The sequence below is a fragment of the Streptomyces sp. NPDC055243 genome (assembly GCF_044544025.1).
Classification (GTDB): Bacteria; Actinomycetota; Actinomycetes; order Streptomycetales; family Streptomycetaceae; genus Streptomyces.
The window spans coordinates 1-56,178 of sequence record NZ_JBITWR010000018.1; the positions used below are offsets into that span (position 1 = coordinate 1).

Here is a 56,178-nt window from a genome sequence, read left to right on the forward strand (position 1 = left end):
GTTGATAGGCCAGATCTGGAAGCCCGGCAACGGGTGGAGGTGACTGGTACTAATAGGCCGAGGGCTTGTCCTCAGTTGCTCGCGTCCACTGTGTTAGTTCTGAAACAACGAACAGTTGTGTCGGCTGAACAGCTACACCACTTAATTGAAGAGTGTGCTTGTTCGCTGCCCTGTTTGAGATCCCGCTTTGCGGCGGGATATTTCATAGGGTTTCGGTGGTCATAGCATGAGGGAAACGCCCGGTTACATTCCGAACCCGGAAGCTAAGCCTCATAGCGCCGATGGTACTGCAGGGGGGACCCTGTGGGAGAGTAGGACGCCGCCGAACAATCTTTGGAGGACCCCTGGTCCCAGCGTCCACGCTGGGACCAGGGGTCCTTTTTGTTTTGTCGAAGCGCGCCGGCTACCCGGCTGCGCAAGAATGACTGCGGTACCGAAGACTAGGAGTCACCGATGTCCACCAACTCTCCCGACGAGCGACCGGAGCGCGAGCAGCGCGGCCGGGACGGTGGCGACCGGGGCGGAAACCGTGGCGGCGCACCGCGTCGCGACAACGACCGCAGTGGCGGTGGGCGTCCTCCGTTCCGCCGCGACGACCGTCCCACCTCCGGTGGCCCCCGCCGTGACGACCGTGACCGGGGCGCCCCTCGTCGTGACGACAACCGTGGTGGCAGTGGTGACCGCGGTGGCTTCCGTCGCGATGACAACCGTGGTGGTGGCGGTGACCGTGGCGGTTTCCGTCGTGACGACAACCGTGGTGGTGGCGGTGACCGCGGTGGCTTCCGCCGTGACGACAACCGTGGTGGTGGCGGTGACCGTGGCGGTTTCCGCCGCGATGACAACCGCGGCGGCGGCGATCGTCCTCCGTTCCGTCGTGACGACCGCTCGACCTCCGGCGCTCCGCGTCGTGACGACCGTGGTGGCGGTGACCGTCCCGCGTTCCGTCGTGACGACAACCGTGGCGGCGGTGGCGACCGTGGCGGCTACCGCGGGCGTGACGACCGTGGTGGCGGCGATCGTCCTCCGTTCCGTCGTGATGACCGCTCGACTTCTGGTGCTCCGCGCCGTGACGACCGTGGCGGCGGCGGTGACCGTCTTCCGTTCCGTCGTGATGACCGCTCGACCTCCGGCGCTCCGCGTCGTGACGACCGTGGCGGCGGCGACCGTCCGCCCTTCCGTCGTGACGACCGGCGGGATGACCGTCGTGACGACCGCGGTGGTGACCGTGGCGGCTTCCGTCGTGACGACAACCGTGGTGGCGGCGACCGTCCCGCGTTCCGTCGTGACGGCGACCGTCCGGGCTTCAAGCGCGACGACAACCGTGGCGGTGGAGACCGCGGTGGTTTCCGTCGCGACGACAACCGTGGTGGTGGCGGCGATCGCGGTGGTGACCGGGGTGGCTTCCGTGGGCGCGACGACCGCCGTGACGATCGGCGCGACGACCGACCCCGTGGTGGCGACCGGCCTGCTTTCCAGCGTGACGACAACCGTGGTGGCGGCGACCGTCCCCCGTTCCGCCGTGACGACCGGCGTGACGACCGCGGTGGTGACCGTGGTGGCTTCCGGCGTGATGACCGTGGCAGCGACCGCGGGGGCGACCGTCCCGCGTTCCGTCGTGATGACAACCGTGGTGGTGGCGGCGATCGCGGTGGTGACCGTGGTGGCTTCCGTGGGCGTGACGACCGTGGACCGCGGCGTGACGACAGCCGTGGCGGTGGCGGGTTCCGTGGGCGCGACGACCGGCGTGACGGCGACCGCGGTGGGTACCGCGGACGTGACGACCGTGAGCGCGAGCCCATCAAGCGGCTGCCGATCCCGGACGACGTCACGGGTCACGAGATCGACAAGGACGTACAGCAGGAGCTGCAGAGCCTTCCCAAGGGGCTCGCTGAGGACGTCGCCAGGAACCTGGTGATGGTCGCCAACCTCATCGACGACGACCCCGAGCAGGCGTACGCCTACGCGCGGATCGCGCTGCGGCTCGCCTCGCGCGTCGCCGCCGTACGGGAGGCCGCCGGCTTCGCCGCGTACGCCACCCAGAAGTACAGCGAGGCGCTGTCCGAGTTCCGTGCCGCCCGTCGGATGACCGGCAGCGTCGAGCTCTGGCCCGTCATGGCGGACTGCGAGCGCGGTCTTGGCCGGCCCGAGAAGGCGCTGGACATGGCCGGTGCGCCCGAGGTGCAGAAGCTGGACAAGCCGGGGCAGGTCGAGATGCGTCTCGTCGCCGCCGGTGCGCGGCGTGACCTGGGGCAGATCGATGCCGCCATCGTCACCCTGCAGGGTCCCGAGCTCGGGTCGAACTCCGTCCAGCCCTGGACCGCGCGACTGCGGTACGCGTACGCCGACGCGCTGCTCGCCGCCGGGCGTGAGGACGAGTCGCGCGAGTGGTTCGCGAAGGTCATCGAGTCCGACAAGGACGGCAGCACCGACGCGTCGGACCGTCTCGCCGAGCTGGACGGCGTCGAGTTCGTCGACGTGATGGACGACGACGAGGTGGCGCCGGTCGCGGAGCCCGTGGTCGGCGACGTCACGCCTGCCACCCCCGTCCAGGAGGAGCACGACGAGGACGAGGACGAGGACGAGAGTGACCTGGACGACGACGAAGAAGACGATGAAGAAGACGACGAAGACCGCAAGGTCTGAGCGTTGACCTAGTCGCAGACAACGGGCGGGACCCCACCAGGGGTCCCGCCCGTTGTCGTATGTGCGCTCTGCGCGAGGTTCAGAAGTCGAGGCTGCGCAGGACCAGGCCCGATGCCGGCTTCGGGCCGAAGGACGTGGACTTGCGGGGCATCGTGACCCCCTGACGGGCCAGGTCGCGTACGACCTCTTCGCGGACCGGGTGCATCAGGACGGCCGTACCGCCGTCGCGTTCCGCCTTCTCCACGGTCGCTGCGGTGTCGTGGATGTACGCGATGTGCTCCGGGGCGTCCGGGATCTGCCAGATGTGGTCCAGGAGCGTGGCGTGCAGGACCGTCGCGTCCAGGGTGCGCCAGGCCTCCGGAGGGTCGGCCGGAATCGTACGGGCGAGGAGGTCCGGGGACGGGCGGTCGATGAGGTGGAAGCCGCCGTCACCCGCGAGGAGGAAGGCGTTGCTCTCGGCCGCGGCCTCGCCCAGGGCTTCGAGGGCGTTCGGCAAGGGGCCGTCGACGGCGCGTACGCGGAAGGATTCCTTGATGGCCGCGAGTGCGTCGGAGACCGGGAGGCGGTGCAGGTAGCGGTGGATGGAGCGGACCCGGAGGGGGTAGCGGACGGTGTCCACCAGGAGGACAAGGCCGTAGTCCCAGGGGCCGGCCGTCGTGTGTTCGGAGCGCAGCCGGAGGCTGGTCGCCCAGCGGTGGTGCCCGTCCGCGATCAGGGCCTGGTGGTGCGAGAGATCTGACTGGATCTCGGCGATGTCGGCGGGGTCCGTGACCGCCCACAGGCGGTGGTGGAAGCCGTCCTCCGTGGTCGTCGACAGGAGGGGCTCGGTCACCACGGTGCGCTCGACGACGGCCGTCGCGCCCGTGGCGTCGCCGTTCGAGCGGTAGGTCAGGAGCAGCGGCTCGAGGTTGGCGCTCGTCGCGCGCATCAGGCCCGCGCGGTCCTCCACGACGTGGGACATGACGCCCTCGTGGGGCAGGACGATGCCGTCCGCCGCCTCCGACAGGCGCAGTGCGCCGATGATGCCGCGCTGGAGGATTCCGGCGTCGCGCTGCTCGTAGACGTAGAGGCTGGGCTCCGGGTCGGGCGCGAGGATGCCCCGGGAGAGCCAGGCGTGCAGGGTCTCGGCCGCCTGTTCGTTGCGGGCCGCCGGGGTTATGGCCTGGGGGAGGATCAGCCGGACGATGTTGTGCGGGTCGGCGGACTCCAGGTGCAGCAGGCCGTCGGGCCGTACGACCACGTCGTACGGCGGCGACGTCACGGCGGCAAGGCTGCCGACCTGCTCGGGGACGTAGCGCACGCCTCGGAACGGGATCAGGTCGAGGCCTTGGTCGTCGGTGTGACCCGCTGTGTTCATTGCTGCATCGTATGTGTGTCCGTGGCATGAGCGATGATCGGGGGAGTGAGATCGACAGAGGAGCGATGTGTAATGAGCCAGACCGTCAGGACACGGCCCGAAGGCAGCCGAAATGTGCTGAGCGAGGCCTATGACACGGCGCTGCTCGACCTGGACGGGGTGGTGTACGCGGGCGGTCACGCGATCGCGCACGCCGTCGAGTCGCTGGGGACGGCCCGCGCGGGCGGCATGCATCTCGCGTACGTGACGAACAACGCGCTGCGTACGCCGGACGCGGTGGCCGAACATCTGACGGAGCTCGGCATCCGGACCGGCGCCGCGGACGTCATCACGTCCGCGCAGGCGGCGGCACGCCTGGTGAGCGAGCAAGTGCCCACGGGCGCGCGGGTGTTGGTGGTCGGCGGCGAGGGGCTGCGGGTCGCGCTGCGGGAGCGTGGGCTCGAGCCGGTGGAGTCGGCGGACGACGGTCCGGTGGCGGTCGTGCAGGGGTACGGCGGTCCGGACATGGCGTGGGGGCGGTTCGCCGAGGCCTGCTACGCGATCGCGCGCGGGGTGCCGTGGTTCGCGTCCAACACGGACCTGACGATTCCCGGTGCGCGGGGCATCGCGCCCGGCAATGGCGCCGCGGTCGAGGTCGTACGCATCGCGACGGGCGCGGAGCCGCAGGTGGCGGGCAAGCCGCTGCCGCCGATGCACCGCGAGACGATCCTGCGGACGGGCGCCGAGCGGCCGCTGGTCGTGGGGGACCGGCTCGACACGGACATCGAGGGCGCGTTCAACGGCGAGGTGGACTCGCTGCTCGTCCTGACCGGGGTCACGGACGGCGCCCAGCTGCTCGCGGCCCCGCCCGAGCACCGCCCCACGTACGTGGACGCGGACCTGCGCGGCATGCTCACCGGTCAGCCCGAAGTGACCCCGGTGGAGGGCGGCTTCGGCTGCGGCGGGTGGACGGCGTCGGCGCGGGGGCAGGAGTTGGTGCTCGACGGCGAGGGCGACGCGATGGACGGGCTGCGGGCGCTGTGCGCGGCGGCGTGGACGGAGGCGGGGGACGGGGCGTGCGCGCTGGACGGGGAGAAGGCGTTGTCGCGCCTGGGGGTGTAGCTCTCCCGGGCCTGCCCGCCCGCACGCTTGCCTGCCCGCCCGCCCCACGCTTGCCCGCCCCACGCTTGCCCGCCGCACGGCGAAGCCCCGACCGGCATGTGGTCGGGGCTCCGGCGGCGCAGGGGCCAGGTCAGGCCGTTTCGTTGCGGTCGATCAGCTCGTCCGTGGTGGTGCCCTTGCGCCAGTAGCCGGAGAACGAGATCCGCTTGCGGTCGAAGGCGCGGTCGCTCACCAAGTGGCGGCGGACCGCCTTGACCGTGGCGGACTCGCCCGTGACCCATGCGTACGGGGTGCCCGAAGGCAGCTCCGCGGCGCGGATCGCCGACGTCGTCGAGCCCTCCTGCGTGAGCCAGGTGATCTCGGCGTCGGCCTTCGTGGGCAGCTCCTGCTGGTCCGCGAGGTCGTGCACCTCGATCCAGACGCGGGTCGGCGTGGCCGGCGGGAGCGTTTCGAGGATGGCCGCCACCGCCGGGAGCGCCGACTCGTCGGCGGTCAGGAGGACCCAGTCGGTGTCCTGCGGCGGCCTGAAGTCGTACGCGCCGTTCTCGTCCTCGATCGGGGCGAGCACGCCGATGCGGGCGCCGGGCCCCGCGGACCGCGCCCAGCTGGTGGCCGGGCCGTCGGAGGGTGAGGGCGTCGCGCCGTGGACCGCGAAGTCGACGATCAACTCGTCCGGATCGCGGCGCAGTTCACGCGTGGTGTAGGTGCGCATGATGCCCCGGACGTCGGGATCGAGGGCGCACCAGTCGGCGTACCAGTCGGCCGCGTCCCCGCCGGTGGTGTCCGGCATCACCGGGGCGTCCTGGCCCGGGTGCGGCAGGAAGACCTTGATGCGCTGGTCGCGGCCCGCCGAGGCCATCCGCGCCAGGTCGGCGCCGCCGAGGGCCACGCGGATCATGGACGGGGTGACGTACTCGGTGCGCAGTACGTGGACATCGAAGAAGTGGTACGGGGATGCGGTCATCAGGTGAGCCTCTTCGACTTCTCGATGGCGGTGGCGAGTCGTTCGAGCACGGGTGCGTAGCCGGCGTAGCTGTAGCGCTCCTCCATCGACCAGGGCACGGTCTGATCGGCCTTGACGGCGGGGAGCAGCTCCCAGGTGGGTTTCTCCGCGAGCTGCCCGGGGGTCAGCGCGGACTCACGGTTGTCGATCATGATCAGGTCGGCGTGGTACTTGTCGGCGTTCTCCCAGCTGAGGAACTCCCAGAAGCCCCACTCGTCGACCTTCTTGCCCTCGACGAACTCGACGCCGAGGTCCTTGAAGTAGTTCAGGTCGCAGTAGGAGTCCGGCACGGCGACGTAGAACTGGTCGGCGTCGCCGGTCATCGCGAGGACCTTCAGGCCGGGGTTGGCCTTCGCCGCCTTGCGCAGCCGGCGCTCGGCCTTGTCGAAGCGGGCCTTGGCGGCCTTCACCTTCGCCGTCTCCAGGTCCGCGCCGAGGGCTTCGGCGAGCTCGGTGTAGCGCCTCAGCGGGTCCAGGAGCGAGGTCCGGGCGCCCTTGATGCCGACGGTGGGCGCGAGAGCCTCGATCTTCTTGGTGCTGTCCTCGGGGACGAACCAGAGGGCGGGCGGCGGGAACATGTTGCTGATCAGGAGGTCGGGGTCCAGGCCCGCGTACTTCTCGATGTTGAACTGGTTGAAGGACTGGCCCAGGCTGGTCAGTTTGTCGACATCGAGGTCGCCCGCCTGCGGGTTGGGCTTGCCGTCCACCGGCTTGGAGGGGCCGAAGACGCCGGTGCACTCGATGTCGTAGTCGTGCAGGGCGGCCGCCGTGCTGACGTAGGCGACGATGTTCTTCGGGGTGTGGTCGACCTTGGCGGTCCTGCCGCGGTCGTCCTTGAAGCTCCAGGGCTTGGAGCCCGCGCTCTTCTTCCCGGACTTCTCGTCGCTCCCGCAGGCGCTGAGCAGGGCGCCGATGCCGAGGGCGCCGCCGGAGGCGAGCAGGCCGCGGCGGGACATGCCTCTGGAGGCGAGGGGGCGGTGGGTGGTGGACATCAGGCTGCCGCCTTCTTCGACTTGTCGACGGCTGCCGCGAGCCGCTCGATGAGCGGCGCGTAGCCGGCGTGACTGAACTGGGCCTCGTTGTGCCAGGAGATGACCTGGCCGGCCCCGACCGCGGGGAGTTTCGCCCAGGTGGGCTTGGACTTCTTGAGCTCGGCGGGCTGGAGGTTGCCCGTCCGTCCGTCGACGAGGATCAGATCCGCCGCGTACCTGTCGGCGTTCTCCCAGCCCAGCTCCTGGAAGAAGCCGCCCTTGGCCGTCTTCGCCGGGGTGACGAACTCGACGCCCAGGTCGGCGTAGTGGCGCAGGTCGGTGAAGTCGGCCGGATCGCCCACGTAGAGCAGGTCGGCCTGCGCAGAGACCGCCATGACCTTGAGGCCGCCTCGGGCCTTCGCCGCCTTCGCGGACCTGCGCAGGGTCTCGTTGGCCGCCTCGAAGCGCTTCTTCGCGGCGGTGACCTTCTCCGCCGCGAGGTCGGCGCCGAGGGATGCGGCGAGTTCGGCGAAGCGGCCGATCGCCTGGGTCAGGGAGGTCCTGCCGGTGAGGATGCCGACGGTGGGTGCGAGCGAGGTGATCTTCTTGGCGGATTCCTCGGGGACGTACCAGAGCGTCGGTGACGCGTTCATCGTGCTGACGAGGAGCTCGGGGCGGAGCTTCGCGTACTTCTCGATGCTGAACTCGCCCCAGGTGTTGCCGATGACGGTCACCTTGTCGACATCGAGGTCGGCGGCCTGTACGTCGGGTTCGCCGTTCTTCAGCTTCGTCGGGCCGAAGACGCCGGTGCACTCGACGCCGAGGTCGTGCAGCGCGGCGGCGGCGCCGATGTAGGCGACGATGCGGCGCGGGCGGTTCGCGGCCTTCGCGGTGGTTCCGCGGTCGTCCTCGAAGCTCCAGGCCGAGCCTCCGCCTGACGATTTCGCGCCGTCGCCGCCTCCGCCGCATGCTGACAGGAGTCCGCCGACACCGAGGGCGCCGCCCGCACCGAGCAGACCACGACGGGTCAGGGCGGGAGGTATCGGGCGGCGGGCACGCATCGGTGGTGCTTCTCTCGTCGAAGTCAAGTGCGAGGGTAGGCTAACCTAACCTGGTGTTGGTCGACAGTCCCCCCGAAGCCAGCGCGGAGACCGCCCCCGCGCCACCCAACCGCCGTGCGATACGCAGCGCCGGGCTCCTCGTCTCGGTCTGTGTGCTGCTGCTCGTCGTCGTGGCGAGCATCGCGGTCGGTGCCAAACAGATGTCCCTCGACCAGGTCTGGCACGGTCTCTTCCAGGACACCGGGACGTACGGCGATGTCGTCGTCGGAGAGCGGCTCTCGCGGACGCTGCTCGGCGTGCTCGTCGGTGTGGCCCTGGGCCTGGCCGGCGCCGTCCTGCAGGCGCTGACGCGCAACCCGCTGGCCGACCCGGGACTGCTCGGCATCAACCTCGGCGCCTCGGCCGCCGTCGTCACCGCCATCAGCTTCTTCGGCGTCACCTCGCTGAGCGGCTACGTGTGGTTCGCCTTCGCCGGAGCGGCGGTCGTCGGCGCCGCCGTCTACGTCCTCGGCGGCACGCGCAACGCGACCCCGGTGCGCCTCGCGCTCGCCGGAACCGCGATGAGCGCCGCGCTCTACGGCTATCTCCAGGCCGTGATGATCACGGACAACGCCGCGCTCAACAAGATGCGCTTCTGGACGGTCGGCTCCCTGGCCTCGGCCAAGACCGAGACCATCCTTCAGGTCCTGCCCTTCCTGGTGATCGGCATCGTGCTCGCCCTCGGCCTCGCACGGCCGCTCAACGCCATGGCCATGGGCGACGACACCGCCCGCGCGCTCGGCGCCCATCTCAACCGCACCCGCGCCCTGTCCATGGCCGCAGCGACCCTGCTCTGCGGGGCCGCGACCGCGGCCTGCGGGCCCATCATGTTCGTCGGCCTGATGGTGCCGCACGTCGTGCGCTCCTTCACCGGACCCGACATGCGCTGGATCCTGCCGTACGCGGCGATCCTCTCGCCGGTGCTGCTGCTCGGCGCCGACGTCATCGGACGCGTCGTCGCGCGGCCCGCGGAACTGCAGGTCGGCATCATCACCGCGTTGATCGGCGCACCGGTCTTCATCTTTCTCGTACGACGGCGGAGGCTGGCTCAGCTGTGAAGGCGATACGCACCCGGGGCGGGCTCAGCTTCCGCCTCGACGTCCGCACGGCCGTGGTCGTCGCCGTGCTCATCGTGGCCGCGCTCGCTGCGAGCGTCGTCCTGATCGGCACCGGCGACTTCTACATCCCCACGGCCGACGTCATCCGCACCCTGCTCGGCAACGGAGACGCCGGGCAGGAGTTCATCATCAACGACCTGCGGCTTCCGCGGGTCATCGTCGGCCTCCTGGTGGGCGCCGCGCTCGGGCTCGGCGGCGCGATCTTCCAGTCCATCTCGCGCAACCCGCTGGGCAGTCCGGACATCCTCGGCCTCGGGCAGGGGTCCACCGCCGGGGCGCTCATCATGATCGTCCTCTTCCAGGGCAGCGCGGCGCAGGTCGCGGGCGGCGCCCTCGTGGGCGGTCTGGTGACCGGCTTCGCGATCTACGTGCTCGCCTGGAAGCGGGGGGTGCACGGCTTCCGGTTCGTCCTGGTCGGCATCGGCGTCTCCGCCTTCGTCACCGCGATCAACGGCTATCTGCTCACCAAGGCGGACCTCGTCGACGCCGCGCGCGCCGTCGTCTGGATGACCGGCTCGCTCAACGGCCGGGACTGGGAGCAGGTCTGGCCGCTGCTCATCCTGTGCGCGATCCTCGTGCCGCTCGTCATGGCCTACGCCCGTCCGCTGCGGATGCTGGAGATGGGCGACGACGTCGGCTACGCGCTCGGCGTGCCCGTCGAGCGCACCCGCATCGTCCTGATGGCCTCGGCGGTGCTGCTCACCGCGGCCGCCACCGCCGCGGCGGGCCCCGTCAGCTTCGTCGCGCTCACCGCGCCGCAGCTGGCCAGGCGGCTCACCCGCTCGCCTGGGCCCAACCTGATGCCCGCGATGTTCATGGGCGCCACCCTGCTGATCGTCGCGGACTGGGCCTCGCAGCGGGCCTTCGGCGCCGACCAGCTGCCCGTCGGCGTGGTCACCGGCGTGCTCGGCGGCATCTATCTGCTGTGGCTCCTGGTCATCGAGCGCAAGGCGGGGCGCATATGAAGACGCGCACGGCCACGAACACGAACACCTCTCAGAGCACCGACAGGCAGGAGCGTGCCGCAGTGAACCGGCTCATCGCGGACGACGTGACCCTTGGCTACGACCAGCGCGTCATCGCCGAGAAGTTGTCCGTCGAGATACCCGACAACTCCTTCACGGTGATCGTCGGACCGAACGCCTGCGGCAAGTCCACCCTGCTGCGCGCCCTGTCCCGGATGCTCAAGCCCTCGGCCGGCCGTGTCCTGCTGGACGGCAGCGTCATCCAGTCGATGCCCGCGAAGAAGGTGGCACGGACGCTCGGCCTGCTCCCGCAGTCCTCGATCGCGCCCGACGGGATCACGGTGGGCGACCTGGTGGCCCGCGGCCGCTACCCCCACCAGGGGCTGCTTCGGCAGTGGTCGGCGGAGGACGAGCGGATCGTGGGCGAGTCGATGGCGTCGACCGGCGTCGCCGAACTGGCCGATCGCTATGTCGACGAACTCTCCGGCGGACAGCGCCAGCGCGTCTGGATCGCGATGGCGCTCGCCCAGCAGACCCCGCTGCTGCTCCTGGACGAGCCGACGACGTACCTCGACATCCAGCACCAGATCGACGTGCTCGACCTGTGCGCCGACCTCCACGAGGAGCAGGGCCGCACGCTGGTCGCCGTCCTGCACGACCTCAACCACGCGGCCCGGTACGCCACCCACCTCATCGCCCTGCGCGACGGCGCGGTCGTGGCCGAGGGCGCGCCGTCCGACGTCGTCACGACGGAGCTGGTGCGGGACACCTTCGGGATGGACTGCCAGATCATCGAGGACCCGGAGTCGGGGACACCGCTGGTGGTGCCCGCGGCGCGCCGTGGCCGCAAGAAGCCCGCGGCCGGGACGGTGGCCGACGCGGGGGCTAGAGCAGCGACCTGAGGCGGAGCATGTCGCGCAGGCCCGCCTCCAGCTTGACCCGGCCGGAGGCCCAGGCCTTCGCGAAGTTCAGCTCGCCGTCCACCAGTGCCACCAGGTCGTCGCCGGACATGGCGAGGCGGATCTCGGCCTTCTCCCGAGGAGCGCCGGGATGCGTGTCGAGCACCGTGATCCGGCCGTTCTGGAGGCGGCCCGTGAAGGTCACGTCGAGATCCGTGATGCGGCAGCTCAACGAGCGGTCGAGCGCGGCAGCGCCGCGCACGCCGTCTTCGGCGCCCGCCAGGTTGTCGCTGAGTTTGTCGAGCGCCGTACGGCACTCTTCGATCGTCGCCATCGTGATCGACGGTACCGCAGCGCTTCGAGGTAGCGTCGTGGCATGAACGACTCGATGCCGGGCCCCGAGCCTGAGCCGGTGGAGCCCCTGGCCCCCGAGGCCGAGGCGGAGACGTACGACCCCGTGGGGCCCGCGCCCCTGGGAGTGGAGCGTGTCCCGACCGGTGACGCGGAGGTCGACGGCCTGCTGCGGCGGCTCGGCGACGCCGACCACCTCGCCACGGACGGCCACATCGAGGTGTACGAGGATGTACACCGGGGACTGCGGGACGCGCTGACCGCGCTCGACGCACGCCCCGGGCCGCCGGCGCCCTCGCCCATGGGGACGCCCGCGGCTTCGTCCCAGCACTCACCCCCGTACAACAGGAGCTGAACAGAACGTGGCAGGAGTGGCACGCCGCCGCCTCGACGCCGAACTGGTCCGCCGCAAGCTGGCGCGCTCGCGCGAGCACGCGAGCCAGCTGATCGCCGCAGGCCGGGTGACCGTCGACAAGAACACCGCGACGAAGCCCGCGACGCAGGTGGAGACCGCCGCAGCCATCGTGGTCGCGACCGACGACAGCGATCCCGACTACGTCTCGCGCGGCGGCCACAAGCTGGCGGGCGCGTTCGCCGCGTTCGTGCCGCAGGGCCTGGTCGTCGAGGGGCGACGCGCGCTCGACGCGGGCGCCTCCACCGGCGGCTTCACCGATGTGCTGCTGCGCGCCGGTGCCTCGGGCGTCGTCGCCGTGGACGTCGGGTACGGGCAGCTCGCCTGGTCGCTGCAGAGCGACGACCGGGTCACCGTCAAGGACCGCACGAACGTACGGGAGTTGACGCTGGAGACCATCGACGGCACCCCCGTCGACCTGGTCGTCGGCGACCTCTCGTTCATCCCGCTCGGCCTGGTGCTTCCCGCCCTCGTGCGGTGCGCCGCGCCGGACGCGGACCTGGTCCTGATGGTCAAGCCGCAGTTCGAGGTCGGCAAGGAACGCCTGGGCACCGGCGGTGTCGTGCGCAGCACGGAACTGCGGGCCGACGCCGTACGCGGTGTGGCGCGCCAGGCATGGGGGCTCGGGCTCGGTGTGCGTGGCGTGACTGCGAGCCCGCTGCCCGGGCCTTCCGGAAATGTCGAGTACTTTCTGTGGCTGCGTGCCGGGGCGCCCGAACTCGACCCGGCGGACGTTGACCGTGCCGTGGCGGAGGGGCCCCGTTGACTCAGGACCGAGTGACCCAGACCCGAGCTCGTACCGTTTTCCTGCTCGCGCACACCGGACGGCCCGCGGCCATCCGCAGTGCCGAACTCGTCGTCCAGGGGCTGCTGCGCAGCGGCATCGGCGTACGGGTCCTTGAGGCGGAGGCGGCCGATCTGCCGCTGCCGCCCGAGGTCGGCACGGTGAAGGAGGCCACCCCGCAGTGCCTCGACGGCTGTGAACTGCTCGTCGTGCTCGGCGGCGACGGAACGCTGCTGCGCGGCGCCGAGTTCGCCCGCGCCTCCGGGGTGCCGATGCTCGGCGTGAACCTGGGCCGCGTCGGCTTCCTCGCCGAGGCCGAGCGCGACGACCTGGACAAGGTCGTCGACCGGGTGGTCACCAAGGCCTACGAGGTCGAGGAGCGGATGACCATCGACGTCGTCGTGCACAGCAACGGCGACGTCGTGCACCGTGACTGGGCGCTCAACGAAGCCGCCGTGCAGAAGATGTCGGCCGAGCGGATGCTGGAGGTCGTCCTGGAGATCGACGGCCGTCCGGTCACCGGCTTCGGCTGCGACGGCATCGTCTGCGCCACTCCGACCGGCTCCACCGCGTACGCCTTCTCCGCGGGCGGGCCCGTGGTGTGGCCGGAGGTGGAGGCGCTCCTGATGGTGCCGATCAGCGCCCACGCCCTGTTCGCCAAGCCCCTGGTGACCTCGCCGGACTCGGTGCTCGCCGTCGAGGTCCAGCAGCACACGCCGCACGGGGTGCTGTGGTGCGACGGGCGGCGGACCGTGGAGCTGCCGCCGGGGGCGCGGGTGGAGGTGCGCAGGGGCGGGGTGCCGGTGCGGCTCGCGCGGCTGCACCACGCTTCGTTCACCGACCGGCTCGTGGCCAAGTTCGCCCTGCCGGTCTCGGGGTGGCGCGGGGCGCCGCACTAGCGCTCCGCTGGATGGGCGGTCCGATGGGTGGTTCGTGTGGGCTGCGGGGGCGGGACACTGCGGGCAGCTCGTGGCTGGTCGCGCAGTTCCCCGCGCCCCTGATGGGGCGCAGCCCCCTCGGCGGCTGCTCGCGCGCCTCTACGTGGCGCAGACCACGGAGATGGCCCGCTTCCGCATGACCGCGAGTACCGGAAGCCCCGTCGCCAGCAGCGTGAGCAGCAACGTGCCCGCCGCGATCCCCGCGGGCACGCCCCACGGCAGGTGGGGGAGCGACGAGCCGAAGGCCGTGCTGAGGATCGGGGCCAGTGTGCCGAGCGCGATCGCGGTGCCGAGCAGCAGCGCGGTCCCCGCCACGACCACGGCCTCCCAGGCCGCCATCACCCGCACCTGGGCGCACTGGCTGCCCACCACCCGCAGCAGGGCGACGTCGCGGCGGCGCTCGAAGGAGATCATGGCGAGGGTGTTCGCCGCGGCGATGGCGGCGAAGCCCGCGTACAGCCCCGTCCCCACGTAGTCGAGCCAGACCTCGCCCGTGCTGCCCGCCGAACCCGTGTGGTGCTGTGCCGTGGTGTGCATGCCGATCTTGGTCAGGCCGAAGCCCACGACCAGGACGAGCGGCACGACCGCGGCGGAGAAGCGGCGGGGCTGCGAGCGGACGTTGAGCATGGCCAGGCGCGCGCTGCTGCCCAGCCGGCCCACCAGCGCGGAGACCAGCCAGGCCGCGGGCCCGATGATCCGCGGGCCGAGCAGCCCCGCGCCGACGCAGAAGAGGATCAGGACGAGGAACGCACCCTCGCTCGCCTCGGCCGCAGGCTGATTCGACAGCAGCACCGCGACCGCGACCGCCCCCGCGACGGCGATCAGACCGAGCGGCGCCCGGAGCATGCCAAGGCCCCGCCGTCCGGTCGCCGCCTCGCTCAGGGCGCGGGCCGGGCGCAGCAGCGAGAACCGCAGCGAGGAGAGGACCGCGGCGAGCGTCGTCGTCACCACGGCCACGCCCAGGCACACCGGCAGGGCGAGCCAGGCGAACCGGAAGTCCGCCTCGGCGGGCAGCAGTCCGTGCGCGACCATGCCCGCGTGCCACCACCGCGCCGCGAAGCCGCCGACGACGAAGCCCGCCAGGGCCGCCGGGATCGACGCGACGAGGGCCTGGACGGCCACCGCGCGGCGGATCTGGCGGGGCTTGGCGCCGATGGAACGGACCAGGGCCAGCTCGCGGTGCTGCTGCGTGACGGCCGTGCCCATCGTCGACGCGACCACGAATATCGACATGTAGATGGAACCGATCAACAGGACGACGGCCATGTCGCCCACGCCGTTCTCGCTGATCTGCCTGCGGGCCCGCGCGGAGAGCCCGTCGGTGCCCGTCGCGGCGAGCATCATCGTCGAGGCGCTCACCACCGTCGCAGCGAAGAGCGCGGCCACCGCCGTGCCTACGAACGCCGGGCGATGCGCCCGCAGTGCCGCCTGTGCCAGTCCCGTTCCCATACCGATCAGACTGAGGTGCCGGGGCACCCGCGCACCAGGAGGCCGGCAGGAAGATCATGGTGGGGAAATCCCCACCCCCCTGCGGGTGACAGAGTCCGTTCGGTCCGCCTTTGCCACCTGCGTCTTCGCGGACGAAGGGCGGCGGGAGGCCAGGGCCCGTCGCACACCTGGCCCATGACCTCGTAAGGTCGTGTCCGTGTTGGAGGAGATGCGGATACGGTCGCTCGGAGTCATCGACGACGCAGTGGTCGAGCTGTCGCCGGGGTTCACCGCCGTGACCGGCGAGACCGGTGCGGGCAAGACGATGGTGGTCACCAGCCTTGGCCTGCTGCTCGGCGGACGCGCGGATCCCGCTTTGGTGCGGATCGGCGCCAAGGCGGCGGTGGTGGAGGGGCGGATCACTGTGCCCGCGGGCGCCTCGGCCGCCGTGCGCGCCGAGGAGGCGGGGGCCGAACTCGACGACGGGGCGTTGCTGATCAGTCGTACGGTCTCGGCGGAGGGGAGATCCCGGGCGCACCTGGGCGGTCGGTCGGTGCCGGTGGGTCTGCTGGCCGAACTCGCCGACGACCTCGTCGCGGTGCACGGTCAGACGGACCAGCAGGGGCTGCTCAAGCCGGCCAGGCAGCGGGGCGCGCTCGACCGTTACGCGGGCGACGCGGTCACCGTGCCGCTGGCCAAGTACACGGCGGCGTACCGCAGGCTGCGGGCCGTGACGACCGAGGTCGACGAGATCACCACGCGGGCGCGTGAGCGGGCCCAGGAGGCCGATCTGCTGCGTTTCGGCCTCGAGGAGATCGCCGGAGTGGAGCCGCTCGCGGGCGAGGACACCGAACTGGCCGCCGAGGCCGAGCGCCTCGGCCACGCGGAGGCGCTCGCCTCCGCCGCCACGTCCGCGCACGCCGCCCTCGCGGGTAACCCCGAGGACCCGGAGGGGGTCGACGCCACGACGCTGGTCGCGGGCGCCCACCGGGCTCTTGAAGCGGTGCGTTCGCACGACCCCGCCCTGGCCACGCTGGCCGAGCGGATCGGCGAGATCGGGATCCTGCTGGGCGATGTGGCGGGGGAGCTCGCCGGGTACGCCGATGACCTGGACGCCGATCCGCTGCGCCTGGCGGCGGTGGAGGAGCGGCGGGCCGCGCTCACCCAGCTGACCCGGAAGTACGGCTCCGACATCGACACCGTGCTCGCCTGGGCCGAGGAGGGGGCCGCGCGGCTCACCGAACTCGAGGGCGACGACGACCGCCTGGAAGAGCTGACCGCGGAGCGGGACGCGCTCCGGAGCGAATTGGCCGGACTCGCGCAGGCGTTGACCGACGCGCGGCAGGAGGCGGCGTCGCGGTTCGCGGCGGCCGTCACCGAGGAGCTGGCCTCGCTTGCGATGCCGCACGCGCGCGTGACGATCGACATCACCGCCACGGAGGTGCCGGAGGGCGCGGACGGCGTGCCGGTCGACGGACGCCTCGTCGCGTACGGCCCGGCGGGTGTCGACGAGGTGGAACTCCTCCTCGCACCGCATCCGGGGGCCCCGCCGCGGCCGATCGCCAAGGGCGCGTCCGGCGGTGAGCTGTCGCGCGTGATGCTCGCCGTCGAGGTCGTCTTCGCGGGCACGGACCCCGTCCCGACGTACCTCTTCGACGAGGTCGACGCGGGCGTCGGCGGCAAGGCGGCGGTCGAGATCGGCCGCAGGCTCGCAAGGCTGGCCAAGTCCGCGCAGGTCGTGGTCGTGACGCACCTTCCGCAGGTGGCGGCGTTCGCCGACCGGCAGCTGCTGGTCGAGAAGACCAACGACGGGTCCGTCACCCGCTCCGGGGTCCTGGTGCTCGAAGGGGAGGACCGGGTGCGGGAGTTGTCGCGGATGCTGGCGGGCCAGGAGGACTCGGAGACCGCGCGGGCCCATGCGGAGGAGTTGCTGGCGACGGCTCGGGGGGACGGGTAGGGGCCGGTCGTGCTCCCGGTCCTGGGCTGGGCCGCATGATCGACCGCAGGCCTCCCCGCCGCCTCACCGCCCTGCTCGCCGCGGCCGCCGCCACCCGCGCGGCCACCACCGGGTTGCGTTCACGCGCTCCCGGCGGACCGGGCCGCTGGCAGCGGAGGAACTACGCGGGGCGGACGGTGGAGTTGTACGCCGGGCCCGCCGCCGCCCTCGGTGTGGCGGCGGGAGCCGTGGCGCTGCCCGCCCGGCCCCGCGCCGCCGCCGCGCTCGCCGTGCTCGCGGCGGGGGCGTGCGGGGCGTACGACGACGTGGCGGGGGAGGGCGACCCGCGCCGGGGCTTCCGTGCGCACCTCGGCGCGCTGCGGGACGGCGAAGTGACCAGCGGGGCGGTGAAGTTGTTCGGCATCTCCGCTGCGGGTCTCGCCGCCGGTGCGCTGCTCAAGGAGCGGCCGGTGGACAAGCTCCTTGCGGGTGTCGTGATCGCGGGCACCGCCCACTTCGTCAACCTCGTGGACGTACGCCCGGGAAGGGCCGCCGGAGCGGTGGTGGCGCTGGGGGCGCCGGGACTGCTGCGCAAGGGCGCCGCGGGTGTCCTCTCCGCAGCCTCCGTGGGTGCGGCGGCGGCCGTGCTCCCGGAGGACATCGGGGAGCGCGCCATGATCGGCGACGCGGGAGCGCACGCCCTGGGCGCGGCGCTCGGCACCGCCATCGCCACGGGCAACGGCCGCGCGGGCCTCGCCGTCCACGCGGCGGGCCTGCTGGCGGCGGCAGCCTACGGCGAGCGAATCAGCGGGGCCGCGCGAAGCCTGGGCCGGCCGGCCCAGGCTCCCCGCCGCCTCGCTGTGTAGCGGTCTCCCGGCGACGGCGAGGTACCTCGCGGCCTCCCGGCGACATACCCCGCAGCGGCCCCCCGGTGCCCCACCCCGCAGCCACATCTCGACGTCGGCCACGCCGAGGCTCGGAAAGGCTTCCCAGCGGCATAGACACGCTGCAAAGATGCGGGGACCGCAGGTCGTCCGCGGTGTTGAAACCCCGTTGTCCTCACCCTTGTGGGTGATCCGGGTCAGGGAGTTGCCCGCCCCGACACGGAAGAGACCTTTCGGCGGTGCCGGAACGTCCGTACGGACTGGCATCCTTGGCGCAGCCCCCCGACGCCGACCCAGGAGCCCCGGCTACGTGAGCCACGTGAGCAGCCACTCACCGCACGGTCAGACCTCCCTGCACACCGTGCAAGTCCTGGGCGGTGGCAGCGCGGGCAGTAGTGCCCACGTCAGGTCGCTCGCCGCGGGCCTCGCGGCGCGCGGCGTGCGGGTCACGGTGTGCGCCCCCTCCGAGGCGGCCGGCGCCTACGACCTGACGGGCACCGGCGCCCGGCACGTGCACGTGCCCCGCAGCAGCGACCCCGCGTCCGTCGCCTCCCTCCGCCTGGCCTGCGCCGACGCCGACCTCGTGCACGCGCACGGACTGCACGCCGCGCTCCGCGCCGCCCTCGCGCTCACCGGCCGCCGCACCCCCCTCGTCGTCACCTGGCACACCCGCGCGCACGCGGAAGGCGCGCGCGGCCACCTCCTGCAGCTCCTGGAGCGGCGCGTCGCCAAGGCCGCCGCCGTGGTCCTCGGTACCTCGTCCGACCTCGTCGACCGCGCCCGCAGCAGGGGCGCGCGGGACGCCCGCCTCGCCCCCGTCACACTCCCCGCGCCCCGCACGGCGGCCAGTGCGTCCGAAGGGGCCGACGAGGCCGACGGGCTGCGGCACAAGGCCCTGGCCGAACTCGGAGCCGTCGGACGGCCGTTGATCGTCACGGTCGGCACGCTCGAACGGCAGCGTGGCTACGACGTCCTTCTCGAAGCGGCGCGCGCTTGGCGGCACCTCGACCCCCTGCCGCTCCTCGTCATCGCCGGTGAAGGGCCCGAGCGTGGCGCCCTGCAGCGTCGTATCGAGAGCGAAGGCCTGCCGGTTCAGCTCATCGGGCGGCGCGACGACGTGCCCGAGATGCTCGGGGCGGCCGATCTCGTGGTGCTGCCCAGCAGTTGGGAGTCGCGCTCCGTGCTCGCCCAGGAGGCCCTGCACGCGCGCGTGCCGCTCGTCGCGACCGCGGTCGGCGGCATCCCCGAACTGGTCGGCGACGCGGCGGCGCTCGTCCCGTACGGCGACGCCGAGGCCCTGGCCACCGCCGTCGCACGCCTCCTCGCCGACCCCGCCCTCAGGGAGCGGCTCAAGGACAAGGGCACGGCCCAGGCGGCGACCTGGCCGACCGAGGACGAGACGGTCACCCAAGTCCTGAGCGTCTACGACGAGTTGACGCAGCCGTTCGCCATGTAGCGCCGAGGTGCGCGGCCCTACGCCACGTGCCTTCGCGCGCGCAGCGCCAGGCTCAGCGCGAGGACCGTCTGCGGGTCGTCCAGGTCCGTGCCGAGGAGTTCACTGATCCTGGCGAGGCGGTTGTAGAGCGTCTGCCGGTTCAGGTGCAGCTCGCGCGCCGTCTCCGCCTTGCGTCCCGCATGGGCCAGGTACGTCTGCAGGGTGGGCAGCAGCGGTGGCTTCGAGCGCAGGTCGTGGGTCCGCAGCGGGCCGATCGCACGGTCCACGAACGCCGCGAGCGCCGAGTCGTCGTAGTGGTGCAGGCGCCACAGCAGCAGGTCGATGTCCAGGCGCCGCGCGTCGTGCCAGGGGCGGTCCGGCAGGCCCTGCGCGGCCGTCGCCGTCTCCGCCGCGTGTCTGAGGCCCGCCGATGCCGCGGCCCAGCCGCCCGCGACCCCGACCACCACGACCGGCGGCAGCGCCCCGGCCCGCTGCATCCCCGCCCGCTCCACGCCCGCCCGCAGCGCGGCGGCGACCCGGTCGGCCACCGCGGTGCGTTCGGATTCCGTACGGAGCCCGAGCAGCAGGGGGACGCGCCCCTCCACCGGGCGCACGCCGAGCAGCACCGGCACGCCCACCGCCGCCAGCTCCTCCGCCACCGCCCGCGCGAGCACGGCCCAGCCACCCCCGGGCGGCAGTCCGTCCGCAAGGCGCATCACGACCGGAAGCAGCGGACTCTCGCCGGGCTTGAAGCCGAGCACCCGCGCCTGGGCGGGCGCGTCGTCGGCCTTGATCCGCCCCTCCGCCAGGTCGGTCAGGAAGTCGCCCCGGCCGCGCGCGGCGAGCTCCTCCTCCTGCCGGGCCTGCATCAGGACCACCGCGAGCGACCCCGCGGCCCGCTCCGCCGCGATCCGGTGCACCGGAAGCAGCACGGACTCCACGGCGAGCAGTACGAGCCGGGCGCGCACCGAGCCCGACCCGGGCCCGCCGCCCGGCACGTCCACGAGCAGCGCGCCCGCGGGCGGCCCGTCCCGGTCGACGGTCCGGCCCCGCAGTCCCTCCCACACCTGGAGGGGATCGGCGCACTCGGTGCCCGCCCCGGCGGCGTACAGGAGCTGTCCGTCCGGCGTCTCCAGGAACACCGGGTTGCCGCTGAAGTCCGCGAGCACATTGAGGACCTGGGGCACGCCGCCCCCGCCGAGCAGCGCCTCCGTGCAGCGCCTGTGGACCTCCTCGGCCCGCTGGAGCAGGGCGTAGTGGCCGTTGACGATCTCGGTGTGGACCTCCTCCGTGACCGTCACGAAGGGCACCTCGCGGTGCAGCTGCACCAGCGGAAGGCCCGCCGCGCGCGCCGTCTCCACGATCGCCGCGGGCAGCCGCGTGAAGCGCGGGCCCAGCTCGACGACGAGCGCCGCGATGCCGCGCTCGGCGAGCTTGCGCACGAAGACGCGCTGCTCGGCGGGGCGTGCGCCCAGTCCGAGGCCCGTGGTCAGGAGCAGTTCGCCGCCCTTGAGGAGCGAGGCGATGTTCGGCACCTCGCCCGCGTGCACCCACCGCACCGTGCGCTGCAGCCGCTCCGCGCCCGCGACGACTTCGGGGAGCCCGCCGCGCAGACCCGGAAGTTCCAGGGCACGTTGCACGGTGATGCCGCCCTGAGTGCCCTGCGTGCCCTGACTTTCCATGGGGCGGACGGTACCTGCGCATACGTTCCGGGAACATCTCCGGCCGGTCACGGGAATGATCTGGTCCGCTCAAACCCCGACAACTCGTCGCGCCGGGGCGTCAATTGCGCTACCCCTTGTCGGTTGTGGCGTACGTCACTCCACGGCAGGGTGCCCGCCATGCCAGAGAAGATGCCAGAGCAGTCCACTTCCCCCGAGGTCCACCGCCTGAAGGCGAACTCCGTCGGCCTCGTCGGCGTCGTCTTCATGGCGGTCGCCACCGCGGCGCCCATCACGGCCATGACCGGCAACCTCCCCATCGCCGTCGGCGCGGGCAACGGCACCGGAGCGCCGGCCGGCTATCTCTTCGCCACGCTCGTGCTGACCGTGTTCTCGGTCGGCTACGTCGCCATGGCCAAGCGGATCACCGCCGCCGGCGCCTTCTACGGCTACATCTCGCACGGCCTGGGCCGCATAGCGGGCATGGCGTCCGGGATGCTCGCGGTCCTCGCCTACGTCGTCTTCGAGGCGTCGATCGTCGGCGTCTTCGCCTACTTCGCGAAGACCACCGTCCACGATCAGCTCGGCGCCGACCTGCCGTGGATCCTCTACGCGGCCGCGATGCTCGCCGTCACCGTCGTCCTGTCGTACTTCGACATCAACCTCACCGCGAAGGCGCTCGGCGTGATGCTGATCGCCGAGATCGCGGTCCTCTTCGCCGTCGCCACCGCCGTACTGGTCCACGGCGGCGGCCCCGACGGCATCCCCGTCGAACCGGTCAACCCGAAGAACGCCTTCACCGGCACATCGGCCGGCCTCGGCCTCTTCTTCGCCTTCTGGTCCTGGGTCGGCTTCGAGTCCACCGCCATGTACGGCGAGGAGTCCCGCAACCCCAAGAAGGTCATCCCGCGCGCGACCCTCGTCTCGGTCGTCGGCGTCGGCCTGTTCTACATCTACGTCTCCTGGATGACCATCGCCGGCAACGGCCTGGCCGGTTCGGTGAAGGTCTCGCAGTCCACGAGCCCGCTCGACCTGTTCTTCGACCCGGCCCACGCCTTCATCGGCGCCTGGGCGGTCGACACCTTCCAATGGCTCCTGATCACCGGCTCGTTCGCCTGCGGCATGGCCTTCCACCAGTGCGCCTCGCGCTATCTGTACGCGATCGGGCGCGAGGGATTCCTGCACCGGGGCCTGGGCCGTACGCACCCCAGGCACGGCTCCCCGTACATCGCCTCCTACGTCCAGTCCGCGATCGCCGTCGGTCTGGTCGGCGCGTTCTGGCTCACCGGCCAGGACCCGTACATCCACCTGTACACGCTGCTCGCGATCCTCGGCACGATGGCGATCCTCATCGTGCAGACCCTCTGCTCGTTCGCCGTGATCGGCTACTTCCAAAGGAACCACCCCGAGGACCGGCACTGGTTCACGACCCTGGTCGCCCCGCTGCTCGGCGGCATCGGCATGATCGCCGTCGTCGTCCTGCTGGTGATCAACATGGACACCGCGGCGGGCACGGCGGCGGACTCGCTGTTCTTCAAGGCCATCCCGTGGATCGTCGGCCTCGTCTTCTTCGGAGGGCTCGGCCTCGGCCTGTACCTGAAGGCCAGGCACCCCGCCCGCTACGAGATCATCGGCCGGATCGTCCTGGAGGACGCGGCCGAACGCACGGACGGCGACGGGAAACCCGTCGCCGTCCGGACCTGAAGGGCCTCGCTAACCGCCGTACGCCCCGCTGGCCGTCAGCCGCAGTGCCGTGTCGATCAGCGGCACGTGGCTGAACGCCTGCGGGAAGTTGCCGACCTGGCGCTGCAGCCGGGGGTCCCACTCCTCGGCGAGCAGCCCCAGGTCGTTGCGGAGCGCGAGCAGCTTCTCGAAGAGCCTGCGGGCCTCGTCCACCCGGCCGATCATCGCCAGGTCGTCCGCCATCCAGAACGAACAGGCGAGGAAGGCGCCTTCGTCGCCCTCCAGGCCGTCCACACCCGCGTCGTCGCCCGTGGTCGGGTAGCGCAGGATGAAGCCGTCCGACGTCGAGAGCTCCCGCTGGATCGCCTCGATCGTGCCGATCACGCGCTTGTCGTCGGGCGGCAGGAAGCCCATCTGGGGGATGAGCAGCAGCGAGGCGTCCAGCTCCTTGGAGCCGTACGACTGCGTGAACGTGTTCCGCTCCTTGTCGTAGCCCTTCTCGCAGACGTCCCGGTGGATGTCGTCGCGCAGCTCGCGCCACTTCTCCAGGGGGCCGTCCGCGTCACCGGACTCGATGAGCTTGATCGTGCGGTCGACGGCGACCCAGACCATCACCTTGGAGTGCACGAAGTGGCGGCGCGGGCCGCGCACCTCCCAGATGCCCTCGTCCGGCTGGTCCCAGTTCGTCTCCAGGTAGCGGATCAGCTTGAGCTGGAGCAGCGAGGCGTAGTCGCTGCGGGCCAGGCCCGTCATGTGCGCCAGGTGCAGGGCCTCGGTGACCTCGCCGTACACGTCGAGCTGGAGCTGGTGGGCCGCGCCGTTGCCGGCCCGGACCGGGGTCGAGCCCTCGTACCCGGGAAGCCAGTCCAGTTCGGCCTCGCCGAGCTCGCGCTCGCCCGCGATGCCGTACATGATCTGGAGGTTCTCGGGGTCGCCCGCCACCGCCCGCAGGAGCCACTCGCGCCAGGCGCGGGCCTCCTCGCGGTATCCGGTGCGCAGGAGCGAGGAGAGCGTGATGGCGGCGTCGCGCAGCCAGGTGTAGCGGTAGTCCCAGTTGCGGGAGCCGCCGATGTCCTCCGGCAGCGACGTCGTGGGCGCCGCGACGATGCCGCCCGTCGGGGCGTACGTCAGCGCCTTCAGCGTGATCAGCGAGCGGACCACGGCCTCGCGGTAGGGGCCGTGGTACGTGCAGTGCTCGACCCACTCCCGCCAGAAGTCCTGCGTCGCCGTGAGGGCGTTCTCGGGCTCGGCGGGTGCGGGCGGCTCCTTGTGCGAGGGCTGCCACGAGATGGTGAACGCGATCCGGTCACCGGGCGCGACCGTGAAGTCCGAGTACGTCGTGAGGTCCTTGCCGAAGGTCTCGGCCGACGTGTCGAGCCACACCGAGTCGGGGCCCGCGACGGCCACCGTGCGGCCGTCGACCTTGTGCACCCAGGGCACCACGCGGCCGTAGCTGAAACGCATCCGCAGGGCGGAGCGCATCGGCACCCGGCCGCTGACACCCTCGACGATCCGCACCAGCTGCGGGGCGTCCGTGTCGCGCGGGGGCATGAAATCGGTCACGCGGACCGTGCCGCGCGGGGTGTCCCACTCCGATTCCAGGATCAGCGAGTCGCCGCGGTACGTGCGCCGCGCGGCGGTCGGCGGTGGTGCGTCGGGGCTGTGAGCGGGCCCGAGGCGCCAGAATCCGTGCTCCTCCGTGCCGAGCAATCCGGCGAAGATGGCGTGCGAGTCGAAGCGGGGCAGGCACAGCCAGTCGACTGTGCCGTCCCGGCAGACCAGGGCAGCGGTCTGCATGTCTCCGATGAGTGCGTAATCCTCGATGCGCCCGGCCACGTGCATCTCCAGTCAAACGGCCACGTCGCCCTCTCGGGGGCGCTCGCTCTACGGTCAAGGCTTCGCTGTAAAACGAACTGCACGAGCCTCTTGTTCCTGGGAACGGACGGGGGTGGTTGCCGTTAGTCGGACCGGCTCGGCAGCGAGTGTCCGAGCAGGATACGACGCACCTCCCTGATCTGCGCGCCGCTCCCGGCAACGGGCCTGCGCCGAACGGGTGAGCACCAGGTGAGGGAGGTGTGACGGGAGTGCCCCAGCGTGGCCGGAAGCAGCCTCCTCCCGTCGCTGATACCCTGGTAGCCCGTGAGCCGGTGGTCATTGAACCCCCGAACCGCAGCGACGGCAGCTCCTCCGGAAACCTGAGGACGACGCCGGTACGCACCCTCCAGACCGCGACCACGGGAGCCCCCTCTTGGCCATGCAGCCAAAGTCCACGACGACCAAGCACATCTTCGTCACCGGGGGTGTCGCCTCTTCCCTCGGCAAGGGTCTGACTGCCTCGAGCCTGGGTGCGCTCCTCAAGGCGCGCGGCCTGCGCGTCACCATGCAGAAGCTCGACCCGTACCTGAACGTCGACCCGGGCACGATGAACCCCTTCCAGCACGGTGAGGTGTTCGTCACGAACGACGGCGCCGAGACCGACCTGGACATCGGGCACTACGAGCGCTTCCTGGACGTCGACCTCGACGGCACGGCCAACGTCACCACCGGCCAGGTGTACTCGCAGGTCATCGCCAAGGAGCGGCGCGGCGAGTACCTCGGCGACACCGTCCAGGTCATCCCGCACATCACGAACGAGATCAAGCACCGCATCCGCCGCATGGCCACCGACGACGTCGACGTGGTCATCACGGAGGTCGGCGGCACGGTCGGCGACATCGAGTCCCTGCCCTTCCTGGAGACGGTCCGTCAGGTCCGCCACGAGGTCGGCCGCGACAACGTCTTCGTCGTGCACATCTCGCTCCTTCCCTACATCGGCCCGTCCGGTGAGCTGAAGACCAAGCCGACCCAGCACTCGGTCGCGGCCCTGCGCAACATCGGTATCCAGCCGGACGCCATCGTGCTGCGCGCCGACCGCGACGTACCGACCGCCATCAAGCGCAAGATCTCGCTGATGTGCGACGTCGACGAGGACGCGGTCGTCGCGTGTGTCGACGCCAAGTCGATCTACGACATCCCGAAGGTCCTGCACACCGAGGGCCTCGACGCCTACGTGGTGCGCAAGCTCGACCTGCCGTTCCGCGACGTCAACTGGACCCAGTGGGAGGACCTCCTGGACCGGGTGCACAACCCGAACCACGAGGTCACCATCGCGCTGGTCGGCAAGTACATCGACCTGCCCGACGCCTACCTCTCGGTGACCGAGGCGCTGCGCGCGGGCGGCTTCGCCAACCGCGCCCGCGTCAAGGTCAAGTGGGTCACCTCCGACGACTGCAAGACCCCGGCGGGCGCCGCCAAGCAGCTCGCCGACGTGGACGCGATCTGCATCCCGGGCGGCTTCGGCGACCGCGGCGTGACCGGCAAGGTCGGCGCCATCACCTTCGCCCGCGAGAACAAGATCCCGCTGCTCGGCCTCTGCCTTGGCCTGCAGTGCATCGTGATCGAGGCCGCCCGCAACCTCGCGGACATCCCCGACGCCAACTCCACGGAGTTCGACGCCGCGACCGCCCACCCGGTCATCTCGACCATGGCGGAGCAGCTGGACATCGTCGCGGGCGAGGGCGACATGGGCGGCACGATGCGCCTGGGCATGTACCCGGCGAAGCTCGCCGAGGGCTCCATCGCCCGCGAGGTGTACGACGGCAAGGAGTACGTCGAGGAGCGCCACCGTCACCGCTACGAGGTGAACAACTCCTACCGCGCCGAGCTCGAGAAGAAGGCCGGCATCCTCTTCTCCGGCACGTCCCCGGACGGCAAGCTCGTCGAGTACGTCGAGTACCCCCGTGAGGTCCACCCCTACCTGGTCGCCACCCAGGCGCACCCTGAGCTGCGCTCGCGCCCGACGCGTCCGCACCCGCTCTTCGCCGGCCTGGTGAAGGCCGCGGTGGAGCGTCAGACGGGTAAGTAACACAAGAGCGATACGGTTGCCGGGGTACGAGCCTTGTGAGGCTGGTGCCCCGGTTTCTGTTTGCACGTGTGGGAGGACAGGGCGACATGACGATCAAGGACACCGCCGAGGAGTGGCAGGTCACGGCCACGGAGACCCCCTTCGTGGGGAACAAGACCTCCGTGCGCACCGACGACGTGGTCATGCCCGACGGGACCGTCGTCCACCGTGACTACCAGGTGCACCCCGGCTCGGTCGCCGTGCTCGCCCTGGACGACGTGGGCCGCGTCCTGGTCCTGCGCCAGTACCGCCACCCCGTCCGCCACAAGCTCTGGGAGATCCCGGCCGGGCTGCTCGACATCCCCGGCGAGAACCCCCTGCACGCCGCCCAGCGCGAGCTCTACGAAGAGGCGCACGTCAAGGCCGAGAACTGGCGCGTCCTCGCCGACGTCTACACCACGCCCGGCGGCTGCGACGAGGCCGTGCGCATCTTCCTGGCCCGCGACCTCTCCGAGGCCGACGGCGAGCGCTTCGAGGTCTCCGAGGAGGAGGCCGACATGGAGCTGGCCCGCGTACCGCTCGAAGAGCTCGTACGCGGTGTGCTCGCCGGGGAGCTGCACAACAACTGCCTGGTCGTGGGCGCCCTTTCGCTGGCCGCCGCGCTGAGCGGTGACGGCGTCGACGCGCTGCGCCCGGCCGACGCGCCCTGGCCCGCGCGCCCCTTCGAGGCCTGAGAGGCGTTCGCGGTGGCCCCCGGGGAAGCGCCCAGGGGGCCATTGGAGTCCTCCGGTGTGACGATCTACTGATCCGATCGGGGGACTTGCGCGCGCCGCGGGGCGGGGGAGGCGGCAGGGCCTGAACTAGGCTCTGGAAGCGTCCCGACCGGAGTCCCGGCGGGTTCGCGCGCAGTCGGACGGAGCATGGCCCGTGACGGATCAGGCAGTCGACACGGACGGATCGGCAGCGGGCGGCGCGGTGCCGCGGCCCGCGGTGGCCCAGACCTCCGCGGGCGGTCAATTCGTCGGCCGGCGCCGGGAGTTGAAAGAGCTCCGCGCGGACATCGACCGCGCGGGCCTTGACACCATCTCGGGCCGCAAGGCGCCACGCGCCCGCGTGCTGCTCATCGCGGGCCGCCCCGGCTCGGGCCGCACCGCACTCGCCGAGGAACTCGCGCGGCAGATCGCCGACGACTACCCCGACGGGGTGCTCCGCGCCCACCTCACCGAACCCGACGGCACCCGCGTGCCCACCGAACGCACCGCACGGGAACTGCTTGACGCCCTCGGCGTCCCCGCGCCCCCGGGAGCCGACGAGGACGAGCTCGCCGAAGTCCTCCGGGATGCGCTCTCGGGCCGCAGGGCCCTGCTCCTCCTGGACGGTGCCGCGGACGCCGATCAGGTCGACCCGCTGCTCCCGGACGCGCCCGAGTGCCTGGCCGTGGCCGTCTCGGAGGGCCCGCTCACCGGCATCCCGGACGTGCGGCCGTGCACGCTGGGCGGCCTGGACTCGGCGGCCGCGGTCGAACTGCTCTCCCGTGCGGCGGGCCCGGTGCGCATCACCGTCGACCCGCGCTCCGCGGAGAGCCTGGTCGAGGCCTGCGCCGCGCACCCCGCCGCCCTCGTGCTGGCGGGCGGCTGGCTCTCCGTGCGGCCCAAGGCGGCCGTCGCCGACCTGGCCAAGCAGGTGCACGACCGGCCCGAGGAGGGCTCCGCGCTCACGCGCGTCTTCCGGCACACCTACGCCTCGCTGCCGTCGACGGCGGCGCGGATACTGCGCTTCCTCTCCCTCGCCCCCGCGGGCCACGTCGACCCGCACACCGCGTCCGCGCTCGCGGGCTGCTCGGTCTCCGCCGCCCGCACGACCCTGGACGACTTCGTGAAGCTCGGCCTGGTCAGGGCCGTCCCGTCGCCCCTGCCGCAGTACGAGCTGCCCAGCTGCCTGATGCCGCTGCTGCGCACGCTCACCGAGACCTTGGACCGGCCCGCCGAGGTGCAGCTCGCGCGGGCCAGGATGCTGGAGCGGACCGTGCGCCTGCTCCAGTCCTGCCGGGCGATCACGGAGCCGGACGGCTCGGCGGCCCGCAAGAAGCTCGCCGGGATGCCGCGCGCCCTGCGCTTCCCCAGCCCCGGCGCCGCCTCCGAGTGGCTGCGCATCCGCCGGCCCGCGCTGCTCGCCGCCGCCCGCCTCGCGGTCGCCGACGGGGAGCTCGACACCCTCGCGCGACGCCTGATGGCGGCCCTGACGCGGGCCCTGGTCGCCCATCGGGGCACGGAGGAAGCGGCCCCCGACCTGTACGGCATCCACCGCCTCGTCCTCGATGTCGCCGAGCGCCGGCACCTGCCCCGCGAACAGGCGGCAGCCCTGCTGAATCTCGCGGACCTGGACGCCAGGACGGGACGTACGCAGGAGGCACTGGTGCGCTACCGGCTGGCTCTGGACGCCGGACGGGAGGCAAATGATCCGTACGCGACCGGCCGGGCGATGGAATCCGTAGGCAGTGCCTACCAGGAGCTGGGGGACTGGTCGCGGGCCTCGGACTGGTTCGGGCGCGCCCTCGCCCATCGGCTCGCGCGCGACGAGCGCACCGACGCCGCCCGGCTCTACGGCCGGATCGCGGCGGTGCACACCTACGCGGGCCGCTACGGCGAGGCGCTGCGCAACTGGAGCTCGGCCGTCACCGGGCACCGCAAGACCGGCGATGTGGCGGGCCAGGCAAGGGCGTTGAGCGAGCTGGCGCGGGTGCAGGAGTACGCGGGGCGGCCCGAGGAGTCGCTGCGCACCTGCCAGGAGGCCGTCGAGTGGGCGCGGCAGGCCGACGACGTACGTCTGCAGGCGGCGCTCCAGCTCAGGCTCGCCGACACCCTGGACCGGCTCGGGGACCCGGCGGCCGCCCGGCTGCACCGCGGTGCGGCCGAGCGCATGCTGGGAACGGGGCTCGAGGAGGTCACAGGGCCTGCATCGAAGGATTCCAAGGATGGAGCAGGGGCTTCCGCCTACGAAATCCGTAGCGCTTCCGCAGAAGATTGATGCATTGAAAGGCTAGACAGCGAGAAGTCCTTCATTAGACTGGCTCCGCCGCGTACTTCCGTGGTGTCTCCGATGCGCCCTCTTGTGTATCGGTATGTAGTGCATTGCCCGAAAAACCCCTGAGCCAAGAGGACCGTGATCGACGTGAAGGTCGGCATCCCCCGCGAGGTCAAGAACAACGAGTTCCGGGTGGCCATCACCCCCGCCGGTGTGCACGAGCTGGTGCGCCACGGCCACCAGGTCGTCATCGAGCGGAACGCCGGTGTCGGCTCCTCGATCACGGACGCGGAGTACGTCTCCGCGGGCGCGGTCATCCTGGACACCGCCGACGAGGTCTGGGCCACCGCCGACCTCCTCCTGAAGGTCAAGGAGCCGGTCGCCGAGGAGTACCACCGCCTCCGCAAGGACCAGACCCTCTTCACCTACCTGCACCTGGCCGCCTCCAAGGAGTGCACGGACGCGCTCCTGGAGTCCGGCACCACCGCCATCGCCTACGAGACGGTCGAGACCGCCAACCGCGCGCTCCCGCTGCTCGCCCCGATGTCCGAGGTCGCGGGCCGCCTGGCCCCGCAGGTCGGCGCCTACCACCTGATGGCCGCCCAGGGCGGCCGCGGTGTCCTGCCCGGCGGTGTCCCGGGTGTCGCGGCCGGCAAGGCCGTCGTCATCGGCGGCGGCGTCTCCGGCTGGAACGCCGCGCAGATCGCCATCGGCATGGGCTTCCACGTGACCCTGCTCGACAAGGACATCAACAAGCTCAAGGAGGCGGACAAGATCTTCGGCACGAAGATCCAGACCGTCGTCTCCAACGCCTTCGAGCTCGAGAAGGCCTGCCTCGACGCCGACCTCGTCATCGGCGCCGTCCTCATCCCGGGCGCCAAGGCCCCCAAGCTCGTCACCAACGAGCTCGTGTCGCGGATGAAGCCGGGAAGTGTCCTTGTCGACATCGCGATCGACCAGGGCGGCTGCTTCGAGGACTCGCATCCGACGACGCACGCCGAGCCGACCTTCCCGGTCCACAACTCGGTGTTCTACTGCGTCGCCAACATGCCCGGCGCGGTGCCCAACACCTCGACGTACGCGCTGACCAACGCGACGATGCCGTACATCGTCGAGCTGGCGAACCGCGGCTGGGTCGAGGCCCTGCGCCGTGACCACGCGCTCGCCCTGGGCCTCAACACCCATGACGGCAAGGTGGTTTACAAGGAGGTCGCGGAGTCGCACGGCCTCGAGCACGTCGAGCTGGAGACGCTCCTCGGCTGAACCTGACCGCTTTCGTCAACGAAAGTCGTCAATCTCACGCCCACGGCCGGACCTTGAGAGGGGTCCGGCCGTATGCGTATGTCCGTGGACATGGTCAACTCGCCTTGAACGTAACCCTTTAACCGATTCGCGCACCCCGGAAATGTGCCAATGGCACCCCGCGCGCCCTTGACATGGGGGCGTTCGATTGCCGACACATCGGGCCGGGTCCGGCGGATTGTGTTGCTGCGGACCGGTGACACGCCATAGAGTCGCCAACCGTCGGCATGGTGCCACGCTGACCTATCGAGAAATTTCCTGGTCACCAAGGAGGTAAGACGACTTGTGAATGAGTCGACATTTGCTCCCGGGGGTGGTCAACCAGGAACCTCTGAGCGGGGCCAAGGACCCGTGGGGCTCGAGGCTGTCGGCTCCGTCGCTGTCCGCACCTTCGCAGCCCGCCAGAACCCCCAGCAGGCACAGCCGACTGGGGCGACCCAGTCGACATCGTCTGCACCCCAGAGCATGGATGGCCATCACGTGAACGCCATGGCCGGCGACCGGAGTGGCGAGAACACCACCCACACCCAACTCGCCGACTACGAGGAACTGCCCCAGGGGCACTTCTACGACCCTGACGCCGAGTACGAGCCCGATCCCGAGTACGCGGCCACGCTGGCCCCGGACGCGGCCCGTCAGCGCCGTGAGCGCATCGGTCCCACCGGTCGCCCGCTGCCGTACTTCCCGATTCCGGGTCCGTTGACCGATCACGGCCCCGCGAAGATCATCGCGATGTGCAACCAGAAGGGCGGCGTGGGCAAGACGACGTCGACCATCAACCTGGGTGCCGCGCTCGCGGAGTACGGACGCCGGGTCCTGCTGGTCGACTTCGACCCGCAGGGCGCGCTCTCCGTGGGCCTCGGGGTGAACCCGATGGAGCTGGACCTGACGGTCTACAACCTGCTCATGGAGCGGGGCATGTCGGCCGACGAGGTGCTGCTGAAGACGGCGGTCCCGAACATGGACCTGCTGCCCAGCAACATCGACCTGTCGGCCGCCGAAGTGCAGCTGGTGAGCGAGGTCGCGCGCGAGTCCACGCTGCAGCGGGCGTTGAAGCCGCTGATGCAGGACTACGACTACATCGTGATCGACTGTCAGCCCTCGCTCGGCCTGCTCACCGTGAACGCCCTGACGGCGGCTCACAAGGTGATCGTGCCGCTCGAGTGCGAGTTCTTCGCGCTGCGCGGTGTGGCCCTGCTGACGGAGACCATCGAGAAGGTCCAGGAGCGGCTCAACCCCGACCTGGAGCTCGACGGCATCCTGGCCACCATGTACGACTCCCGCACGGTGCACAGCCGTGAGGTGCTCGCACGGGTGGTCGAGGCCTTCGACGATCACGTGTACCACACGGTGATCGGACGCACGGTCCGCTTCCCGGAGACCACGGTCGCCGGTGAGCCGATCACGACGTACGCATCGAACTCGGTCGGCGCGGCCGCTTATCGCCAGCTCGCCAGGGAGGTGCTCGCCCGGTGTCACGCCGAGTGAGTCTGCCGGGGGCCGACGAACTGTTCCGTACGACCGGGGGGATGGCGCTGCAGTCGTCGTCCCCGCGACGCCAGGCGAACGGCGAGACGCGGGTGCCCGCACCCGCGGGCGAGAGCGACGAGACCGCTGCCGGTGACGGACACGGCGGCGGCGCGGGGGACGGCGGTGACGCCGCCGAACACGGCGCCGCCGACGCGGAGTCGGGCGAGTCCCGCAGCCGGTCGGCCGGTGGCGAGGGCGAGCGGGACGGACGCCGTCCCGCCCAGGGCCAGGAGGGCGCCGCCGCACAGGGCGGCGGCCGGTCCGCGAACTCCTCCTCCACGGCACAGGCGCGGCGCCGCGCACGGGCGGCCAACCGGCGGCCCAGCGGGCGCGAGCGGCACGACGAGAAGATCACCGTGTATGTGTCCGCCGAGGAGCTGATGGACCTCGAGCACGCGCGCCTCGTCCTGCGGGGCGAGCACGGCCTCGCGGTCGACCGCGGGCGGATCGTCCGTGAGGCGGTGGCCGTGGTTCTCGCGGATCTCGAGTCCCGCGGGGACGCGAGCATTCTCGTACGACGGTTGCGCGGGCGGTAGCGGTAGCGTTCCCGCTTGATGGCCACGACTGACGACTCCGCGCAGCCTGCCCCGCGCCGCGCCCTGGGGCGGGGCCCGGGGGTGGCTCCGGCGGAGCCCGAACCGGCGCCCGAACCGGCGCCGGAGCCGGTCCAGGAGTCGGTCCAGGAGCCCTCGGAACCGGCGCCGGAGCCGGCCCCGGTGGCCGCGCCGGACGACGGGCGGTTCAAGGTCCGCCTCGCCAACTTCGAGGGCCCCTTCGATCTGCTGCTCCAGCTCATCTCGAAGCACAAGATGGACGTCACCGAAGTAGCGCTGTCCACCGTGACCGATGAGTTCATGGCGCACATCCGGGCCATGGGGCCCGACTGGGACCTGGATCAGACCACCGAGTTCCTCGTGGTCGCCGCCACCCTGCTCGACCTCAAGGCGGCCCGGCTGCTGCCTTCCGCCGAGGTCGAGGACGAGGCGGATCTCGCGCTGCTCGAAGCGCGGGACCTGCTCTTCGCGCGGCTGCTGCAGTACCGCGCGTACAAACAGATCGCCGACATCTTCAGCGGGCGCCTGGAGTCCGAGGCGCGCCGCTATCCGCGCACCGTGGGGCTCGAGGCCCACCACGCCGAGCTGCTGCCCGAGGTCGTCATCAGCATCGGCGCCGCTGGGTTCGCCGCGCTCGCCGTGAAGGCGATGCAGCCCCGTGCGAAGCCCCAGGTGTACGTCGACCACATCCATGCCCCGCTGGTGTCCGTGCAGGAGCAGGCAGGGCTCGTCGTGGCCCGGCTCCGGGAGCGGGGCGAGGTCAGCTTCCAGGTGCTCGTCGAGGACGCGGGGGACACCCTCACCGTCGTCGCCCGGTTCCTGGCGCTCCTGGAGCTGTACCGCGAGAAGGCCGTGGAGCTGGACCAGGAGGAGGCCCTGGGCGAGCTGATGGTGCGGTGGACCGGTGGGGAAGGCGACGGGGAGCCGACGGTGACCGACGAATTCGACCGGCCGCCCGAGACGACGAGTGAGGGAACGGTCACATGAGCCACGTGAGCGACGCGGGTCCCGCGGGGGACCTGGCGGGCGCCGTAGCCGACCTGGAGCTGCGGCCCGCCCTGGAGGCCGTGCTCATGGTCGTCGACGAACCGGCCACCGAGGAGCACCTCGCCAAGATCCTGGACCGCCCCCGGCGGCAGGTCGCCGACGCGCTGCGGGAGCTGGCCGACGAGTACACCGTGCAGCGCAGGGGCTTCGAGCTGCGGCTCGTGGCGGGCGGCTGGCGGTTCTACACGCGGCCCGAGTACTCCGCGGCCGTCGAGCGCTTCGTCCTCGACGGGCAGCAGGCGCGGCTCACCCAGGCGGCCCTGGAGACCCTCGCGGTCGTCGCGTACCGCCAGCCGGTCAGCCGGTCGAGGGTGTCCGCGGTGCGCGGAGTGAACTGTGACGGCGTGATGCGGACGCTTCTCCAGAGGGGTCTGGTGGGGGAGGCGGGCGCGGAACCCGAAACAGGTGCGATCCTGTATAGGACGACGAACTACTTTCTGGAGCGGATGGGCCTGCGTGGCCTGGACGAGCTCCCGGAGCTCGCGCCCTTCCTCCCCGAGGCGGAGGCGATCGAGGCCGAGACGCTGGAAGGCGCTTTGTCGTTCGACCCGGACGCACCCGATGCGCCGGGGTACGAGTACACCCAGGACACAGCCGACTAACGGAAATTTGATGCGAAGCAGCAACGGCAGGAACAGCAGCGGAAACAACGGCGGGAGCCGTGGTGGCAACAGCGGCAGCCGTGGCAGCAGCGGTGGGCGCCCGACCGGCGGCGGTCGCGGGAGCGGCGGTGGCCGCCCGACCGGCGGTGGCCGTGGCAGCGGTGGCGGCGCAGGCCGCGGCGGCAGCGGTGGCGGCCGCGACTTCCGGGGTTCCGGCAACAGCCCCGACCGGCAGGGCCGCGGCGCCGGTGGCGCGCGCGACGACCAGGCCGCGCCGAAGCGGGAGAGCAGGCCCCGTCCCGAGGAGCGCCGTTACGACGTAGGCGGCGACGCCTCGAAGAAGGGCCGTGGCGCGGCGGCGCGCGGCGGCGCCAAGGGCGGCCCCAGGGCGCCTCAGGGCTCGGACCGGGGTACCCGGCGCGGCGCGGGTGCTCCCGCGACGTCCCGTGAGTACGACGCGCGGCAGGAAGAGCGCAACCGCGAGCGGTACGCGGGCAAGCCGAAGGTCAGCCCGCCCAAGACCTTCCCGGGCGCCGAGCAGGAGGGCGAGCGGCTGCAGAAGGTCCTCGCCCGCGCGGGCTACGGCTCGCGCCGTGCCTGCGAGGAGCTGGTCGAGCAGTCCCGTGTCGAGGTCAACGGCGAGATCGTGATCGAGCAGGGCATGCGGGTCCAGCCCGAGCGGGACGAGATCAAGGTCGACGGCCTGACGGTCGCCACCCAGTCGTACCAGTTCTTCGCCCTGAACAAGCCCGCCGGTGTCGTCTCCACCATGGAGGACACCGAGGGCCGCCAGTGCCTGGGTGACTACGTGACCAACCGGGAGACGCGGCTTTTCCACGTGGGCCGTCTGGACACGGAGACCGAGGGCGTCATCCTGCTCACCAACCACGGTGAGCTGGCCCACCGCCTCACGCACCCGAAGTACGGCGTGAAGAAGGTCTACCTCGCGCACATCGTGGGCCCGATCCCGCGCGACCTGGGCAAGCAGCTCAAGGACGGCATCCAGCTCGAGGACGGGTACGCCCGCGCGGACCACTTCCGCGTCGTCGAGCAGACCGGCAAGAACTACCTGGTCGAGGTGACGCTGCACGAGGGCCGCAAGCACATCGTGCGCCGCATGCTCGCGGAGGCCGGCTTCCCGGTCGACAAGCTGGTGCGGACGTCCTTCGGGCCGATCGCGCTGGGCGACCAGAAGTCGGGGTGGCTGCGCAGGATGTCCAACACCGAGGTCGGCATGCTGATGCAGGAAGTCGACCTCTAGGCAGTACGAAGATCCCGAGGCTCCGGCCCCGAGATCGGTGAAGGCGGCCGGTCCCTGCGCACGCAGGGGCCGGCCGCCTTTCTTCGTGTCTTGCGGGCCGGCCCCCACACCTTTATAGTCTCAGTGACCATAAAGAAAAGGGGGTGGGGAGTCGTGCAGGGCTACGACAAGTACGCCTTCGAGCCGTTCGCCGTCACCGTCGACCTCGCCGTCTTCACCGTCCGCGCGGGCCGCCTGCACGTGCTGCTCGTGGAGCGCGGCCAGGAGCCGTACGCGGGCCGCTGGGCACTGCCCGGCGGATTCGTGCTGCCCGAGGAGTCGGCCGAGACCGCGGCGGAACGAGAGCTCGCCGAGGAGACCGGCCTCGCGGACAGCGGCGGGCTCCACCTGGAGCAGCTGCGGACGTACAGCGAACCGGACCGCGACCCGCGGATGCGCGTCGTCTCCGTCGCCTTCGCGGCGCTCGTCCCCGACCCGCCCGCGGTGCGCGCGGGCAGCGACGCGGCCCGCGCGGAGTGGCTGCCCCACGGCGCCCAGGGGCCGCTCGCCTTCGACCACGACCGCATCCTCGCCGACGCCCACGACCGCGTCCGCGCCAAGCTCGAGTACACCGGCCTCGCCACGGCCTTCTGCCCGCCCGAGTTCACGCTCGGCGAGCTGCGCCAGGTCTACCAGACGGTGTGGGGCGCCGAACTCGACCCGGCCAACTTCCGGCGCAAGGTGCTCGGCACGTCCGGCTTCGTCGAGGCCGTCCCCGGGGCGGCGCGCCTGACGGGCGGCCGGGGCAAACCGGCGGCCCTGTACCGCGCCGGTCCTGCCACCTCCCTGCACCCGCCCCTGCTCCGCCCCACGGTCACCCCCTCGGAAGGACAGCCCTCATGAAGCGTGCCGCCACCGGATCCCTCATAGGCCTCGCCCTGGGGGACGCGCTCGGCTTCCCGACCGAGTTCAACGACGTACCGTCGATCCTCGCCAAGTGCGGGCCCTGGCGGGAGATGGAGCTGCCGAGGCCCGCGATCGTCACGGACGACACGCAGATGACGCTGGCGCTGGGCCGCGGCCTGCGGACCGCCATGGACCGGGGACCGCTCGGGCCGAAGCGGATGGAGCGGCCGGTGCGCGAGGAGTTCGTGGACTGGTACCAGTCGCCGGAGAACAACCGCGCGCCCGGCAACACCTGCCTGAAGGCCTGCTACCTGCTCAAGACCGGCAAGCCGTGGGAGGAGGCCAGCCAGGTGCACTCCAAGGGCTGCGGCGCCAACATGCGCGTCGCGCCCATCGGACTGGCCCCCGGCCTGAGCGACGAGCAGCGTTCGGGCGCGGCCCAGTTGCAGTCCGCGCTCACCCACGGTCACCCCACCGCGCTCGCCGCGTCGGACCTCACGGCGCACGCCGTACGTCTCCTTGCGCAGGGCGCCGAGCCGACGGGGCTCGTCGGGCTGCTGCGCTCCTACGCGTACGAGAACCGCGAGACGTACCGCGCGCAGTGGCTCGGCGAGCTGTGGACGCGCGCGGACGATCCGACGCCCGAGGCGTTCATGGCCCGCGGCTGGGACGAGTGCCTGGCCGTCCTGGAGCGCCTCGAAGCCGCGCTGAAGCACACCAACCCGGAGACGGACCCCTGCCTGGCCACGGGGGAGGGCTGGATCGCCGAAGAGGCGCTCGCCACGGCGCTGCTGTGCTTCCTGCAGTTCGTGGACGAGCCCCTCACCGCCCTGCGCAGGGCCGCCTGCACCTCCGGCGACTCCGACTCGATCGCCTGCCTGACAGGCGCCTTCGCAGGCGCTCACCTGGGCGCCGACGCCTGGCCCGCCGAGTGGGCCGAGCGGATCGAGTACCGGCAGGAGCTGCTGGAGCTCGGCGCGCTCTGGGACGGGGACGGCCGAGTCGCCTAGGCCGCTGCCGCCGATTCGCGGCGCACGCGGAACAGGAAGTCCTCGACCCGGCGGCGGTCAGGCTCGGGCGGCAGGGACGTGTGCGAGGCCGCCTCTTCCGCCTCTTCCGCGAGGCGTCGCATCCAGGACTCGATCTCCCGCCAGGGCACCTCGCCCCGCTTGACCGCGAGCAGCGGCTCGCGCTGGTCGCCGACGTCGATGGTCAGCTCGCCCGTGCGCAGCAGGTCGCGGCAGCTGGTGAGGAGGCGCAGGAGGTGCATGGCGTGCTTCCAGCGGGGCGCGCCGTGCAGGCGTACGTCGGCCTCCAGCTTCTTGTGCTGGCCGAGCGCGTAGCCGGCGAAGGTGACGCGGGCCCGGCGGGAGAGGAACGCGTCGCGCAGGGCGACGAGCTCGCGGCCCGTGTCCGTCACGTGTTCCACGAGCGGCGAGTGCAGGCACTCCAGGATGTTCGGGTTGGCGCGCAGGGCCAGTTCGCAGAAGCGTTCCAGCTCCCAGCTGAACTGTTCCTCCGCCGGGCCCTCCACGTGCGTGGGCGGCTTGTCGAAGTGCCAGAAGAGCGGGGTGGGGGCCAGGAAGACGCCCCTGCGGTCGGTGTCGCTGCCGTCCGTGGCCAGGCCGAAGGCGCGCGAGCCCATCACGCAGGCGTAGACGGTGTGGTCGCGTACGAGATCCAGATCGGGGCCCGGGGCCTTGGGGCTGTGCATGCGGGGAGCGTACGGCCAGGAGCTAGCCGAGGGTGATCGAATTTCCGGTGACCTTGATGTTCTGCGGGGGCAGCGGGCGCGGCGCAGGGCCGTCCGCCACCGAGGCGTCGGCCACGCGGTACTTGCTGCCGTGGCAGGCGCAGTTGATCGTGCCGTCCGACACCTCGCTGACGATGCAGCCCGAGTGCGTGCAGACCGCGGAGAAGGCCTTGAAGTCGCCCTTCTCCGGCTGGGTCACCACGACCTTCTTGTCCTTGACGACCTTGCCGCCGCCGACCGGGATGTCGGAGGTCTTGGCCAACTCCTCTGCCTTGGGAGGTGGTTGATCCTTGTCGCCCGGCTTCGACGCCGAGGGCGATGCCGTCGGCGGCTGCGACTTCGGCGCCTCCGGTTCCGCGCCCTCGTCCCCGTACTTGGTGCACCCGGCAGTCAGCGCGACCACGCCGCCCGCGGCGATGACGGTGCGCCGTGAGGGGCGTGCGCCGCTCATGTCGTCACCCCGAACGTACGGAAGAACCACAGCGCCGACGTCCACCAGACCACCGTGAGGACCGCGAAGACCAGGCCGCCGATCACCGGCAGCAGCCAGCCGGGCAGCTTCTCCGAGCGGAGCAGCAGCATCTTGGCGCTGAACGCGCCGAAGAAGAAGCAGCCGAGCAGCGAGTGCCACATCACCCGGCTCGAGTACGTCTGGTAGCCCAGCGCGTAGAGGCAGTGGACCGCCACGGGGACCGACACCAGGAACGCGATCCGGCCCGACCAGCGGTGCAGCGCCGACGACCAGGACGGTCCCGGCAGGCGCCCGTACACCATGAGCGCCGACACGATCTGGACCAGCGCGAAGGCGAACGCCGTCGTGCCCAGCCAGGCCTTGACCGCGCTCGTGCTGCTGAACCCGGCGAGGTTGAAGGCCGTGCCCTCGGGGTCGTGCGTCTTGCCGTACACGCCGAGACCGACGGCGACCGCGGCGGCGACCAAGGCGGGGACGAGGTAGCGGGCGGGGTGCGGGCGGCGGTGGTCGCCCGCCGCCGGGGGCGGGCCGAAGCCGCCCTGTGTCGCGGCGTTCGGATCGACGCTCATGGCGGCTCCCTGGTCGGGGCGGAGCGGGGTCAGGGCACGACGGGACGGGCGGTGAGCTCACCGCCGTCGAACGGGACGGTGCCGGTCTCCGGGTCGAGGCGCGGGGCCTTCTGCGGCTTGCCGTCCTGCTTGAGGATCCCGACCTGCCGCCCGTCGGGCAGGACGATCCAGCCGCCGTCGATCTCGGCGCCGCGCACCTCGGTCGTCGCGCGGTACAGACCGGAGGGCTTCTTCGCCCTGGCGGCGGTGAAGTCCCGCGGCTTCTTGTCGATCTCGACCTTGCCGCGCACCGCGTTGTCGGCGAGCGTGGCCTCCAGCTTCGCGCCGTGCTTGCCGGTCAGCCGCATGGAGCCGTCGTCCTCGACGTCGCCCTTCAGCCAGGACTCCGCGTCGCGGCCGTTGCAGTAGTACGCGATGGCCTTGTCGTCGCGGATCGAGATGGAGATCGCGGCGGCGTCGTCAGCGGTGCGGCCCGCGTACTCGGACTTCCCGGGAGGCCTCTTCGAGGGGCTCTTCGAAGGGCTGTCGGTGGGCTTGGCGGACGGGGCGTCCTCGGTGGGTTTCGCGGAGGTGGGCTCCGCGGACGTGGGCGCGGGCGACGCGGCGCCGGGCGCGTCCCCTCCGTACGACGTGTTGCCCGTCCCTGTCGTCGCGTTGAGCGACAGCATGAACAGGGCCAGCAGCAGCCCCCCGAGGAGCGTGTAGAGCGGTCCGGAGCGCTTCATGCGGGCCTCCCCCGAGGCGTGGCCTTGACGGCCCCTCCATGCAAGCGGACCCGTGCCCCCGGCGTCCATAGTTGAACGGCCACCAATCGGGCCAAGTGGCGACAGGGGGCGATTAGGGCGACATTGGCATGGTCCGAGGTCCGCGCCCGTTCGAGGCGCCGGCCCGGCCCCTCACTCGAAAGGCGCGACCATGGCGGGTAACGATCTGGGAAGCCTTCTCGGCGGTCTCCTCGGCGGCGGACAGGGCGGCCAAGGCGGCGCGGCCGGAGGCTCCGGAGGCGGCAACGTCCTCGGCTCGCTGCTCGGCGGACTGCTCGGCGGCGGCGCGGGTGGCGCGGGCGGCGCCCAGGGCGGCGCCGGCGGGAACAACCCGCTGGGCGGCCTGATGGACATGATCACGAAGTCCGGCCTGGTCAGCCAGGACCAGCTCGACTCCTGGGTCGGCAAGGGCGACAACCAGCCGCTGAGCCCGGACCAGGTCAAGCAGGCCGTCCCCGACGAGACCCTGGACAAGGTCGCCACCGACGCGGGCGTCAGCCGTGACGAGGCCGCGGACCAGATCGCCCGGCAGCTGCCCCAGGCCGTCGACAAGCTGACCCCGGAGGGGCAGGTCCCGACGGGCTCGCTGGAGGACATCATCAAGGAGCAGAAGCTCTGACCCCACCCCGGTGAGGCAACGCGGCGTCCGTCTCGGCAGGCGGGCGCCGCGCACTCGTCCCCGGGGCCCTGACTACCCTTGTCGGTACATCGGTCATACGTACGCGAGCGAGGAGCAGCACTGTGGCGGTACGAGCGGTCCGGGGCGCCGTCCAACTGGAGCGGGACGCGGCCGACCACATGGACGAGCAGGTCGGCGAGCTGCTCACCGCCATCCTCGAGCGGAACGCGCTGACGCAGGAGGACCTGATCAGCATCTGGTTCACCGCGACGCCCGACCTGCACAGCGACTTCCCCGCGGCGGCGGCCCGCAGGCTGGGCATCGTGGACGTCCCGCTGATCTGCGCGCAGGAACTGCAGATCGAGGGCGCCATGCCGCGGGTCGTCCGCGTCCTCGCACACATAGAGTCCCCCAAGCCCCGTTCCGAGATCACGCACGTCTACCTCGGCGCCGCGGCCACCCTGCGCAAGGACATCGCCCAGTGAGAACCGCCCTCGTCATCGGCACCGGCCTGATCGGCACCTCCGCCGCCCTGGCCCTCGCATCGCGCGGCGTGAGCGTGCACCTCGCCGACCACGACCCCGGACAGGCGCGCACGGCGGCCGCGCTCGGCGCGGGCACCGACGAAGCCCCCGAGGGCCGTGTCGACCTGTGCGTCGTCGCCGTGCCGCCCGCGCACGTCGCGTCGACGCTGGCCGACGTGATGCGGCGCGAGGTGGCCCGCGGCTACCTCGACGTGGCCAGCGTCAAGGGCGGCCCGCGCCGTGAGCTCGAGGCGCTCGGCATCGACCTCACCCCGTACATCGGCACGCACCCCATGTCGGGACGCGAGCGCAGCGGGCCCCTCGCCGCCACCGCCGACCTCTTCGAGGGACGGCCCTGGGTGCTCACGCCCACCCGCGACACCGACACCGAGGTCCTCAATCTCGCCCTGGAGCTCGTCGCCCTGTGCCGTGCCGTGCCGGTCGTCATGGACGCCGACGCGCACGACCGCGCGGTCGCCCTCGTCTCGCACATGCCGCACCTGGTCTCCAGCATGGTCGCGGCACGGCTGGAGAACGCCGAGGAGACGGCGGTGCGCCTGTGCGGACAGGGCATCCGCGACGTCACGCGCATCGCGGCCTCGGACCCGCGGATGTGGATCGACATCCTGTCGGCCAACCCGGGCCCCGTCGCCGATCTGCTGTCCGCCGTCGCCACCGATCTCGACGAGACGGTGACGGCGCTGCGGGCGCTCCAGTCGGCCGACGACGGGAAGCGGCGCGAGGGCGCCGCCGGGGTCGAGAACGTGCTGCGGCGGGGCAACGCGGGACAGGTCAGGGTGCCCGGCAAGCACGGTGCGGCGCCGGCCGTGTACGAGGTCGTCGCGGTGCTCATCAACGACCAGCCGGGGCAGCTGGCGAAGATCTTCGCCGACGCGGAGCGGGCCGGGGTGAACATCGAGGACGTACGCATCGAGCACGCGACGGGTCAGCAGGCGGGTCTCATGCAGCTGATGGTGGAGCCGAAGGCGGTCCCGGTGCTCACCGCGGCACTGCGGGAGCGGGGCTGGGCCATCCGGCAGTGAAGAGCTGGGGCATCCGGCAGTAAGAGGTGCGCGCGGGAGCCAGTAACCTTGTGCGGGGCGTGTCCGCGCCCCGCTACCCTCCCCCCGCGTCCTGAGAAAGGTGTCCGCACCCCGTGGAAACCGTGGAAACCGCCGGTTCGGCGCCCGCAGCAGTGATCGTCGCCATCGACGGGCCCTCCGGCACGGGCAAGTCGAGCACCTCCAAGGCCGTCGCCGCCCAGCTCGGCCTCAGCTACCTGGACACCGGTGCCCAGTACCGTGCGATCACCTGGTGGATGGTGCACAACGGCATCGAGCTGACGGACCCGACCGCCATCGCCGCGGTCGCGGGCAAGCCCGAGATCATCTCCGGCACCGACCCGCTGGCCCCGACCATCACGGTCGACGGCACGGACGTCGCCGGGCCGATCCGTACCACCGAGGTCACCTCCAAGGTCAGCGCCGTCAGCGCCGTCCCCGAGGTGCGCGCCCGCATCACGGAGCTGCAGCGCACCATCGCCGCCTCCGCCGAGAAGGGCATCGTCGTCGAGGGGCGTGACATCGGTACGACCGTCCTGCCCGACGCCGACCTGAAGATCTTCCTGACGGCTTCGCCCGAGGCCCGCGCCGCGCGCCGCAGCGGCGAGATCAAGGGCTCGGACGTCGCCGCCACGCGTGAGGCGCTCATCAAGCGGGACACGGCCGACTCCAGCCGCAAGACGTCCCCGCTGGCCAAGGCCGACGACGCCGTCGAGGTGGACACCACCGAGCTCACGCTGCAGCAGGTCATCGAGTGCGTCGTCACCCTCGTCGAGGAGAAGCGGGCAGCGAAGTGACGGCGGCGCCATCGGAACGGGGTGCGGAGGTCGGCCGCCGCATCGGCGTCGGCCTCATGTACGGCCTGTGGAAGCCCCGCGTCCTCGGCGCCTGGAAGGTCCCCGCGACCGGCCCGGTGATCCTGGCCGTGAACCACTCCCACAACGTCGACGGCCCGATGGTGATGGGCACGGCGCCCCGGCCGACCCACTTCCTCATCAAGAAGGAAGCGTTCATCGGCCCCCTGGACCGCTTCCTGCGCGGCATCGGGCAGGTGAAGGTGGACCGTGAGATCGCCGACCGCACGGCGATCACCCGGGCCCTTGGCGTGCTCGACGACGGCGGCGTCCTCGGGATCTTCCCCGAGGGCACCCGGGGCGAGGGAGACTTCGCCTCGCTGCGCGCGGGCCTGGCCTACTTCGCCGTACGCAGCGGGGCGCCGATCGTCCCGGTGGCCGTACTGGGAAGCACGGAGAAGCGCGGACGGTTGATAAAGGGGCTGCCCCCGCTGCGCAGCCGGGTCGACGTCGTCTTCGGCGACCCCTTCGAAGCGGGCGACGGCAGCGGACGGCGCACGCGCACGGCCCTCGACGAGGCGACCGTGCGCATCCAGCAGCGGCTCACCGCTCACCTGGACAATGCCAGGCGCCTGACCGGGCACTGAGCGAGACTTTCAGTAGTGGCCCGTCGCGAGGCGGTCCACCGATCACGAATACGACAGAGGTACGGACTTCATGAACGACCAGATCCAGCCCGAAGGCTCGGCTGCACACGAGCACGGGGCGCTTGGCGATGCCGAGTACGCGGAGTTCATGGAGCTCGCCGCGGAAGAGGGCTTCGACCCCGAGACCGTCGAAGGCGCGATCGGCGAGGCGGGCCACGGCCCGCTGCCCGCCCTCGCGGTCATCGGCCGCCCGAACGTCGGCAAGTCGACCCTCGTCAACCGCATCATCGGCCGCCGCGAGGCCGTCGTCGAGGACCGCCCCGGCGTGACCCGCGACCGCGTGACGTACGAGGCCGAGTGGGCGGGCCGCCGCTTCAAGCTCGTCGACACCGGCGGCTGGGAGCAGGACGTCCTCGGCATCGACGCCTCCGTGGCCGCCCAGGCCGAGTACGCGATCGAGGCGGCCGACGCGGTCGTCTTCGTCGTGGACGCCACGGTCGGCGCCACCGACACGGACGAGGCGGTCGTACGTCTCCTTCGCAAGTCGGGCAAGCCCGTCGTGCTGTGCGCGAACAAGGTCGACGGCCAGTCCGGCGAGGCCGACGCCACCGCCCTGTGGGCCCTGGGCCTCGGCGAGCCGCACCCCGTCTCCGCGCTGCACGGCCGCGGTACCGGCGACATGCTGGACGCCGTCCTGGACGCGCTGCCCGAGGCGCCCGCCCAGACCTTCGGCACCGCGCTCGGCGGCCCGCGCCGCATCGCGCTCATCGGCCGTCCGAACGTGGGCAAGTCGTCCCTGCTCAACAAGGTGGCGGACGAGGACCGCGTGGTCGTGAACGAGGTCGCGGGCACCACCCGTGACCCGGTCGACGAGCTCATCGAGCTCGGCGGCATCGTCTGGAAGTTCGTGGACACCGCGGGCATCCGCAAGCGCGTCCACCTCCAGCAGGGCGCCGACTACTACGCGTCGCTGCGTACGGCGGCCGCCGTCGAGAAGGCGGAGGTCGCGGTCATCCTGATCGACGCCAGCGAGTCGATCAGCGTCCAGGACCAGCGCATCGTCACCATGGCCGTCGAGGCGGGCCGCGCCATCGTCGTCGCCTTCAACAAGTGGGACATCCTCGACGAGGAGCGCCGCTACTACCTGGAGCGGGAGATCGAGACCGAGCTCCTCCAGGTCGCGTGGGCCCCGCGGGTCAACGTCTCCGCCGAGACCGGCCGCCACATGGAGAAGCTCGTCCCGGCGATCGAGACGGCCCTCGCGGGCTGGGAGACGCGTGTGCCGACCGGTCGGCTCAACGCCTTCCTCGGCGAGCTCGTGGCCTCGCACCCGCACCCGATCCGGGGCGGCAAGCAGCCCCGCATCCTCTTCGGCACGCAGGCGGGCACGAAGCCGCCGCGGTTCGTGCTCTTCTCCTCCGGCTTCATCGAGCACGGCTACCGCCGCTTCGTGGAGCGCAGGCTCCGTGAGGAGTTCGGCTTCGAGGGCACGCCGATCCACATCTCGGTGCGGGTGCGCGAGAAGCGCGGCCGCAACAAGTAGGCACCGCGACGCGTCAGCGCGGACAGACCGATGGGCCGGGCCCCGCCTTCTTCGTGAAGGCGGGGCCCGGCCCGTTCGCGACGGCGCCTCAGCGCTCCCTGCGCGGCCCCGGCGGCAGCGCCGCGGGGAACTGCTGGTACCCCGTGCCGTGCTGATCGTGGCCGCCGTAGCGGGTGACGTGCAGCTGGCTGAAGGTGTTGTGCCGGGGGTCGTACCGGTCGCCGGCACGGTGCATGCCGTAGGGCGAGCCGCCGAACGACGTGAAGCCCAGATCCTCCTCGCCGGTCCGGTCACCCGGAAGGGCCTTGAACGACCTGCGGTACTCCGAGTAGAGCGCGTCGTAGATCGGTGTGGCCGAGTGGTCGGCCCCCGTCTCCTGCGCGGAGCGCATGGAGGGGATGGGGGTCTGGTACGCCGGCCGGGGGCGGGAGGGGTCGTATGTGTGCACGTATGTGCCAACGACCCTGTCCGCGTACGGATGCGGGGGCCGCGCCGCTTTCACGGGGCGCCGGGAGTGTGACCGGCGCAGTCGGGATGCGGAGCGCGGTGGCGGCGCGGCCCCTGGGGGCTCAGGTGCCGGCGAGCGGCATCGACGCCGCGACCAGCCGCCCGTGCACCGCCGCCTTGTCCAGGGCCCCGCGCAGCAGGTCCTCGCGGGGCTGGCGGCCGATGGAGCCGACCGGCGCCGCGAACAGGAGCACCGTCTGCAGCTTGTTGGCCGCGGACCGCCAGGCCTCGGTGACCTGGAGCGGGTGGTGGGCCTGCCACCAGGCGACGGGGGAGCCGCCTGTGCCGGGCTGGAGCACGGCGTGCAGCTGGCCCGCGGCGAGCAGCACCGACCAGCCGTGCAGCGCCGGTGGCACGGCGTCCAGCGAGGCGATCGGGTGGAAGCCCTGCTCGACCAGGAGCTGGAGGAAGTCGTCGCCGCCGCCGGGCGCGGTGCCGGGGCGCGCGATGGCGCCGGTCGGCTCGACGACGAGCGCGGGCCGCAGCTCGCCCTCGATCAGGACGAGACCGCTGGTCACGCCCAGGACCGCCTGGTCGGGCACTCCCTCGCCGGGAGCGGGGGCGGGGACCCCGGCGAGGCCGGTGCCGTCCTCGCCGGTGATCGAGCGCACGGCACCCTGCAGCTGCTCCTCGGAGACCTGGACGATCTGGGAGGGCAGGCAGGTGGCGTGGGCGAAGGCGAGTACGGCGGTTTCGTCGCCGATGAACAGGACCGTGCTGGTGCGTTCCTGCTCCGTGTCGCCGGGAGTGCGGCAGGAGGTGCAGTCGTAACTGCCCGGGGCGTTCTCTCCGGCGAGCAGCCGGTCGGCTTCTTCGTCGCCGATCTCGGCGCGGACGTCGTCGCCGACGTCGAGCATGCGCGGCACGGGTGGCTCCTCGGAATCGTTGCGTACGGACCGGGGGTGCCCGGCTCATAAGAAGACAACGGGCGATCAGTGGCACAGGTCACGCGTGAAGGCGAACGGAATCGAACCATCCGCAGCGGAGGGTGAGTTGTCCGGCGGAATTCGTCACTGAGCGCCAACGTCTTCTGCGTACAGGGAAGTTGGTGCGGTGAGCTGAGTCACAGATCACCAGGTCGACCGGTCGACAAATCATGAAATCAGTGAATTAAGTGGCTGGCTCGAATTCGCCGATACTCCGGGTAACGGCCAACTGGCCTGGAATGACAAGGAGTTGGTTGATATCGGGGCGAGCAGGCACCTAGATTCCACCGCCGTGTGCAGCGAGCACCGCTCGGGTACGTCCGCCGGCCGCACCAGCCAGCTCAAGCACCGCGGCACAGGAGTGCCGCACTCCGGCGGACGGGGTGAGCGGACCTCCGGCGTCAGATGCGCGAGGAGGTCCGGGACACCTGGGGGACCCCGGGCCCTTCGAGAGGGATATTCATGTCCGCACGTCCCAAGTGCGTTCGCAGGACAGCAGTGATCGGCGGAGCGGCGTTGCTCGCCCCGCTGGGACTGCTCACCGCCACCGGCCAGGCGTCGGCGGCGGACGGCGGAGTGTGGGATCGCATCGCTCAGTGCGAGAGCGGCGGAAACTGGCAGATCAACACCGGGAACGGCTACTACGGAGGGCTCCAGTTCTCCGCGTCCACCTGGCGCGCGTACGGCGGAGGAGCCTATGCGGCGACCGCCGACAAGGCGTCCAAGGCGCAGCAGATCGCTGTCGCCACGAAGGTCCAGCGTGCTCAGGGGTGGGGCGCTTGGCCCAGCTGTTCGGCGCGTGCGGGTGCGTCCGGCAGCGCGCCGGGGGCGGCGGCCGCTCCCGCGGCCCCCAAGGCGGCCAAGGCACCCCGGGCTCCCAAGGCGGCGCAGGCTCCGAAGGCGGCGAAGCAGCGGCCCGCCACGCCGCGGCAGCACGTGCCGAGCCATGCCGACCGGGGCTCGGGGCGCGGTGACTACACCGTTCGGCAGGGGGACACCCTGAGCCGGATCGCGGCGGCGCACGGCGTCAGCTGGCAGAAGGTGTACGCCGCCAACAAGGCGGTCATCGGCGGGGACCCGAACGTGATCCTGCCCGGGCAGCGGCTCGACCTCTGAGTTCCGGCCGTTCAGGGGCGCGGTCCCGCCCGGTCGTCCGACCGGGTGGGGCCGCGCCCGTGGCGGCGCGGCACGGCTCCGCGCCGCGGGGGCGCTGCCTAGCGTGGGCGGATGTATCCGATGCCGATCAAGAGTCTCCGCTCGTCGTGGCCCGCTGGTCTGGTCATCGTCGCCGCCGGCTCACTGCTGCTGCCCGGGTCCGCGAACGCGGCTCCGACCCCGCCGCGGCCCCTTCCGGGGCCGGGGGCCGGTCTTGCCGCGTACGACTGCTCCCGCACCGCGGGGCGCTGGGAGTGCCTCGCGGAGTGCGAGAGCACCAGCCGGTGGCATGTGAACACGGGGAACGGCTTCTACGGAGGGCTGCAGTTCAAGCAGTCCACCTGGGAGGAGTTCGGCGGGCTCAAGTACGCGCGGCGCGCCGACCTCGCCACCAAGGCGGAGCAGATCAAGGTCGCCGAGGCGGTGCTGCGGGTCCAGGGCTGGAAGGCCTGGCCCGTGTGCTCCAAGAGGATTCCCCGGGAGATCCGGGAGGGCTGGGGCGTCGTGCACGTCGTCAAGGCGGGGGAGACGCTGAGTTCCATCGCCCGCCGATACGACGTCAAGGGCGGATGGGAAGTCCTGTATCGAGCCAATCGCAAGGAGGTCGGGAGCAGCCCCGACAGGCTGGCGGTCGGCACGAAGCTGGTCATCCCGAAGAAGACGGCCAAGGCGCCGCCTGAGCCGGGGAAGCAGTCCAAGCCGGGTAAGCAGTCCAAGCCGGGCAAGCCCGTGGAGCCGGGGGAGTCGGCGAAGCCCTCCAAGTCCGCGAAGCCTTCCAAGCCCGCCGAGTCGGCGAAGCCCTCCCAGTCCGCCAAGCCCGCCGAGTCGGCGAAGCCTGCCGAGTCGCCTGAGCCCGCCGGGTCGGTCAAGCCTGGCGCATCGCCGGAGTCTGCCGGGTCGGCGAAGCCCGCTGAGTCCGCGAAGCCTGACGAGGCGTCTAAGCCTGCCGAGTCGGCGAAGCCCGCCGGGTCGGTCAAGCCGGACGCATTGCCCGAGCCTGCCGGGTCGGCGAAGCCGAAGCCTTAGGCGTCGGTCAAGCCTGAGGCTTCGGTTCCGGCGAGTTCGGCTGCCTCGCCGCTGAACACGACTGCGCCACGGCGCAGTTCGTGCACCACCACTGCCGTCCGGCCGCCCGCGTGCTCGCGCCGCAGGCCGGGCGGCAGGCGTTGTTCCGCGGTGAGGACGCAGGTGGGGGTGGTGCGCGCGCTCAGGCCGACGAGGAGGTCGTACGTCCGGGATGCGACGGCGGGGGACATGCCCTGGGTGGGTTCGTCGATGAGGATCACGCGGGCGTGGGGTGTGAGGAGGGCGCGGGAGAGGGCGAGCATGCGCTGCTCGCCGCCGGAGAGGGTGCCTGCCGGGCGGGGGAGGAGCGGGCGCAGCTCGGGGTACGCGTCCAGGGCCGGGGTGATGTCGGCCTTCCGGCCGGGGCCGGAGAGGCCGAGGTTCTCGGCGACGGTGAGGTGGCCGAACACCGCTTGTCCGTCCGGTACGAAGCACAGGCCGCGCCGTGCGCGTGCGTGGGCGGGGAGCCGGGTGACGTCGGTGCCGTCCCAGGTGACGGTGCCGCTGGTGAGGGGGGCCGTGCCGGCCAGGGCGCGCAGTGTGGTGGTGCGGCCCGAGCCGTTGCGGCCGAGGAGGACGGTGAGGCCGGGGGCGGGGGCGGCGAGGGTCACGCCGTGCAGGGCCTCCAGGGGGCCGTAGCGGACGCGGGCTTCGTGGAGTTCGATGCCGGTTCTCATGGGGCTGTCCTGTGGAGGACTTCGGTCGGGGGGCCGGATGTGACGATGCGGCCCGCGGCCATGACGTGCACGGTGTCGGCGAGGTCCGCCACCAGGTCGATGTCGTGCTCGACCACGAGGAGCGCCATGCCGTCGGCCGCGAGGGCGCGCAGGACGCGGGCCAGTGCGGCCACTTCGGCGGTGTCCAGGCCTGCTGCCGGTTCGTCCAGGAGGAGGGTGTGGGGTTGGCCTGCGAGGGCTCGGGCCAGTTCTACGCGGCGGAGGGTGCCGGTGGGGAGGTCCGCGGCGGGGTGGTGGCGGGTGGCGTCGTCGTGGAGGGAGAAGAGGCGAAGGGCTTGGGCGGTGGCTTGAGGGTGGGTGAGTCTTCCCTGCTCTGTGCCCACTTGGACGTTCTCCATGATGGTCAGGGACGGGAAGACCGCCAGCTGCTGGAACGTGCGGGCCAGGCCCAGGCGGGTGCGGGCGTGAGCGGGTGTGCCGGTGATGTCCTTGCCGTCGAAGGTGATGCGTCCGGAGTCGGGGCGGAGGGTGCCGGCCAGGCAGTGGAAGAGGGTGCTTTTGCCTGCGCCGTTGGGGCCTACTACGGCGGTGATGTGGCCGGGGGGTACGGAGAGGTCGACGCGGTCCAGGGCGGTGAAGCCGTCGTAGGTGGCGGTGATTCCGTGGGCTGTCAGGGGGTGGGGGGCTTTGCGGTGGGGGTGACGGGGGGTGGGGGGCAGGGCTTCGTCGTTGGGGTGGCTGGGGTGTGGGGCTGTTTCGTGGTGGGGTTGAGGGGGGTGCGGGGCTTCGCGGTGTGGGTGACCGGGGGGCAGGGCTTCGTCGTTGGGGTGGCTGGGGTGTGGGGCTGTTTCGTGGTGGGGTTGAGGGGGGTGCGGGGCCTCGCGGTGTGGGTGACCGGGGGGCAGGGATTTGTCGCTCGGGCGGCCGGGGTGTGGGGCTGTTTCGTGGTCTGGTTGAGCGCGGGGCGGGGTTTCGCGGCGGGGGCGATCGGGGGGCGGGGCCGCGTCGGTATGTCCGTCCTCGCTATCGTCCGGTGGCCGTGTAGCTGCTTCGGCGCCGGAGCGCCGCGAACCGTGCTCCGGGCGGACATACCGACCCGTCCCCTCGGGCCGGACCGGCGTCTGCGGCCCGGTGCTGCTCTCCCGCGCTCGCGCGCCACCACTTTCACCGTCCGGCTGTCCGTCGCGGGCGGGAGGCCGGGTGGAGCCCCTCTGCTCGCCGCGGGGCGGCCGGGCGGGGCCTTGCCACCAACGGCGTGACGGAGTGGAGTTCGTCTGTTCGTTGCGGCGCGGTCGGGCGGGGCCCAGTCGCCATCGGCGCGGTCGGGCGGGGGGCGTCGGCTTGCTGCGGGCCGATCGAGGGGCGCCCACCCACCATCGGCGTGACCGGGTGCGTCCTGCCCGCTTGCTGCGGGGCGGTTGTGTGGGGCTGAGCCGCCATCGGCGCGGTTGTGTGGGGTCTGTCGGCTCGCTGCGGGGTGTTCGAGGGGCGCCCACCCACCACCGGGGCGGCCGGGCGGGGCCCGCCCGCCATGGGCGCCATCGGGCGAGGCGCGCCCGCGCACTGTGGTGCCATCGGGCGAGGTCCGGTCGGGTGTTGTGGGGTGATCGGGTAGGTGGGTGGGGAGGTTTGTTCGTGGTGGGTGGGGTGCGGGGGGATCGGGTGGCTGGGTGGGAGAGCGGGGCCGGGTAGGGGTGGATGTGGGGGGTGTGGAGGGGTGGGGGCAGGGTGGTGCGCGTCCGGTGGGCCAGGGGGGTCAGGGAGCGGCGGCGGGGCCGGCCGGCGGGGGGCGGCACGCGGGTCAGCAGGACCGCGAGGACGCCGATCAGGGCCGCCGCCACACCGCCCCGCGTCCCCGCGTCAAGCCCCACCAGCAGCGCCGCCGCGAGCAGCGCGCCCAGGAGGCTGTCCGCGCCGAGGACCACCACCGCCGCGAACCAGAGGAGCCCGCGCACGGGGTCGTACGCGGCCGGGTCGAAGGCCCGCAGCCCCATGCCCAGCATCCCCCCGCCCAGCGCGGCCAGCGCCGCACCGGCCACGAAGGCCGTGAGCTTCAGGGTGCGGACCGGCACGCCCGCGGCCGCCGCCCCCGCCTCGTGGTCCCGCATCGCGGCAAGCGCGCGCCCCATGCGGCCCCGGCGCATGCTGCTCGCGAAGAGCAACGCCGCGGCGAGCAGGAGGAGTTCGAGGACGTAGTACGCGCGGTCGCTGTCGAAGCCCGCGGGGCGGTCCAGGGTGAGCCCCGACGTCGCGTACGGCTGGGCGAAGACGAAGCGGCTCACGCCGACGCCCACCGCGAACGTCGCAAGGGCCAGCGCGAGCCCCCGGCGGCTGATCGCGGGCCAGCCGGTCAGGAGGCCGAGGGGGGCCACCAGGAGGACGGCCACGGCCAGGGCCGGGAGGTGGGGCAGCTCGGGCAGGCCCGGGAAGCGGCCCGCCGTCAGGAGTGCCGTGAAGAGCGCGCCCAGACCCGCGTACGCCGCCTGGCCCAGGGAGATCTGGCCGCCGCGCCCCGTCACGATCACCAGGGAGAGGAGGATCACCGCCAGCGCCGGGACCTGGACCGATGTCGTCAGGTCCGAGCCCGCGAAGCCCAGCGGGATCAGGAAGAGCACCGCCGCCACTATCCACGCGCCCGGCGGCGTCGGCACCCGTGCCGTCACCGCGCGCGGCAGCGTGTTCCGCGAGCCGATGCCCGGGAGCACCAGGGCCGCGACGAGGAGGGCCACCACGAAGAGGTTCGCGCCCAGTGCCTGGATCAGGGGCTCCGCCCAGCCCGACGGGTGCAGGCGGGTCAGCTGGCTCTGGGCCACGCCAAGGCCCAGGGCCACCACCACCGCGATGGACAGGCTGCGCATGCGGGCCGCCACCGCCACCGCCACCACCTCCATGACCAGGAGGGGCATGCCGTAGGGGTCGAGGCGTACGAAGGGGGCGAGCAGCGCGCCGGTCAGGCCCGCCGTGAAGGCGCCGAACGCCCAGCCCACCGACGCCACCCGGTCCGCGTCGATGCCGCTGAGGACCGCGAGCGGGCGGTTGTCGACCACCGCCCGCAGTTCGCCGCCGAAGCGGGTCCAGCGGGTGGTGGCCCAGACCGCGGTGGCGAGGGCGACCGTCGCGGCCAGGGGGACCCAGGGGTCCGTCGACACGAGGGCGGGGGCGTCCGCCTTCGCTCCCGGGCCCCAGATCAGGGCGGCGCCTCCCACCAGGAGGATGAAGACGCCGATGGACGCCACCAGGGTCTGGGCCGGGTCGCTGCCCAGGACCGCCAAGGGGCGGAAGACCGCCTTCTCCAGGAGCAGGCCGATGGCCGGGGCGATCAGGAGGAGCGTGACCGCCGTGGCCAGGGGCAGCGGCCAGTGCCACTCCACCGTCAGTTGGCGCAGGACGTACGCGCAGACCATCGCGATCGCGCCGTGCGCGAAGTTGAGGACACCGGTCGCGCGGTACGTGACGATCAGGCCGATGCCGGTGAGGGCCGCCGCGCTGCCCACCGCGAGCCCGGCCAGCGTCAGGTCGTAGCTCAGGGAGGCCACCGGGTCATCGCTCCGGGGGAGCGGCGGCGGGCCGTGGTTCGCAGATGGGGCAGGGGCTCAGATCGCCGGTCGCGAGGATGTGGGCGTCCGCGGGGACGGCCTGCGGTTTCCCCGCCACCAGGGGGCAGTCCGCGCGGTGCCAGAGGGTTCCGCCGGGGATCATCAGCGATGCGCCGCTGGTCGCCACCGCCGGGGCCGGCCGCTCCGCCGCGGCGTCCGGCGTGCCCGCCGTCACCAGGAGCTCGTACAGCTCCTCCACGCGGGCCGTGGCCAGCGTGCTCCTGCCGTGGGTGAGGAGCACCGCCCCGGCGATGATCAGCGCGGCGCCCGGCACCGTGCACGACGCCAGATACGGGAGCTGCCGCTCGGCGAAGCGCTCGCCGGAGATGCCGTACCAGCCGACCACGCAGAGCACGGCGCCGGTGGCGAGGGCGGCGAAGGCCACCCAGAGGAGGGGGCGCACGGCGCGGAGCCGCGCCGAACGAGCCGTCCGATCCGATTGAGCCGCCCGCATCTGCGCCCCCTGGGACACGTTCGTAGCGTCGGTGGGCTGTCCATGTCAGCCGATGGCTTGCACTATGCCTTCTGCAAGCTGACCCTGAAAGCACCGGGCCCTGATGGCCCGGACCGACACCCGGTGGTGAGCCAGATGGTGCTCTGGACAAGCCCCAAGCGGGGGAGCGATCTCAGGCGGGGCAGGGTGAGGAGCGCGGCGCTGGCGGCAGCCGCGGTCCTGCTGGTCGCTCCGGCCGCCGTGGCATGCGGTGACGACAGCGGCGGTGGCGGCGACAGCGATCCGCCCAAGCCGTCCGCCGAGACGTCGACCCCGGACACGCCTTCGGAGGACGCCCCCTCGGAGGACGCTCCTTCGGAGGACGCGAGCGCGCCCGCGGATCCGGCGGCGGCCGAGAAAGAGGTCAAGGAGAACTTCGAGAAGTTCTTCGATCCCGCCGTCTCCATGAAGGAGAAGGAGGCCGTCCTCGAGGACGGGCCGAAGATGCGCGCCGTCCTGAAGAGCTTCAGCGGCGACGAGCGCGGCAAGCAGGTCAGCGCCGACGTGAACAAGGTCGAGTTCAGCTCGGCGACCGAGGCGGACGTGACGTACGCCCTGACCCTGAAGGGTGCCACCGCGCTGCCCGACGCCTCGGGCACCTCCGTCAACCAGGACGACACCTGGAAGGTGTCCGTCAAGACTCTCTGCGCCCTGGTGAAGCTGAGCGGCAATGAGTCGCCCGGTCCGGGCTGTTGAGGCCCTTGCCGTAGCCGCGCTGCTCGTGGCGGTGGCGGGGTGCGGCAGCCGGCTCCCCGAGAGCGACTTCGAGGGCAGGAGCAGGGCGCCCGCCCCGTCGGGGGCGCCGATCCGGGTCGGCGTCATCACCAGCGCGACCAGCCCGGTCGGCGGCTCCGCGTTCACCGGGCCCCGGGACGGGGCCAAGGCGTACTTCGAGCGCCTGAACGCCCGGGGCGGCATCGAGGGGCGCAAGGTCGAGGTGCGTACGTGCGACGACGGCGGCAGCGGTGTCGGCAACAGTGAATGCGTGGACAAGCTGGTCGACGAGGAGCGCGTCGTCGCGCTCGTCGCGACCAGTTCGCTGGACTACGCCGGGGCCTCCCGGGTCTCCCGCGCACGGGTGCCCGACGTCGGGGGCCAGCCGATCGGGTCCGCGTACGACACCTATCCACATCTGTACGGGATCTACGGCAGCGTCGCCCCGCGGAACGGGAAGCCGGGCTGGGACGGCAAGCTGATCGGCGGGACCGAGGTCTACCGCTACTTCAAGCGGGAGCAGGGGGCACGCACCGCCGGCGTCGTCTCCTACAACCAGGCCGCGTCCGCCGCGTACGCCCGACTCGTCGCCCGGGGCCTGAAGGCCGAGGGGTATGAGGTGGTCACCGAGCAGGTCGACTTCGCGCTGCCCAACTTCCGCGCGGCGGCGGCCGACCTGAAGGAGCAGGGCGTCGACCTCGTCTTCGACGCGATGGACACCCATGGCAACGCCCAGCTGTGCGAGGCGATGGACGAGGTGGGGGCGGAGGTCACCGCCAAGGTCACCAACGTGCAGAACTGGACCTCGTCGGTGGCCGAGGACTACAAGGACGCACCGCGCTGCCGCAACGCCCTGTGGGCCACCGGCGCGAGCCGCAACTACGAGGACACCGGTCAGCCGGCCGTCCGCGAGTTCCGCGACGCCATGAAGGGGCACAAGGACCTCTCCCAGTGGCAGCTGGAGGGCTGGGCAGCCGCCATGTGGTTCACGGACGCGGCGACGTCGTGCCGGGGTGATGTCACGCGCGCATGCGTCGACCGCTTTATGAACCGGGGCAAGTCGTACACCGCGCGGGGGCTGCTGCTTCCGGTGACGTACGAGGAGCGGGCCGATCCGCCCGAGACCCGTATGACCTGTGTGTCGGTGGCCCGCTGGAAGGACAGTGAGGGCTGGGTCACACAGGGAGACATGAACGACAACTGCTTCGACGTGCCGCAGCTCTCCTACCAGCCATGATGCGTGTACCTAGCAGGAAAGTTCCCGGAACCGGATACCAATGGCACAACTGTTCAGGAACAAGATGATGATGGAGCCCAACCCTGAGGCCGTAATCCCCGTCTAACCCTGCGGTAGGCGGACGAGAAGGACTGTCCGCGGGGAAGCGTGGGATACGGGGACGCATGCACATCTCTTTCCTGATTCACAACGCGTACGGAATCGGCGGGACGATCCGGACGACGTACAACTTGGCGAACACACTCGCCGAGCACCACGACGTCGAGATCGTCTCCGTCTTCCGGCACCGTGACGAACCCGTCTTC

51 protein-coding genes, 1 rRNA gene and 1 pseudogene (1 of these 53 only partly in view) are annotated in these 56,178 nt (G+C 71.9%); 36 read left to right on the top strand and 17 right to left on the bottom strand.

The window, feature by feature from the left end; translation table 11 throughout:
- Positions 1-211: 211 nt before the first annotated feature.
- The 3 genes and pseudogenes from rrf (at position 212) to ACIGXX_RS36405 (ending at position 2,643) form a co-directional block, all read left to right on the top strand.
- Positions 212-328: ribosomal RNA gene (rrf, locus tag ACIGXX_RS36395) — 5S ribosomal RNA — on the top strand.
- Between the two features lie 350 nt (positions 329-678).
- Positions 679-1,764, top strand: a pseudogene (locus ACIGXX_RS36400) (hypothetical protein); the annotation flags it as partial.
- A gap of 42 nt (positions 1,765-1,806) precedes the next feature.
- Positions 1,807-2,643 (top strand): hypothetical protein, encoded by an 837-nt coding sequence (locus tag ACIGXX_RS36405; protein ID WP_361469960.1) that lies wholly within the window; start codon positions 1,807-1,809, stop codon positions 2,641-2,643.
- A gap of 79 nt (positions 2,644-2,722) precedes the next feature.
- On the opposite strand, the gene ACIGXX_RS36410 is transcribed toward ACIGXX_RS36405, so the two are convergent.
- Positions 2,723-4,000: a DUF1015 domain-containing protein gene (locus ACIGXX_RS36410; protein ID WP_399982317.1), complete on the bottom strand. Its 1,278-nt coding sequence runs from the start codon at positions 3,998-4,000 to the stop codon at positions 2,723-2,725.
- Positions 4,001-4,072: 72 nt separating this feature from the next.
- Between ACIGXX_RS36410 and ACIGXX_RS36415 the strand changes: the two genes are divergently transcribed.
- On the top strand, positions 4,073-5,101 hold the full coding sequence (locus tag ACIGXX_RS36415) for an HAD hydrolase-like protein (protein WP_399982320.1): 1,029 nt from the start codon (positions 4,073-4,075) through the stop codon (positions 5,099-5,101).
- A gap of 130 nt (positions 5,102-5,231) precedes the next feature.
- Here ACIGXX_RS36415 and ACIGXX_RS36420 read toward each other — a convergent pair whose 3' ends face one another.
- From ACIGXX_RS36420 to ACIGXX_RS36430, 3 genes are read right to left on the bottom strand one after another with little or no spacing between them, the layout of a single operon-like run.
- Positions 5,232-6,065 (bottom strand): siderophore-interacting protein, encoded by an 834-nt coding sequence (locus ACIGXX_RS36420; protein ID WP_361469853.1) that lies wholly within the window; start codon positions 6,063-6,065, stop codon positions 5,232-5,234.
- Positions 6,065-7,096: an ABC transporter substrate-binding protein gene (locus tag ACIGXX_RS36425; protein WP_399982324.1), complete on the bottom strand. Its 1,032-nt coding sequence runs from the start codon at positions 7,094-7,096 to the stop codon at positions 6,065-6,067. The genes ACIGXX_RS36420 and ACIGXX_RS36425 overlap by 1 nt, the downstream gene beginning before the upstream one ends.
- Positions 7,096-8,136, bottom strand: a complete 1,041-nt coding sequence (locus tag ACIGXX_RS36430) for an ABC transporter substrate-binding protein (RefSeq protein ID WP_399982327.1) — start codon at positions 8,134-8,136, stop codon at positions 7,096-7,098. Before ACIGXX_RS36430 ends, ACIGXX_RS36425 begins: the two co-directional genes overlap by 1 nt.
- A 53-nt stretch (positions 8,137-8,189) precedes the next feature.
- Here ACIGXX_RS36430 and ACIGXX_RS36435 point away from each other — a divergent pair, with 53 nt between their 5' ends.
- The 3 genes from ACIGXX_RS36435 to ACIGXX_RS36445 are packed head-to-tail and all read left to right on the top strand — an operon-like array spanning position 8,190 to position 11,160.
- Positions 8,190-9,233 (top strand): iron chelate uptake ABC transporter family permease subunit, encoded by a 1,044-nt coding sequence (locus ACIGXX_RS36435; RefSeq protein WP_351171169.1) that lies wholly within the window; start codon positions 8,190-8,192, stop codon positions 9,231-9,233.
- A complete protein-coding gene (locus tag ACIGXX_RS36440) occupies positions 9,230-10,258 on the top strand; it encodes an iron chelate uptake ABC transporter family permease subunit (RefSeq protein ID WP_351171172.1) in 1,029 nt (342 codons plus the stop codon). The genes ACIGXX_RS36435 and ACIGXX_RS36440 overlap by 4 nt, the downstream gene beginning before the upstream one ends.
- The gene (locus ACIGXX_RS36445) at positions 10,255-11,160 is read left to right on the top strand and encodes an ABC transporter ATP-binding protein (RefSeq protein WP_351171175.1); all 906 of its coding nucleotides are present in this window, start codon (positions 10,255-10,257) and stop codon (positions 11,158-11,160) included. Before ACIGXX_RS36440 ends, ACIGXX_RS36445 begins: the two co-directional genes overlap by 4 nt.
- Here the strand turns inward: ACIGXX_RS36445 and ACIGXX_RS36450 are convergent.
- A complete protein-coding gene (locus ACIGXX_RS36450) occupies positions 11,144-11,491 on the bottom strand; it encodes an alkyl sulfatase C-terminal domain-containing protein (RefSeq protein WP_361469860.1) in 348 nt (115 codons plus the stop codon). The two genes, ACIGXX_RS36445 and ACIGXX_RS36450, sit on opposite strands and share 17 nt — an antisense overlap.
- Positions 11,492-11,533: 42 nt before the next feature.
- Here ACIGXX_RS36450 and ACIGXX_RS36455 point away from each other — a divergent pair, with 42 nt between their 5' ends.
- The 3 genes from ACIGXX_RS36455 to ACIGXX_RS36465 are packed head-to-tail and all read left to right on the top strand — an operon-like array spanning position 11,534 to position 13,603.
- Positions 11,534-11,863 carry a hypothetical protein gene (locus ACIGXX_RS36455; RefSeq protein WP_351171181.1) on the top strand — a complete coding sequence of 110 codons (330 nt, stop codon included), beginning with the start codon at positions 11,534-11,536 and terminating at the stop codon, positions 11,861-11,863.
- A 7-nt stretch (positions 11,864-11,870) separates the two neighbouring features.
- Positions 11,871-12,686 (top strand): TlyA family RNA methyltransferase, encoded by an 816-nt coding sequence (locus ACIGXX_RS36460; RefSeq protein WP_351171184.1) that lies wholly within the window; start codon positions 11,871-11,873, stop codon positions 12,684-12,686.
- An 11-nt stretch (positions 12,687-12,697) separates the two neighbouring features.
- Entirely contained in the window at positions 12,698-13,603 is a 906-nt protein-coding gene (locus tag ACIGXX_RS36465; RefSeq protein ID WP_351171187.1) for an NAD kinase, read from the top strand.
- A gap of 138 nt (positions 13,604-13,741) precedes the next feature.
- On the opposite strand, the gene ACIGXX_RS36470 is transcribed toward ACIGXX_RS36465, so the two are convergent.
- Entirely contained in the window at positions 13,742-15,091 is a 1,350-nt protein-coding gene (locus ACIGXX_RS36470) for an FtsX-like permease family protein (RefSeq protein ID WP_399982336.1), read from the bottom strand.
- A 208-nt stretch (positions 15,092-15,299) separates the two neighbouring features.
- Between ACIGXX_RS36470 and recN the strand changes: the two genes are divergently transcribed.
- From recN to ACIGXX_RS36485, 3 genes are all read left to right on the top strand, one after another.
- Entirely contained in the window at positions 15,300-17,027 is a 1,728-nt protein-coding gene (gene recN, locus ACIGXX_RS36475; RefSeq protein WP_361469962.1) for a DNA repair protein RecN, read from the top strand.
- 35 nt (positions 17,028-17,062) lie between these two features.
- Entirely contained in the window at positions 17,063-17,872 is an 810-nt protein-coding gene (locus ACIGXX_RS36480; RefSeq protein ID WP_361469867.1) for a hypothetical protein, read from the top strand.
- A gap of 328 nt (positions 17,873-18,200) precedes the next feature.
- Positions 18,201-19,346: a glycosyltransferase family 4 protein gene (locus ACIGXX_RS36485; RefSeq protein WP_366464702.1), complete on the top strand. Its 1,146-nt coding sequence runs from the start codon at positions 18,201-18,203 to the stop codon at positions 19,344-19,346.
- A gap of 17 nt (positions 19,347-19,363) precedes the next feature.
- Here ACIGXX_RS36485 and ACIGXX_RS36490 read toward each other — a convergent pair whose 3' ends face one another.
- Entirely contained in the window at positions 19,364-21,007 is a 1,644-nt protein-coding gene (locus ACIGXX_RS36490; RefSeq protein ID WP_361469871.1) for a PucR family transcriptional regulator, read from the bottom strand.
- A gap of 159 nt (positions 21,008-21,166) precedes the next feature.
- Here ACIGXX_RS36490 and ACIGXX_RS36495 point away from each other — a divergent pair, with 159 nt between their 5' ends.
- Positions 21,167-22,690, top strand: a complete 1,524-nt coding sequence (locus tag ACIGXX_RS36495) for an APC family permease (RefSeq protein ID WP_351171202.1) — start codon at positions 21,167-21,169, stop codon at positions 22,688-22,690.
- Positions 22,691-22,699: 9 nt separating this feature from the next.
- On the opposite strand, the gene ACIGXX_RS36500 is transcribed toward ACIGXX_RS36495, so the two are convergent.
- The gene (locus ACIGXX_RS36500) at positions 22,700-24,511 is read right to left on the bottom strand and encodes a glycoside hydrolase family 15 protein (RefSeq protein ID WP_351171204.1); all 1,812 of its coding nucleotides are present in this window, start codon (positions 24,509-24,511) and stop codon (positions 22,700-22,702) included.
- A gap of 412 nt (positions 24,512-24,923) precedes the next feature.
- On the opposite strand from ACIGXX_RS36500, the gene ACIGXX_RS36505 reads away from it, so the two are divergent.
- The 11 genes from ACIGXX_RS36505 to ACIGXX_RS36555 all read left to right on the top strand — a co-directional run bounded on the left by ACIGXX_RS36505 (position 24,924) and on the right by ACIGXX_RS36555 (position 37,767).
- Entirely contained in the window at positions 24,924-26,573 is a 1,650-nt protein-coding gene (locus ACIGXX_RS36505) for a CTP synthase (RefSeq protein WP_351171423.1), read from the top strand.
- A gap of 86 nt (positions 26,574-26,659) precedes the next feature.
- Positions 26,660-27,286, top strand: coding sequence for an NUDIX domain-containing protein (locus tag ACIGXX_RS36510; RefSeq protein ID WP_399982343.1), 627 nt, complete (start codon positions 26,660-26,662; stop codon positions 27,284-27,286).
- A 193-nt stretch (positions 27,287-27,479) separates the two neighbouring features.
- A complete protein-coding gene (locus ACIGXX_RS36515; protein ID WP_399982346.1) occupies positions 27,480-29,579 on the top strand; it encodes a tetratricopeptide repeat protein in 2,100 nt (699 codons plus the stop codon).
- A 144-nt stretch (positions 29,580-29,723) separates the two neighbouring features.
- On the top strand, positions 29,724-30,839 hold the full coding sequence (gene ald, locus ACIGXX_RS36520) for an alanine dehydrogenase (RefSeq protein ID WP_351171429.1): 1,116 nt from the start codon (positions 29,724-29,726) through the stop codon (positions 30,837-30,839).
- A gap of 324 nt (positions 30,840-31,163) precedes the next feature.
- The gene (locus ACIGXX_RS36525) at positions 31,164-32,366 is read left to right on the top strand and encodes a ParA family protein (RefSeq protein ID WP_351171210.1); all 1,203 of its coding nucleotides are present in this window, start codon (positions 31,164-31,166) and stop codon (positions 32,364-32,366) included.
- Positions 32,351-32,944: a hypothetical protein gene (locus ACIGXX_RS36530; protein ID WP_361469876.1), complete on the top strand. Its 594-nt coding sequence runs from the start codon at positions 32,351-32,353 to the stop codon at positions 32,942-32,944. Before ACIGXX_RS36525 ends, ACIGXX_RS36530 begins: the two co-directional genes overlap by 16 nt.
- 18 nt (positions 32,945-32,962) lie before the next feature.
- The gene (locus ACIGXX_RS36535; RefSeq protein ID WP_399982543.1) at positions 32,963-33,949 is read left to right on the top strand and encodes a segregation and condensation protein A; all 987 of its coding nucleotides are present in this window, start codon (positions 32,963-32,965) and stop codon (positions 33,947-33,949) included.
- A complete protein-coding gene (gene scpB / locus ACIGXX_RS36540) occupies positions 33,946-34,611 on the top strand; it encodes an SMC-Scp complex subunit ScpB (RefSeq protein WP_351171216.1) in 666 nt (221 codons plus the stop codon). Before ACIGXX_RS36535 ends, scpB begins: the two co-directional genes overlap by 4 nt.
- A gap of 10 nt (positions 34,612-34,621) precedes the next feature.
- Positions 34,622-35,872, top strand: a complete 1,251-nt coding sequence (locus ACIGXX_RS36545; RefSeq protein ID WP_351171219.1) for a pseudouridine synthase — start codon at positions 34,622-34,624, stop codon at positions 35,870-35,872.
- 123 nt (positions 35,873-35,995) lie between these two features.
- The gene (locus ACIGXX_RS36550) at positions 35,996-36,754 is read left to right on the top strand and encodes an NUDIX hydrolase (RefSeq protein ID WP_399982351.1); all 759 of its coding nucleotides are present in this window, start codon (positions 35,996-35,998) and stop codon (positions 36,752-36,754) included.
- A complete protein-coding gene (locus ACIGXX_RS36555; RefSeq protein WP_399982354.1) occupies positions 36,751-37,767 on the top strand; it encodes an ADP-ribosylglycohydrolase family protein in 1,017 nt (338 codons plus the stop codon). The genes ACIGXX_RS36550 and ACIGXX_RS36555 overlap by 4 nt, the downstream gene beginning before the upstream one ends.
- Here ACIGXX_RS36555 and ACIGXX_RS36560 read toward each other — a convergent pair.
- Genes ACIGXX_RS36560 through ACIGXX_RS36575 form a run of 4 tightly spaced genes read right to left on the bottom strand, consistent with a single transcriptional unit; the run spans position 37,764 to position 40,276 of the window.
- Positions 37,764-38,471, bottom strand: a complete 708-nt coding sequence (locus tag ACIGXX_RS36560; protein WP_361469884.1) for a DNA polymerase beta superfamily protein — start codon at positions 38,469-38,471, stop codon at positions 37,764-37,766. The genes ACIGXX_RS36555 and ACIGXX_RS36560 overlap by 4 nt on opposite strands.
- Positions 38,472-38,493: 22 nt before the next feature.
- Complete coding sequence (locus tag ACIGXX_RS36565) at positions 38,494-38,961, bottom strand: Rieske 2Fe-2S domain-containing protein (RefSeq protein ID WP_366464697.1); 468 nt, start codon at positions 38,959-38,961, stop codon at positions 38,494-38,496.
- A complete protein-coding gene (locus ACIGXX_RS36570; protein ID WP_399982359.1) occupies positions 38,958-39,551 on the bottom strand; it encodes a DUF6529 family protein in 594 nt (197 codons plus the stop codon). The genes ACIGXX_RS36565 and ACIGXX_RS36570 overlap by 4 nt, the downstream gene beginning before the upstream one ends.
- A 29-nt stretch (positions 39,552-39,580) precedes the next feature.
- Positions 39,581-40,276 (bottom strand): hypothetical protein, encoded by a 696-nt coding sequence (locus ACIGXX_RS36575; protein ID WP_383817968.1) that lies wholly within the window; start codon positions 40,274-40,276, stop codon positions 39,581-39,583.
- A 190-nt stretch (positions 40,277-40,466) separates the two neighbouring features.
- Between ACIGXX_RS36575 and ACIGXX_RS36580 the strand changes: the two genes are divergently transcribed.
- The 6 genes from ACIGXX_RS36580 (at position 40,467) to der (ending at position 45,503) form a co-directional block, all read left to right on the top strand.
- Positions 40,467-40,934, top strand: a complete 468-nt coding sequence (locus tag ACIGXX_RS36580) for a YidB family protein (protein WP_351171239.1) — start codon at positions 40,467-40,469, stop codon at positions 40,932-40,934.
- Positions 40,935-41,056: 122 nt separating this feature from the next.
- On the top strand, positions 41,057-41,419 hold the full coding sequence (gene aroH / locus ACIGXX_RS36585; protein WP_351171242.1) for a chorismate mutase: 363 nt from the start codon (positions 41,057-41,059) through the stop codon (positions 41,417-41,419).
- Complete coding sequence (locus tag ACIGXX_RS36590) at positions 41,416-42,501, top strand: prephenate dehydrogenase (protein ID WP_366464695.1); 1,086 nt, start codon at positions 41,416-41,418, stop codon at positions 42,499-42,501. Before aroH ends, ACIGXX_RS36590 begins: the two co-directional genes overlap by 4 nt.
- Before the next feature lie 113 nt (positions 42,502-42,614).
- Positions 42,615-43,316: a (d)CMP kinase gene (cmk, locus tag ACIGXX_RS36595; RefSeq protein WP_351171248.1), complete on the top strand. Its 702-nt coding sequence runs from the start codon at positions 42,615-42,617 to the stop codon at positions 43,314-43,316.
- Positions 43,274-43,960 (top strand): lysophospholipid acyltransferase family protein, encoded by a 687-nt coding sequence (locus ACIGXX_RS36600; RefSeq protein ID WP_366464694.1) that lies wholly within the window; start codon positions 43,274-43,276, stop codon positions 43,958-43,960. The genes cmk and ACIGXX_RS36600 overlap by 43 nt, the downstream gene beginning before the upstream one ends.
- 70 nt (positions 43,961-44,030) lie before the next feature.
- Entirely contained in the window at positions 44,031-45,503 is a 1,473-nt protein-coding gene (gene der, locus ACIGXX_RS36605) for a ribosome biogenesis GTPase Der (protein WP_351171254.1), read from the top strand.
- An 88-nt stretch (positions 45,504-45,591) separates the two neighbouring features.
- Here the strand turns inward: der and ACIGXX_RS36610 are convergent, their stop codons facing one another.
- Entirely contained in the window at positions 45,592-45,894 is a 303-nt protein-coding gene (locus tag ACIGXX_RS36610; protein WP_351171257.1) for a hypothetical protein, read from the bottom strand.
- 178 nt (positions 45,895-46,072) lie between these two features.
- Positions 46,073-46,876 carry a hypothetical protein gene (locus ACIGXX_RS36615; RefSeq protein WP_366464619.1) on the bottom strand — a complete coding sequence of 268 codons (804 nt, stop codon included), beginning with the start codon at positions 46,874-46,876 and terminating at the stop codon, positions 46,073-46,075.
- Positions 46,877-47,398: 522 nt separating this feature from the next.
- Here ACIGXX_RS36615 and ACIGXX_RS36620 point away from each other — a divergent pair.
- Together ACIGXX_RS36620 and ACIGXX_RS36625 are read left to right on the top strand one after the other, a co-directional pair.
- Positions 47,399-48,052, top strand: a complete 654-nt coding sequence (locus ACIGXX_RS36620) for a transglycosylase family protein (RefSeq protein ID WP_351171263.1) — start codon at positions 47,399-47,401, stop codon at positions 48,050-48,052.
- Positions 48,053-48,172: 120 nt separating this feature from the next.
- Complete coding sequence (locus ACIGXX_RS36625) at positions 48,173-49,117, top strand: transglycosylase family protein (protein ID WP_399982369.1); 945 nt, start codon at positions 48,173-48,175, stop codon at positions 49,115-49,117.
- Here the strand turns inward: ACIGXX_RS36625 and ACIGXX_RS36630 are convergent.
- The 3 genes from ACIGXX_RS36630 to ACIGXX_RS36640 are packed head-to-tail and all read right to left on the bottom strand — an operon-like array spanning position 49,114 to position 53,883.
- Positions 49,114-49,833 (bottom strand): ATP-binding cassette domain-containing protein, encoded by a 720-nt coding sequence (locus ACIGXX_RS36630; RefSeq protein WP_351171269.1) that lies wholly within the window; start codon positions 49,831-49,833, stop codon positions 49,114-49,116. The two genes, ACIGXX_RS36625 and ACIGXX_RS36630, sit on opposite strands and share 4 nt — an antisense overlap.
- Positions 49,830-53,369: an ATP-binding cassette domain-containing protein gene (locus ACIGXX_RS36635; RefSeq protein WP_399982373.1), complete on the bottom strand. Its 3,540-nt coding sequence runs from the start codon at positions 53,367-53,369 to the stop codon at positions 49,830-49,832. The genes ACIGXX_RS36630 and ACIGXX_RS36635 overlap by 4 nt, the downstream gene beginning before the upstream one ends.
- Positions 53,370-53,373: 4 nt before the next feature.
- Positions 53,374-53,883, bottom strand: a complete 510-nt coding sequence (locus ACIGXX_RS36640; RefSeq protein ID WP_399982376.1) for a hypothetical protein — start codon at positions 53,881-53,883, stop codon at positions 53,374-53,376.
- A 135-nt stretch (positions 53,884-54,018) separates the two neighbouring features.
- Between ACIGXX_RS36640 and ACIGXX_RS36645 the strand changes: the two genes are divergently transcribed.
- The 3 genes from ACIGXX_RS36645 to ACIGXX_RS36655 all read left to right on the top strand — a co-directional run.
- On the top strand, positions 54,019-54,618 hold the full coding sequence (locus ACIGXX_RS36645) for a hypothetical protein (protein ID WP_383817981.1): 600 nt from the start codon (positions 54,019-54,021) through the stop codon (positions 54,616-54,618).
- On the top strand, positions 54,593-55,873 hold the full coding sequence (locus ACIGXX_RS36650; RefSeq protein WP_361469904.1) for an ABC transporter substrate-binding protein: 1,281 nt from the start codon (positions 54,593-54,595) through the stop codon (positions 55,871-55,873). The genes ACIGXX_RS36645 and ACIGXX_RS36650 overlap by 26 nt, the downstream gene beginning before the upstream one ends.
- A gap of 164 nt (positions 55,874-56,037) precedes the next feature.
- Positions 56,038-56,178 carry the 5' portion of a glycosyltransferase family 4 protein gene (locus tag ACIGXX_RS36655; protein ID WP_361469906.1) on the top strand. Its footprint extends 1,140 nt past the window's final position, so the window shows 141 of its 1,281 coding nt (coding positions 1-141); it begins with the start codon at positions 56,038-56,040; the stop codon falls past the right edge of the window.

Bases quoted from the DNA above. Each gene is read 5' to 3' on its own strand.
- ACIGXX_RS36410 (WP_399982317.1), bottom strand. From the start codon at position 4,000: ATGAACACAGCGGGTCACACCGACGACCAAGGCCTCGACCTGATCCCG.
- ACIGXX_RS36415 (WP_399982320.1), top strand. From the start codon at position 4,073: ATGAGCCAGACCGTCAGGACACGGCCCGAAGGCAGCCGAAATGTGCTG.
- ACIGXX_RS36420 (WP_361469853.1), bottom strand. From the start codon at position 6,065: ATGACCGCATCCCCGTACCACTTCTTCGATGTCCACGTACTGCGCACC.
- ACIGXX_RS36425 (WP_399982324.1), bottom strand. From the start codon at position 7,096: ATGTCCACCACCCACCGCCCCCTCGCCTCCAGAGGCATGTCCCGCCGC.
- ACIGXX_RS36430 (WP_399982327.1), bottom strand. From the start codon at position 8,136: ATGCGTGCCCGCCGCCCGATACCTCCCGCCCTGACCCGTCGTGGTCTG.
- ACIGXX_RS36445 (WP_351171175.1), top strand. From the start codon at position 10,255: ATGAAGACGCGCACGGCCACGAACACGAACACCTCTCAGAGCACCGAC.
- ACIGXX_RS36450 (WP_361469860.1), bottom strand. From the start codon at position 11,491: ATGGCGACGATCGAAGAGTGCCGTACGGCGCTCGACAAACTCAGCGAC.
- ACIGXX_RS36455 (WP_351171181.1), top strand. From the start codon at position 11,534: ATGAACGACTCGATGCCGGGCCCCGAGCCTGAGCCGGTGGAGCCCCTG.
- ACIGXX_RS36470 (WP_399982336.1), bottom strand. From the start codon at position 15,091: ATGGGAACGGGACTGGCACAGGCGGCACTGCGGGCGCATCGCCCGGCG.
- recN (WP_361469962.1), top strand. From the start codon at position 15,300: ATGCGGATACGGTCGCTCGGAGTCATCGACGACGCAGTGGTCGAGCTG.
- ACIGXX_RS36480 (WP_361469867.1), top strand. From the start codon at position 17,063: ATGATCGACCGCAGGCCTCCCCGCCGCCTCACCGCCCTGCTCGCCGCG.
- ACIGXX_RS36490 (WP_361469871.1), bottom strand. From the start codon at position 21,007: ATGGAAAGTCAGGGCACGCAGGGCACTCAGGGCGGCATCACCGTGCAA.
- ACIGXX_RS36495 (WP_351171202.1), top strand. From the start codon at position 21,167: ATGCCAGAGAAGATGCCAGAGCAGTCCACTTCCCCCGAGGTCCACCGC.
- ACIGXX_RS36500 (WP_351171204.1), bottom strand. From the start codon at position 24,511: ATGCACGTGGCCGGGCGCATCGAGGATTACGCACTCATCGGAGACATG.
- ACIGXX_RS36505 (WP_351171423.1), top strand. From the start codon at position 24,924: ATGCAGCCAAAGTCCACGACGACCAAGCACATCTTCGTCACCGGGGGT.
- ACIGXX_RS36510 (WP_399982343.1), top strand. From the start codon at position 26,660: ATGACGATCAAGGACACCGCCGAGGAGTGGCAGGTCACGGCCACGGAG.
- ACIGXX_RS36535 (WP_399982543.1), top strand. From the start codon at position 32,963: ATGGCCACGACTGACGACTCCGCGCAGCCTGCCCCGCGCCGCGCCCTG.
- scpB (WP_351171216.1), top strand. From the start codon at position 33,946: ATGAGCCACGTGAGCGACGCGGGTCCCGCGGGGGACCTGGCGGGCGCC.
- ACIGXX_RS36545 (WP_351171219.1), top strand. From the start codon at position 34,622: ATGCGAAGCAGCAACGGCAGGAACAGCAGCGGAAACAACGGCGGGAGC.
- ACIGXX_RS36555 (WP_399982354.1), top strand. From the start codon at position 36,751: ATGAAGCGTGCCGCCACCGGATCCCTCATAGGCCTCGCCCTGGGGGAC.
- ACIGXX_RS36560 (WP_361469884.1), bottom strand. From the start codon at position 38,471: ATGCACAGCCCCAAGGCCCCGGGCCCCGATCTGGATCTCGTACGCGAC.
- ACIGXX_RS36565 (WP_366464697.1), bottom strand. From the start codon at position 38,961: ATGAGCGGCGCACGCCCCTCACGGCGCACCGTCATCGCCGCGGGCGGC.
- ACIGXX_RS36570 (WP_399982359.1), bottom strand. From the start codon at position 39,551: ATGAGCGTCGATCCGAACGCCGCGACACAGGGCGGCTTCGGCCCGCCC.
- ACIGXX_RS36575 (WP_383817968.1), bottom strand. From the start codon at position 40,276: ATGAAGCGCTCCGGACCGCTCTACACGCTCCTCGGGGGGCTGCTGCTG.
- ACIGXX_RS36580 (WP_351171239.1), top strand. From the start codon at position 40,467: ATGGCGGGTAACGATCTGGGAAGCCTTCTCGGCGGTCTCCTCGGCGGC.
- der (WP_351171254.1), top strand. From the start codon at position 44,031: ATGAACGACCAGATCCAGCCCGAAGGCTCGGCTGCACACGAGCACGGG.
- ACIGXX_RS36610 (WP_351171257.1), bottom strand. From the start codon at position 45,894: ATGCGCTCCGCGCAGGAGACGGGGGCCGACCACTCGGCCACACCGATC.
- ACIGXX_RS36620 (WP_351171263.1), top strand. From the start codon at position 47,399: ATGTCCGCACGTCCCAAGTGCGTTCGCAGGACAGCAGTGATCGGCGGA.
- ACIGXX_RS36625 (WP_399982369.1), top strand. From the start codon at position 48,173: ATGCCGATCAAGAGTCTCCGCTCGTCGTGGCCCGCTGGTCTGGTCATC.
- ACIGXX_RS36630 (WP_351171269.1), bottom strand. From the start codon at position 49,833: ATGAGAACCGGCATCGAACTCCACGAAGCCCGCGTCCGCTACGGCCCC.
- ACIGXX_RS36640 (WP_399982376.1), bottom strand. From the start codon at position 53,883: ATGCGGGCGGCTCAATCGGATCGGACGGCTCGTTCGGCGCGGCTCCGC.
- ACIGXX_RS36645 (WP_383817981.1), top strand. From the start codon at position 54,019: ATGGTGCTCTGGACAAGCCCCAAGCGGGGGAGCGATCTCAGGCGGGGC.
- ACIGXX_RS36650 (WP_361469904.1), top strand. From the start codon at position 54,593: ATGAGTCGCCCGGTCCGGGCTGTTGAGGCCCTTGCCGTAGCCGCGCTG.